General features: G+C 48.2%; 54 protein-coding genes and 1 tRNA gene (1 of these 55 only partly in view). 31 read left to right on the plus strand and 24 right to left on the minus strand.

Annotation, left to right across the window (positions count from 1 at the left end; translation table 11 throughout):
- Positions 1–454: the 5' portion of a peroxiredoxin gene (locus ACOI06_RS06730; RefSeq protein ID WP_420661771.1), read on the minus strand. Its footprint begins 50 nt before the window's first position; the window shows 454 of its 504 coding nt (coding positions 1–454); the start codon lies at positions 452–454; its stop codon lies beyond the left edge, outside the window.
- Positions 455–569: 115 nt separating this feature from the next.
- Here ACOI06_RS06730 and ACOI06_RS06735 point away from each other — a divergent pair, with 115 nt between their 5' ends.
- A complete protein-coding gene (locus ACOI06_RS06735) occupies positions 570–2450 on the plus strand; it encodes a SulP family inorganic anion transporter (RefSeq protein ID WP_420661772.1) in 1881 nt (626 codons plus the stop codon).
- A gap of 120 nt (positions 2451–2570) precedes the next feature.
- On the opposite strand, the gene ACOI06_RS06740 is transcribed toward ACOI06_RS06735, so the two are convergent.
- Both ACOI06_RS06740 and ACOI06_RS06745 read right to left on the minus strand, forming a co-directional pair.
- Positions 2571–3032, minus strand: a complete 462-nt coding sequence (locus tag ACOI06_RS06740) for a universal stress protein (protein ID WP_420661773.1) — start codon at positions 3030–3032, stop codon at positions 2571–2573.
- Positions 3033–3179: 147 nt separating this feature from the next.
- Positions 3180–3524 (minus strand): TIGR01244 family sulfur transferase, encoded by a 345-nt coding sequence (locus ACOI06_RS06745; protein WP_420661774.1) that lies wholly within the window; start codon positions 3522–3524, stop codon positions 3180–3182.
- Positions 3525–3585: 61 nt separating this feature from the next.
- Here ACOI06_RS06745 and ACOI06_RS06750 point away from each other — a divergent pair, with 61 nt between their 5' ends.
- The 5 genes from ACOI06_RS06750 (at position 3586) to ACOI06_RS06770 (ending at position 7450) form a co-directional block, all read left to right on the plus strand.
- Positions 3586–4302, plus strand: a complete 717-nt coding sequence (locus ACOI06_RS06750; protein ID WP_420661775.1) for a 4'-phosphopantetheinyl transferase family protein — start codon at positions 3586–3588, stop codon at positions 4300–4302.
- 100 nt (positions 4303–4402) lie between these two features.
- Positions 4403–5014 carry a glutathione S-transferase family protein gene (locus ACOI06_RS06755; protein ID WP_420661776.1) on the plus strand — a complete coding sequence of 204 codons (612 nt, stop codon included), beginning with the start codon at positions 4403–4405 and terminating at the stop codon, positions 5012–5014.
- An 8-nt stretch (positions 5015–5022) separates the two neighbouring features.
- Complete coding sequence (locus ACOI06_RS06760; RefSeq protein ID WP_420661777.1) at positions 5023–6261, plus strand: MFS transporter; 1239 nt, start codon at positions 5023–5025, stop codon at positions 6259–6261.
- A 110-nt stretch (positions 6262–6371) separates the two neighbouring features.
- Positions 6372–6830 (plus strand): MaoC family dehydratase, encoded by a 459-nt coding sequence (locus ACOI06_RS06765; RefSeq protein ID WP_420661778.1) that lies wholly within the window; start codon positions 6372–6374, stop codon positions 6828–6830.
- A gap of 185 nt (positions 6831–7015) precedes the next feature.
- A complete protein-coding gene (locus ACOI06_RS06770; RefSeq protein WP_420661779.1) occupies positions 7016–7450 on the plus strand; it encodes a DUF4395 family protein in 435 nt (144 codons plus the stop codon).
- A gap of 116 nt (positions 7451–7566) precedes the next feature.
- Here the strand turns inward: ACOI06_RS06770 and ACOI06_RS06775 are convergent, their stop codons facing one another.
- Complete coding sequence (locus ACOI06_RS06775) at positions 7567–8055, minus strand: MaoC family dehydratase (RefSeq protein WP_420661780.1); 489 nt, start codon at positions 8053–8055, stop codon at positions 7567–7569.
- Between the two features lie 158 nt (positions 8056–8213).
- Here ACOI06_RS06775 and ACOI06_RS06780 point away from each other — a divergent pair, with 158 nt between their 5' ends.
- Together ACOI06_RS06780 and ACOI06_RS06785 are read left to right on the plus strand one after the other, a co-directional pair.
- Positions 8214–8726: a flavodoxin family protein gene (locus ACOI06_RS06780; protein ID WP_420661781.1), complete on the plus strand. Its 513-nt coding sequence runs from the start codon at positions 8214–8216 to the stop codon at positions 8724–8726.
- 19 nt (positions 8727–8745) lie between these two features.
- Positions 8746–11022: an FAD-dependent oxidoreductase gene (locus ACOI06_RS06785; protein WP_420661782.1), complete on the plus strand. Its 2277-nt coding sequence runs from the start codon at positions 8746–8748 to the stop codon at positions 11020–11022.
- Positions 11023–11331: 309 nt separating this feature from the next.
- On the opposite strand, the gene ACOI06_RS06790 is transcribed toward ACOI06_RS06785, so the two are convergent.
- The 6 genes from ACOI06_RS06790 to aceE form a co-directional block, all read right to left on the minus strand.
- A complete protein-coding gene (locus tag ACOI06_RS06790; RefSeq protein WP_420661783.1) occupies positions 11332–11643 on the minus strand; it encodes a HigA family addiction module antitoxin in 312 nt (103 codons plus the stop codon).
- A gap of 9 nt (positions 11644–11652) precedes the next feature.
- Positions 11653–11931 (minus strand): type II toxin-antitoxin system RelE/ParE family toxin, encoded by a 279-nt coding sequence (locus ACOI06_RS06795; RefSeq protein ID WP_420661784.1) that lies wholly within the window; start codon positions 11929–11931, stop codon positions 11653–11655.
- A 644-nt stretch (positions 11932–12575) separates the two neighbouring features.
- Positions 12576–12651, minus strand: a tRNA-His gene (locus tag ACOI06_RS06800).
- Positions 12652–12759: 108 nt separating this feature from the next.
- Positions 12760–14544 carry a dihydrolipoyl dehydrogenase gene (gene lpdA, locus ACOI06_RS06805; protein WP_420661785.1) on the minus strand — a complete coding sequence of 595 codons (1785 nt, stop codon included), beginning with the start codon at positions 14542–14544 and terminating at the stop codon, positions 12760–12762.
- A gap of 9 nt (positions 14545–14553) precedes the next feature.
- A complete protein-coding gene (gene aceF / locus ACOI06_RS06810) occupies positions 14554–15900 on the minus strand; it encodes a dihydrolipoyllysine-residue acetyltransferase (RefSeq protein WP_420661786.1) in 1347 nt (448 codons plus the stop codon).
- A gap of 25 nt (positions 15901–15925) precedes the next feature.
- Complete coding sequence (gene aceE / locus ACOI06_RS06815; RefSeq protein WP_420661787.1) at positions 15926–18637, minus strand: pyruvate dehydrogenase (acetyl-transferring), homodimeric type; 2712 nt, start codon at positions 18635–18637, stop codon at positions 15926–15928.
- 322 nt (positions 18638–18959) lie between these two features.
- Here aceE and ACOI06_RS06820 point away from each other — a divergent pair, with 322 nt between their 5' ends.
- From ACOI06_RS06820 to ACOI06_RS06845, 6 genes are all read left to right on the plus strand, one after another.
- Positions 18960–20753: a PAS domain S-box protein gene (locus ACOI06_RS06820; RefSeq protein ID WP_420661788.1), complete on the plus strand. Its 1794-nt coding sequence runs from the start codon at positions 18960–18962 to the stop codon at positions 20751–20753.
- On the plus strand, positions 20750–21376 hold the full coding sequence (locus tag ACOI06_RS06825; protein ID WP_420661789.1) for a response regulator transcription factor: 627 nt from the start codon (positions 20750–20752) through the stop codon (positions 21374–21376). Before ACOI06_RS06820 ends, ACOI06_RS06825 begins: the two co-directional genes overlap by 4 nt.
- Positions 21373–22233, plus strand: coding sequence for a bifunctional methylenetetrahydrofolate dehydrogenase/methenyltetrahydrofolate cyclohydrolase FolD (gene folD, locus ACOI06_RS06830; RefSeq protein ID WP_420661791.1), 861 nt, complete (start codon positions 21373–21375; stop codon positions 22231–22233). Before ACOI06_RS06825 ends, folD begins: the two co-directional genes overlap by 4 nt.
- 109 nt (positions 22234–22342) lie before the next feature.
- A complete protein-coding gene (locus ACOI06_RS06835; protein WP_420661792.1) occupies positions 22343–24442 on the plus strand; it encodes a M3 family metallopeptidase in 2100 nt (699 codons plus the stop codon).
- Between the two features lie 46 nt (positions 24443–24488).
- A complete protein-coding gene (locus ACOI06_RS06840; RefSeq protein ID WP_420661793.1) occupies positions 24489–24809 on the plus strand; it encodes an I78 family peptidase inhibitor in 321 nt (106 codons plus the stop codon).
- A 22-nt stretch (positions 24810–24831) separates the two neighbouring features.
- Complete coding sequence (locus ACOI06_RS06845; protein ID WP_420661794.1) at positions 24832–25128, plus strand: I78 family peptidase inhibitor; 297 nt, start codon at positions 24832–24834, stop codon at positions 25126–25128.
- 4 nt (positions 25129–25132) lie between these two features.
- Here ACOI06_RS06845 and xth read toward each other — a convergent pair whose 3' ends face one another.
- A complete protein-coding gene (gene xth / locus ACOI06_RS06850) occupies positions 25133–25912 on the minus strand; it encodes an exodeoxyribonuclease III (protein WP_420661795.1) in 780 nt (259 codons plus the stop codon).
- 162 nt (positions 25913–26074) lie between these two features.
- Here xth and ACOI06_RS06855 point away from each other — a divergent pair, with 162 nt between their 5' ends.
- On the plus strand, positions 26075–26983 hold the full coding sequence (locus tag ACOI06_RS06855; RefSeq protein WP_420661796.1) for an HpcH/HpaI aldolase/citrate lyase family protein: 909 nt from the start codon (positions 26075–26077) through the stop codon (positions 26981–26983).
- 53 nt (positions 26984–27036) lie between these two features.
- Complete coding sequence (locus ACOI06_RS06860) at positions 27037–28227, plus strand: CaiB/BaiF CoA transferase family protein (protein ID WP_420661797.1); 1191 nt, start codon at positions 27037–27039, stop codon at positions 28225–28227.
- A gap of 61 nt (positions 28228–28288) precedes the next feature.
- On the opposite strand, the gene ACOI06_RS06865 is transcribed toward ACOI06_RS06860, so the two are convergent.
- A complete protein-coding gene (locus ACOI06_RS06865) occupies positions 28289–28897 on the minus strand; it encodes a nitroreductase family protein (RefSeq protein ID WP_420661798.1) in 609 nt (202 codons plus the stop codon).
- Between the two features lie 213 nt (positions 28898–29110).
- Positions 29111–29317 carry a cold-shock protein gene (locus tag ACOI06_RS06870; RefSeq protein ID WP_420661799.1) on the minus strand — a complete coding sequence of 69 codons (207 nt, stop codon included), beginning with the start codon at positions 29315–29317 and terminating at the stop codon, positions 29111–29113.
- Between the two features lie 396 nt (positions 29318–29713).
- Between ACOI06_RS06870 and ACOI06_RS06875 the strand changes: the two genes are divergently transcribed.
- From ACOI06_RS06875 to ACOI06_RS06915, 9 genes are all read left to right on the plus strand, one after another.
- Positions 29714–30274 carry a sugar transferase gene (locus ACOI06_RS06875; protein WP_420661852.1) on the plus strand — a complete coding sequence of 187 codons (561 nt, stop codon included), beginning with the start codon at positions 29714–29716 and terminating at the stop codon, positions 30272–30274.
- 33 nt (positions 30275–30307) lie between these two features.
- Positions 30308–32299, plus strand: coding sequence for a polysaccharide biosynthesis protein (locus ACOI06_RS06880; protein ID WP_420661800.1), 1992 nt, complete (start codon positions 30308–30310; stop codon positions 32297–32299).
- Positions 32300–32446: 147 nt separating this feature from the next.
- Complete coding sequence (locus ACOI06_RS06885) at positions 32447–33463, plus strand: cation diffusion facilitator family transporter (RefSeq protein ID WP_420661801.1); 1017 nt, start codon at positions 32447–32449, stop codon at positions 33461–33463.
- The gene (locus ACOI06_RS06890; RefSeq protein ID WP_420661802.1) at positions 33460–34692 is read left to right on the plus strand and encodes a CaiB/BaiF CoA transferase family protein; all 1233 of its coding nucleotides are present in this window, start codon (positions 33460–33462) and stop codon (positions 34690–34692) included. The genes ACOI06_RS06885 and ACOI06_RS06890 overlap by 4 nt, the downstream gene beginning before the upstream one ends.
- Positions 34693–34736: 44 nt before the next feature.
- A complete protein-coding gene (locus tag ACOI06_RS06895; protein WP_420661803.1) occupies positions 34737–35672 on the plus strand; it encodes a hydroxymethylglutaryl-CoA lyase in 936 nt (311 codons plus the stop codon).
- A gap of 110 nt (positions 35673–35782) precedes the next feature.
- Positions 35783–36202, plus strand: a complete 420-nt coding sequence (locus ACOI06_RS06900; protein ID WP_420661804.1) for a YtcA family lipoprotein — start codon at positions 35783–35785, stop codon at positions 36200–36202.
- A 6-nt stretch (positions 36203–36208) separates the two neighbouring features.
- Positions 36209–37288: a multidrug transporter subunit MdtN gene (mdtN, locus tag ACOI06_RS06905; RefSeq protein ID WP_420661805.1), complete on the plus strand. Its 1080-nt coding sequence runs from the start codon at positions 36209–36211 to the stop codon at positions 37286–37288.
- 52 nt (positions 37289–37340) lie between these two features.
- Positions 37341–39371, plus strand: a complete 2031-nt coding sequence (locus tag ACOI06_RS06910) for an FUSC family protein (protein WP_420661806.1) — start codon at positions 37341–37343, stop codon at positions 39369–39371.
- Positions 39368–40933 carry a TolC family protein gene (locus tag ACOI06_RS06915; RefSeq protein WP_420661807.1) on the plus strand — a complete coding sequence of 522 codons (1566 nt, stop codon included), beginning with the start codon at positions 39368–39370 and terminating at the stop codon, positions 40931–40933. Before ACOI06_RS06910 ends, ACOI06_RS06915 begins: the two co-directional genes overlap by 4 nt.
- 64 nt (positions 40934–40997) lie before the next feature.
- Here ACOI06_RS06915 and ACOI06_RS06920 read toward each other — a convergent pair whose 3' ends face one another.
- Positions 40998–41696, minus strand: a complete 699-nt coding sequence (locus ACOI06_RS06920) for a fumarylacetoacetate hydrolase family protein (protein WP_420661808.1) — start codon at positions 41694–41696, stop codon at positions 40998–41000.
- 318 nt (positions 41697–42014) lie between these two features.
- On the opposite strand from ACOI06_RS06920, the gene ppa reads away from it, so the two are divergent.
- Positions 42015–42545, plus strand: coding sequence for an inorganic diphosphatase (gene ppa / locus ACOI06_RS06925; protein ID WP_420661809.1), 531 nt, complete (start codon positions 42015–42017; stop codon positions 42543–42545).
- Positions 42546–42610: 65 nt separating this feature from the next.
- Entirely contained in the window at positions 42611–43048 is a 438-nt protein-coding gene (locus ACOI06_RS06930; protein WP_420661810.1) for a methyltransferase family protein, read from the plus strand.
- Between the two features lie 78 nt (positions 43049–43126).
- On the opposite strand, the gene ACOI06_RS06935 is transcribed toward ACOI06_RS06930, so the two are convergent.
- From ACOI06_RS06935 to recA, 9 genes are all read right to left on the minus strand, one after another.
- Positions 43127–44701 (minus strand): heme biosynthesis HemY N-terminal domain-containing protein, encoded by a 1575-nt coding sequence (locus ACOI06_RS06935; RefSeq protein WP_420661811.1) that lies wholly within the window; start codon positions 44699–44701, stop codon positions 43127–43129.
- Entirely contained in the window at positions 44701–46059 is a 1359-nt protein-coding gene (locus ACOI06_RS06940) for a uroporphyrinogen-III C-methyltransferase (RefSeq protein ID WP_420661812.1), read from the minus strand. The genes ACOI06_RS06935 and ACOI06_RS06940 overlap by 1 nt, the downstream gene beginning before the upstream one ends.
- A 253-nt stretch (positions 46060–46312) precedes the next feature.
- Entirely contained in the window at positions 46313–47140 is an 828-nt protein-coding gene (locus tag ACOI06_RS06945) for a uroporphyrinogen-III synthase (RefSeq protein WP_420661813.1), read from the minus strand.
- A 98-nt stretch (positions 47141–47238) separates the two neighbouring features.
- A complete protein-coding gene (hemC, locus tag ACOI06_RS06950) occupies positions 47239–48201 on the minus strand; it encodes a hydroxymethylbilane synthase (RefSeq protein WP_420661814.1) in 963 nt (320 codons plus the stop codon).
- Between the two features lie 236 nt (positions 48202–48437).
- A complete protein-coding gene (sucD, locus tag ACOI06_RS06955) occupies positions 48438–49319 on the minus strand; it encodes a succinate--CoA ligase subunit alpha (protein ID WP_420661815.1) in 882 nt (293 codons plus the stop codon).
- A gap of 18 nt (positions 49320–49337) precedes the next feature.
- Entirely contained in the window at positions 49338–50498 is a 1161-nt protein-coding gene (gene sucC / locus ACOI06_RS06960) for an ADP-forming succinate--CoA ligase subunit beta (RefSeq protein ID WP_420661817.1), read from the minus strand.
- Positions 50499–50642: 144 nt separating this feature from the next.
- On the minus strand, positions 50643–51233 hold the full coding sequence (locus ACOI06_RS06965; protein WP_420661818.1) for a DUF2889 domain-containing protein: 591 nt from the start codon (positions 51231–51233) through the stop codon (positions 50643–50645).
- 77 nt (positions 51234–51310) lie between these two features.
- Positions 51311–51808, minus strand: coding sequence for a recombination regulator RecX (recX, locus tag ACOI06_RS06970; RefSeq protein WP_420661819.1), 498 nt, complete (start codon positions 51806–51808; stop codon positions 51311–51313).
- Positions 51805–52875, minus strand: a complete 1071-nt coding sequence (recA, locus tag ACOI06_RS06975; protein ID WP_420661820.1) for a recombinase RecA — start codon at positions 52873–52875, stop codon at positions 51805–51807. Before recA ends, recX begins: the two co-directional genes overlap by 4 nt.
- A 377-nt stretch (positions 52876–53252) precedes the next feature.
- Between recA and ACOI06_RS06980 the strand changes: the two genes are divergently transcribed.
- From ACOI06_RS06980 to ACOI06_RS06990, 3 genes are all read left to right on the plus strand, one after another.
- The gene (locus tag ACOI06_RS06980) at positions 53253–53975 is read left to right on the plus strand and encodes a response regulator transcription factor (RefSeq protein WP_420661821.1); all 723 of its coding nucleotides are present in this window, start codon (positions 53253–53255) and stop codon (positions 53973–53975) included.
- Positions 53976–54544: 569 nt separating this feature from the next.
- Complete coding sequence (locus tag ACOI06_RS06985; RefSeq protein WP_420661822.1) at positions 54545–55447, plus strand: recombination-associated protein RdgC; 903 nt, start codon at positions 54545–54547, stop codon at positions 55445–55447.
- Positions 55448–55565: 118 nt separating this feature from the next.
- Positions 55566–55910, plus strand: a complete 345-nt coding sequence (locus ACOI06_RS06990; protein WP_420661823.1) for a hypothetical protein — start codon at positions 55566–55568, stop codon at positions 55908–55910.
- On the opposite strand, the gene ACOI06_RS06995 is transcribed toward ACOI06_RS06990, so the two are convergent.
- Entirely contained in the window at positions 55888–57036 is a 1149-nt protein-coding gene (locus ACOI06_RS06995; RefSeq protein ID WP_420661824.1) for an AI-2E family transporter, read from the minus strand. The genes ACOI06_RS06990 and ACOI06_RS06995 overlap by 23 nt on opposite strands.
- Before the next feature lie 163 nt (positions 57037–57199).
- Between ACOI06_RS06995 and trxC the strand changes: the two genes are divergently transcribed.
- A complete protein-coding gene (gene trxC, locus ACOI06_RS07000) occupies positions 57200–57640 on the plus strand; it encodes a thioredoxin TrxC (protein ID WP_420661825.1) in 441 nt (146 codons plus the stop codon).
- The last annotated feature ends 31 nt before the right edge of the window (positions 57641–57671 follow it).

Raw genomic sequence — 57671 nt, forward strand, 5'->3', positions numbered from 1 at the left:
GTGCCTCGATGGCCAAATGTGTCACCACGCCATCATCTGCAATCAAGGCATAACGCTGTGAACGCACACCCATGCCACGCTGCGTCAAATCCAACGACAAGCCTAAATCTTGAGTCCAGAGTGCAGAACCATCGGCCATCATACGAACCTCTTCACCAACCTTTTGATCACGCCCCCAAGCCGACATCACAAAAGCGTCATTGACTGAAACGCACCAGATTTCGTCAACGCCTTTGGCTTTAATCTGTTCAGCCAACTCGACAAATCCAGGCAAATGTTTTTCTGAGCATGTGGGCGTAAAAGCACCTGGCACAGCAAAAACCACAATCTTTTTGCCTTTAGAAATCTCTTCAACCTCAAACGCATTGGGTCCGATTGCGCAGCTATCACTCTCAACCTCTACGTATTGCGTCAAAGTCCCTTTCGGTAAGCGATCACCAGTCTTAATGGTCATAATTTTTCCTCAAATATCGTTTCAAACAGATGAATAGGCGTGCAAGTCACTAACTCGTTGCACTATGATAGGTAAGACACGTTGTCAACGAAGATTCAAACGCCCCTGACTGTTCATGATAAAGCAAAGACTCACGCACGGCCTCATTACGATTTTTGGAGAATGGGTAGTTGACGTCAACACCAGAACATTGCGTTCTGATGCCACGGCAGGTTTGCTTGGGGCAGTACTGGTTCTACCTCAAGCCATTGCGTTTGCCATGTTGGCGGGCTTACCACCACAATACGGGCTTTACACCGCCATCATTCCCTGCATTATTGCTGCACTTTTTGGGTCGAGCCGGCATGTCATGTCCGGCCCTACGAATGCCAACTCACTGGCACTCTTTGCGATGCTCACGCCAATCGCTATCGCAGGTTCTCCACACTACATTCAACTTGCGCTCATCGTCACAATTCTGGTCGGTTTAATTCAAGCTGGCATCAGTATTTTAAAAATGGGCACCCTGGCGAACTTTATTTCGCCTGCGGTTCTCAAAGGATTTACCAGTGGCGCGGCTATTTTGATTGCATTGCATGCAATTGGCGGGAGCACTGGACTCACCGATACTTCTGTGCACGGCGCAATCGCCACCTTTACACATTACATTGGCCACTGGGATCAGATTCAGTTCGGAACGCTCACTGTCGCTCTGTGCACAGGCATTGCAGCTTTACTTGTCAAACAACGACTCAGTCGACGCTGGCCTTTTATGTTGATTGGCTTAGCAGCTGGTGCAATCCTTGGGGCACTTTTGAATCTTTTGCCTGAAGGTTCATTATTCACAGGCATTCAACAAGTCGGTCGAATCCCATCACCTTGGCCTTCTTTTGAAATTCCCTCATTAGATTGGGGACAACTACCCGACTTAATCAGTATCGCCATCGCACTCAGTATTGTGTCATTGGGACAATCAATTTCGATCGCAAAGTCATTGGGCGTACGGTCAGGTCAATTAATCGATCCGAACCGTGAGTTTTTAGGGCAAGGGCTCTCCAATATTGTGGGTGGATTCTTTTCGAGCTACGTGTCTTGTGGTTCCTTTAACCGATCTTTACCCAATCTCGAAGCGGGGGCAAAAACCCCACTGTCCAGCGTTTTTTCAGCCTTATTGCTGATTGTCCTCATCCTACTCTTTCATCGTTTACTGGCTTATCTGCCTGTTGCTGGTATTTCTGCTCTACTCGTCTTGGTCGCTTGGTCTTTAATTGAATTTCCACAATGGCGACTCCTATGGCAGCAACAGCGTTCAGAATTTCTCATTGCAGCCGCTACCGCCAGCGCAACAGTGCTGTTGCGGATGGAAATGGCCATTTTCATGGGCGCGTTGTTATCCTTGATGCTCTATCTGAACCGCACTTCCAAGCCTGCTGTGCGCTTGATGGGCTTTTTAGATAAATCACCCAACCGCCATATGGAAGACATCACCAGTCTTAAACCTGCCGATCAGGCAATGATGACATGTCCTCAACTCGATATGATCCGCATGGAAGGCGATGTGTATTTTGGTGCGACGGCCCATGTGTTTAGCAAACTGAGCGAACTGCGACAAAGCCCTCATGCCCCCAAAAACCTCTTGGTGATGTCGCGTAGTATGAACTTCGTCGATTTATCAGGCGCACGTATGTGGGAACAAGAGCGTCAGGCTCGTAAGAAAATGGGCGGCGATCTTTACTTTCATCGCCCAAGAAATGATGTGCTGAAAATGTGGCAAAGAACTAAGTTCATTCGCCACCTCGGTGATCAACATATTTTCATCACCAAAGAAGCGGCCATTTCACATATCTTCAAGCAACTCGATCGCGAAATCTGCCTGACTTGCAAATCCAGAATCTTTAGAGAATGCGCTCAAATTCCGGGTCCTTTTGAGCCTGGCGAGGTTCCAGAAAACATTCACAAAGCCGGTGCATTACTGACGCCGGGTGCGGTTAAAAAAGTTATTCAAAAACCGGATTGATATCAAATAGAAACCGAACACATAAGCAAAAACCCGTGAACTCGAAAGATCACGGGTTTTTGAAAAAAATCAGCTCAACTCATCATATCCAGAATCACAAGGTTTTCTGGATATAACTGTTTAACTATCTTCTTTAACGCGATACACCAACACAGGTCCTGGGGACAGTGACAACACTTTCGCAGTCACACTTCCGAGCAACAAACGGGACAGACCGCTACGACCATGGCTACCGATAAAGATCAGATCGCAACCATGCTCTTTGTAAGCATCAATAATGCCATCGGCCACGTTAAAGTTGGTCAACGCTTCGCTTGTGGCTTTCACACCCGCTGTTTCTGCACGGTCCAACACGGATTGCAGATACTGGCGCGCCTGATCGGCAGTCGCTTTCTCATAATCCTCATCACTGATCGCATAAGCGGCAGCCATGCCATCAAAGCCGACGGTTGCGGCAAACGGTTGACCCACGAACAACGCGACAACTTCGGCGCCGAGGGATTTTGCAAAAATGACACCCGCATTAGCGGCTTGGACGGACAGTTTCGAACCATCCGTTGGAATCAAAATCTTCTTAAACATAAGTCTACTCCTTTCGTAGTATTGTGATTGTTCGCTTTCGATCCATCTCGCTGCGCGACTTAACTAACATCTAACATGCTAGCCGAACTCAGCTATCAGAGTCACCCTTTTAATCGCCAGAGATCAAATCTAAACTTGTAAAAATTATTAAACCTGACCTGTCGCTGCGCGAAACAAGACCGTGCAACGCGTACCCGAGCGACAAAACGCCAGAATGGGTGTTGGTAATGTTTCTAACAGCTCACCAAAGCGCTGCACATCAGCTGCAGTCAAGGAGCCGCTAACAACGGGCTGATAAACAATTTCTAAGCCAGCTTCTTGTGCGGCTTGCATCAAGTCGGCCGAAGTGGGCTGATGAGGCCCTTCTTCAAAATCTGGTCGATTGATAATAACGCTTTTATAACCTGCAGCGGCAACAGCAGCCATATGCTCAGGCGTCAGTTGCGGCGCAACTGAAAGATTTTCGTGCAAACGCTGGACAGGCAATGCCATTCAGACCCTCCGAACCTTAAAACTTTGTATATTAGCTAATTATTATAAATGTCTGAGCGCCGTGATTGTTATAGGGTATACGCGTCCTTCCGAAGTTAATCAACAGAATCCACATGAACACGACCGTTTACTTCGCTATCTGGATCGTGAAGAACGTGTGCGCTGGGAAAGTTTATCGAATGAACTGCTGCGTCATCGGTATTTAATCAGCCATTCGTTGATACGAACGACACTCACGCATTACGCGCAACAACACCTAAATTTAGTGATTGACCCGCAATCGATCCAACTAGCCAAACAACCCAAAGGCAAGCCCATCATTGCCGCCCCAGCGGCTCTCCAATCTGTCTCATTCAGTTTGACTCATACCCATGATCTAGCTGCCGTCGCGGTTAGCGCATCAGGTCCTGTAGGACTGGATGCAGAATGGCTACACCGTCAAGGACCTTCGATCGCAGTCGCCAAACGATTCTTTACGCTTCAGGAATATGAAGATATTCGTTCAGCACCCCAAGCGCAACAACATCAGCGATTATTAACCTACTGGACGCTTAAAGAAGCCTATGTCAAAGCCGTGGGCACTGGTATCAGTTCCAGTTTCAAGAAATTCCGTTTAATCCTGAATGGATCTGAAGCACCAAGGCTTGAATATACTGAAAACACACTGTCTAGTGACGAGAGCTGGCATTTCCACAGTTTCACCCTTGCCAATGAGTATTTGGTTGCACTCGCTTGCCACACCTGTGAAGTCCCTCACATCATCAACCTGCGTCCCTGAACTACGATTCTAAGAGGAGAAAAAGATTCATCGTGATCTCTTGACCCATAAGGTTCTCCATGTTCTGATGCACCACTACTTAATTGATTTCGAGGTTTCTATGATTCTCATCGGCCGTTACCTGTCACCATTTGTTCGCCGTGTTGGCACAAGTTTGCGTTGGGTCGAACTGAATTACGAGCATCGCTCTTTATCACCCTCCCGTGATACAAGCGCAATCCTCAAAATCAATCCGATGGGCAAAGTCCCCATTCTTATTCTGGATGATGGTGAGCAACTGATTGAAAGCAGTGCGATTCTCGATACCGTCCTTGCAACCGTTCCCGGTCAGACTCTATTGCCTGGCACAGGCGCTGCACGCAAACGAATTCTGCAACACACCAGCATCGTGACCAGTGCCTTAGATAAAGCCATCATCGGCATGTATGAAAAAACACGCCGCCCTGAAGAGATGATTTATCAGCCTTATCTTGACGAAGTACTCGGACAGGCTTGCGCAGGCTTTGACCAGATCAACAACTTAATTGCTGACTCTAAGCTTGGTGGCATCACAAGTCCCACACTCGCAGATTTAACCGCAAGCGTTGGCTACACATTCATGCACTTGGTGTTACCTGACTTGGTCAACACAGAAACACACCCAGCTTTAGCGGCTTTGGCGGCTGAGTTTGAAAAAACTCAGGCATTTCTTGATTGCCCGATTAAAGGTTAAAGATTTCCATGGAGAAGGCACCGGTCTTTTACGGATGGCGCATCGTTCAGGCCAGTGTCGTCATTGCATTTGTTTCTTGGTCATTTGCACTCTATGGGCCTAGTGTCTATCTCAACGCATTGAGCCAAACCCATGGCTGGAGCATGGGTGAAATCTCCTTAGCACTCACTATGTCCTTTCTGGCGAATGCTTTTTCCATTGGCTTTGTGGGCTCAATGGTGGGTCGGTATGGATCGCGCATCTTGATGGCGGTCGGCGCAGTGCTGATGGCAACAGGTTTAATCCTAATCGGTCAGATCACCGCTGTCTGGCAAGCTTTTATCGTTTTTCCAATCATGGGCATCGGTTGGTCCTGTTTGTCCACGATCGCCATCACATCCACAATTGCACCTTGGTTTGAACGACATCAAGGCAAAGCCTTGTCAACCGCTCTACTTGGCGCAAGTTTAGGCGGTATGTTCGGGGTGCCGATATCGTTATTTTTTGTGACAAATCTCGGCCTTGCTTGGGCGATGCTTGTGATTGGATCACTTGTCCTCTTAATCATCGTGCCACTGTCCTTGCTGGTTCTCAGAAGGCGGCCTCAAGACATCGGCCTACTGCCCGATGGGCTTGCCCCAGTCACAAGTACGAGCAGCACACCTATCAAAACCAAAACCTGGGGACGCAAAGAAGCCTTAAAAACCTATGCCCTCCGTTCTGTCATCATCGCCTTCGGTTTGGGACTGATGGTTCAAGTGGGTTTCCTAAGCCAGCAAGTCAAACTTCTACAAAACTACACCAGTGCCACTGGTATCTCACTGACCGTTCTGGCTTCTGGAACACTCGCTTTTTTGGGTCGTATCATCCTGGCACGTCATGCTGACCGTATCAACATTCGTCATGCAGCAGGTCTAGTTCTAGGCTCTTCTGCCTTCGGCATGCTTGTCATGGCTTTTTCCAATTCAGGTGCGACTGTCATTCTTGGTTTATTGATTTTTGGATTTAACGTCGGCAATCTGACCACCTTACCTGCACTGATTGTCAGACGTGAATTTGGCGCAGCTTCATTTGGGCGAGTTTTTGGTTTTAGTGGCTCATTGATGCAATTTGTCACCGCACTTGGACCCGCTTTTTTTGGAATTTTGCGAGATATCGCGGGTAACTATACGCTTTCATTACTGATTGCGGCAAGCTTGCTCTTAACCAGTACTTTATTTGTCATGCATGGACAATGGCGTGCACCTTTCAGGCTTGAACGAGATTAAAACAAAGACTGTTCTTACAATTTCTAAAGACACACTAAATCATGTGATTTTTTAAGTATGCTTGATACAAAGCTTATTCATAAATCACTCAACTTATAGAGGGTAAACAGATGCGTGAAGTTAATTTTCATGATTTGAAATCTTTAGTCGGTACAAAAATTGGCACCAGCGATTGGTGGGATATTGATCAGGCTCGTATTGATAAATTCGCCGAAGCAACTGGTGATTTTCAGTGGATTCACGTCGACCCAGAACGTGCAAAAGAATCAAAATTTGGCAATACCATTGCCCATGGCTATCTGACCCTGTCAATGCTGGCTGGCATGCGCTTTAAGACATTTGAAGTCACCGGCACCAGCATGGGTGTTAACTACGGAATGAATAAAGTTCGTTTCCTGACACCCGTTCCCAGCGGCAGCCGCACACGCGCAACCTATGAACTGACAAACGTCAATGAGCGTGCGGACGGTGGACTGGAGTGCACCTTTACAGCAACAGTTGAGCTCGAAGGCGCCAGCCGCCCTGCATGTATTGCAGAAACCATGTCAATTTTCTACCCTGCTGCCTAAACGTTCATCGATTGATCTAAGCAAACAGGCGCCAGAGCACTCACGCTTTGGCGCCTGTTTGATCGAACCCCCCATCCCCTGTTCGTGAATGTGCCATCAAAACCACATTTGTAAGCATTCATTTGCAATTACGTTATGTTTTATAATATAATGTATAAATACTAAATCAATTTGGGGTTTCTATCATGCTTCGATTCGACGTTCCACCCGTGAATTCCAACACAATTCGCTTTGACGCATTTATTACATTTGTCGTCTGTTTGCTGGCTCTGTACGCAGGTCTACCCTGGTTGATGGTGATATTGGCTGTGATGGGATTTGTTCGCGGATTTTTAGGACATTACAAATGTCCGTCACACCGCGTGTTTGCAAAAACCATGGAAAAAATGAATATCGCAGGCCGTAAAGAAAACGCCGGCGCCAAAATGTTTGCCAACAAATTGTTGTTTATTGCCGCAACAGTGGCTAGTGTGCTTTATTTCACAGGCAACGAATTCTGGCGTGTCCCCGCCATGGTATTGGTCGTGTTTTCTGCTTTGGAATGGGCTTTCTCATTTTGTGCAGCATGCTGGGTTTATGGTGCATGGTACAAAGTCTTCCCACCCAAAATGTCTAGCTAAGTTAAATCAAATCGAGCGGGTGCGAACTATGCCGACCTGATGCTTTGCTTGAACACAAAAACATGAAGCCCGAGATCCTCATGGGATTTCGGGCTTCATATTTTGATTAAAAGCTCTTAGTCTGTCACACGTTTTACAAAGCGCATCGGTGTGTAAGTCATCACCACCGTACCATCTTCAGTTACGACTTGATTCAATGTTCGTACCAACCCGCGATCAGGTCGACTACGACTGGGGCGGGCTTCGATGACCTCACTGATCACTTCAATCGTATTACCCACAAAAGTCGGTCCAAGCACTTTCATTTCCATGTCCAAAAATGCGTAGCCCGTATGCTGCATAGCCGCCTGCATCAACAGACCCTCAGCCATTGAGAAAACCAACGCGCCTGGCACCAGACGACCTTTAATGTCTGAGTCCTCACGCAAAAATTCCGTATTCGTAAAGAGCACTTCCGTAAAGCCTGTCGCATTCACAAAGGAGACCAGATCGGCTTCTGTGATAGTGCGCCCCACAGTTCGAATCTTTCGGCCAAGCGGCATTTCATCGAAATGTAATCCTAGACCAATAATTTCTATGCCATCTTTTGTTTTTTTCAGTGCCATTTTGAAATCCCCTTCTCTTTATTCTTGAATCCATATCAAAAGTGTCGATGAACGGTCGCAGAAGTTGAGGCCACCATGACGCCGTCATCAATATCCAATACTTTCTTATAGAGCTTTGTTACTCTTATAGCTGATACGACAACCTGACATCACAAATCATGCCTGAAAACTCTACCTATGCACGAAAGCTGTTGGTGGTTTATCACAGCCAAACGAACGGAACTCGACAAATGGTCGATGCACTCGAAAAAGGCGTGCTCGCATCCGATGATATCAAAATTCTGATTCGACATGCATCACAAACCGTCACGCAAGATTTACTAGATGCAGATGGTTATGTGTTTGCCACCCCAGAAAATCTGGCATCGATGAGCGGCATGTTAAAAGACTTTTTTGATCGTACTTACTATGGCGCTTTGGATCGCATCCAAGGTCGACCATACGGCATCCTAATTTGTGCGGGTAGCGATGGAGAAAACGCTGCTCGACAGATTGAACGAATTGCCACTGGGTGGCGACTCAAACTGATTCAACCTGCTCTAATTGTCAATACGCAGGCACAAACACCTGAGGCAATCTTGGCCCAAAAAACATTGACTGACGAACAACTAGAACCGTGCGAAACCCTAGGATCTTTATTTGCCGCTGGGTTATCCATGTCTATTTTCTGATACAGAACCTATTAAAACCATGAAAGATACTCATTCCTTACCGCATTCGGATTTTGTGATCGTTGGTGCTGGTACAGCCGGTGCAACCGCAGCACAAACTTTACGTCAACTCAATCCCAAAGCCACGATCATGCTCATCGGTCAAGAAAGTCATTATCCGTATCATCGACCTGCGTTATCTAAACTCGGGATGGGTCTTGCTATGACCGCCCCACGCTCACCCGTCATGCCAAGTACGGAGTACGAAACATTAAACATCGAGCTTTTACGCGGCACACAAGTGACGGCATTGGATCGCGCGAAGAAAACGATCAGCCTCAAACAAAAAAACAAGGTCACACAACTACATTACGATCGGCTCCTGATTGCAACGGGTTCTAGAGCAATGCGGGCTGATGTTCCAGGCGCAAACCTCGCGGGTGTCCACACATTGCGAACTTTTGATGATGCCATCAAAATTGTGGACCATTGCAAGTCAGATCGTCATGCGGTGGTCATTGGTGCTGGCTTTATCGGCATGGAAATTGCGGGCACCTTAAAACAAATGGGGCTTAGCGTGACCCTCATTGAGCGCAACGACCTCCTTTGCAAACTAAACCATCCAGCCATTTCCAGACATTTTGAAGCCATTCTACGGTCACAAAAAATCGACTTGCGTTTGGATGTACGTCCAGTCCGATTGGAAGGCGAAAAGAAAGTCACCACAGTCGTCACCGATACTGGCGAAAAGATTCAATGCGATCTTGTCGTGATGGGAACCGGGGTTACACCGGCAATTGATTGGCTGCAATCCTCAGGCATCACACTTGAGAATGGTGTGTTGGTCGATAAATTCTTGCAAACTAACGATCCTGATATCTTTGCAGCAGGTGATGTCGCCAACGCTTGGCATCCAGTTTTTCAGCAATATATTCGAACGGAACACTGGGACAATGCAATTAATCAAGCCCAATGTGCAGCGCGGAATATGAGTAGGATCAATGATCCTTACTCACACATTAGCTACTTTTATAGCCATGTCTTTGATCAAAGCTTTAACGTGCTGGGTCTGACGCAAGCCGATGCCAAGACCATTGATCGTGAAAACCGAAAAAACAACCAGTTTGAAACGCTGTATCTTAAAGACGATATCTGTCAGGGATTCTTTGCGCTCGGACGTGCCGGTGAAAACGCACGGGCAGCCAGCATGTTGATTCGCGATCGAGTCCCTCTAGCCAAACATCTCACAAGCTTACGAAAAGCCAGTTTCAAACTCAGTGAAATCCCCGGTCAGGTGGCCTTTATTTTGCAGGGTGGTGGCGCCTACGGTGCATTTGAATGTGGCGCGGTTCGGGCACTTCAAGAACACGGCATCATTCCGGACTTGGTGGCTGGCGTTTCTATTGGTGCATTTAATGCCGCCATCATTGCCAGCGCCAAAGAGCATGCCGCAGAAGCACTAGACAGTTTCTGGCACGACATTTCTGCAGTAGCTGTCGAAAGCCCTGATGAGTCCAGCCGTCGTCTGATGGCCACCAACCAGATCGCCATGTTTGGTGTACCTGGATTTTTTACACCTCGCTGGATGCTAGCCATGCTTTTAAGAGCTGGCCCACCCGACACTTGGACGGGTTTATATGATTTTTCAGATGCGAAAGAGCTTCTGGAGAAATATGTCGACTTTCCAGCTTTACGCAATGGTCCAATTCGTTTACTGGTCACCGCCATTGATGTTCAGACCAGTGAAATCGTTTTGTTTGACAGTTATACAGAGAACTTAACCGCTGATCATATTTTAGCGAGTGGCAGTTTGCCACCTGCTTTCCCATGGACCACAATTGATGACAGGCATTACTGGGATGCAGGGATCATCAGTAACTCGCCCTTAGATATCGTGCTCGAACGTGTGGGTTCAACCGGCAAACAGATCTATTTGGTTGATCTATTCACAGGTCATCGTGAACATCTTCCTAAAAACATGACAGATGTGTTTTCGCGGCGCGATGAAATCTTGTTTTCTGAAAGGTTGCGTAGTAACCATCGCCAACAAGACTTGATTCAGGATCATCAACGTTTAATCAAACAGCTACTCGAAGCAATGCCGCAAGAGCAAGCCAATTTATTCCGTAGTGAACCTCTATATCAACAACTGATGGGTCGTGCAGCGCGCACAACATTTACACGTATCATGCGTGAGACGACACCTGAGAATCCGCCTTCACTTGCGTACGACTTCTCTCGTGCAACTATTCGTCAGCTTATCGAAGACGGCTATCAAACAGCCAACTATGTGCTCGACACAGATGAATCATCTTGATGACGTCTTTATCCATCCAGTCATCACCCAAATACTGACTGTAAGCATTAGACGGGTCTTACGGTCAGTTTGGATTTAGATACACGGGCAAACCAACAGCCTCTACAAAACATTATTTCTCGCTGTCAAACAAATCTACCAATTACTCCGTGTTTACGCCAATCTTGAAATTAGTCATCGTTTCGTTTTCCTAGGACTTTTGTGTGCAAACATCCGCCTAAGCGAGCGAGGCAATGGCTGCCTCATCTTCGCTGGAATTACAGCAGTTTAGGGGCTTTATCACCGCGCTTTCTGATCCTCGTTTACACACTAGGTCACAGTCGTATGTACGGACTCAACGTGCAATTCATGTCCAGAATGCTCAGCTTGCCATAAATCATAGTCTGCCTGACCACGCAGCCAACTCTGAGCACTGGGACCGCGACCATTTGGCTTACGAAGCCATGCTTCCAAACGTCTGGCCAAATCAACAGAAATAGCGGCACGGCCATGTAATACACGTGACAAAGCAACACGGCTCACTCCTAACTGCCGCGCAGCCTCGGATACCGACACACCAAGGGCTGGAAGAACATCCTCTCGCAATGTCTCGCCAGGATGAGGTGGGTTATACATACGCATAACAATCTCCTAATGATAATCCTGGTAATCCACCAAGATGGCATTTTGACCTTCAAACATGAATGTCAAACGCCAATTTCCATTGACCCAAACCGACCACTGATCTTGATCTGTTCCACGCAATGGGTGCAAACGCCATCCCGGTATATCCATATCTTCAGGACTAGCTGCACTATCAAGTCGTTGTAACTGGCGCGCTAATTTTGCAGCATGAGATGGTTTGATTCCTGCCTTGCTACCTGTTTCAAAAAATCGCTGCAAGCCGCGATGCCGGAAGGTTTTAATCATTTGTTATTGTATCGCTTGACGATACAATACGCAATTGAATAAAATTCATTTTTTGTTATGTGTCTTTATAGTTTCAGCGACAAATAATAAGCTTGTTTGTGAACAGCATGCCATCTTTCCATGGACTTTTTCGTGTCACCGTAGAAACACCACCCAACATCAATATATGCAACAAACTTTGGCCAAAACTACTCATCAATACCGAATTATGATGCATCAACGGACACCTTGAATTGCCTATATAAATTGATGTCAATGGTCATTAACAATTGATTAATTCAGACTGTTGTTTGGCATTGAAACATTAAAAAGCAAAGGTTTCACGATCAGTTAAAAGTACAGATCTGACGATAAATGATGGTGACAATGTGAAGTGAACTCGTAAACACGGCCGTCGAACATTTCAGCATGCGTTTGAAACCACTTAGGAAAATGAATCCAAATGGGTACGATCTCCGACATATATGGATATCGTGGCACGTGCAGGCTGGCATATCTTTACTTGTGATTAATGAATTAGGCGGTTTGGTACCGTCTCAGCTTGCCACACACGCAAACTCTGTCAAATTCCTGTCAAAGTCGTTTGACCAATAAAAAACGCCGTCAACGAGGACGGCGTTTTTTATTGATACTGCAGTGTTTTTTGGGGTGGCTGACGGGGCTCGAACCCGCGACAACCGGAATCACAATCCGGGACTCTACCAACTGAGCTACAGCCACCTCCGATAGAAGAAGCATTCTAACACAGTTTTAAAAAATCAGGGTGAGTCGTTGTTTCTGACCCACCCTGCTCGTTCAAACATTCATAGACGGTTAAACGCGTCCCTTTTAACGTTTACGAACCGGCGGTAAATCTGTGCAAACGCCTAATGCAGCTTCAGCCGCCATGCCTACAGATTCTCCCAGTGTTGGATGCGGATGAATGGTCTGACCAATATCGACAGCGTCAGCCCCCATCTCAATGGCCAACACCACTTCACTAATCAGATCCCCTGCACCTGTTCCGACAATGCCACCGCCAACAATACGACCCGTCTGCTCATCAAACAGGAGCTTGGTGAACCCTTCATCACGATCATTGGCAATCGCACGGCCTGAGGCCATCCAGGGGAACAGCCCTTTTTTAACCTTGAGACCATCTCGTTTGGCTTGTTCTTCAGTCACGCCAACCCAAGCAACTTCAGGATCTGTATAGGCGACGGACGGAATGACTCGTGCATCGAAGAAACTCTTCTCACCTGCGATCACTTCTGCAGCGACATGCCCTTCATGGACTGCTTTATGGGCAAGCATAGGTTGCCCCACGATGTCACCGATAGCGTAGATGTGAGGCACGTTGGTTTGCATCTGCTGATCAACTTCAATAAAACCACGCTCATTGACATTCACACCAGCCTGATCTGCCCCAATCGAAGCACCGTTTGGACGACGACCCACGGCTTGCAACACCAAGTCATACACCTGGGGGTCTGTGGGTGCATTCTCACCTTCAAAGGTGACGTGAATTCCATCAGGCTTGGCTTCAGCGCTGACAGTCCGAGTGTTCAGCATCATGTGATCAAAACGATGATCGTTTTTCTTATGCCAGACTTTGACCAGATCTTTATCCGTTCCAGGCATCAAACCATCTTGCATTTCAACCACGTCTAAACGTGCACCGAGTGCGCTATAGACTGTACCCATTTCAAGCCCAATAATGCCGCCACCGATAATCAGCATGCGCTTTGGAATCGCTGGCAGTGACAATGCGCCGGTTGAGTCCACGATGCGTGGATCTTGAGGCAGCATTGGCAACTTCACGGATTCACTACCTGCAGCAATGATTGCATGTGAAAACTGGACTTTTTCTGATCCATTATCAGACTGAACTTCAATCTCATTGGGCCCAGTAAAGCGACCAACGCCCTGCTTGACCGTCACCTTACGGGCTTTTGCCATGCCGGCCAAACCGGTCGTGAGCTTAGAGATCACACCCGATTTAAAGTCACGCAGTTTATCGAGATCAATAGACGGCTTCTCAAAAGAAATTCCGTGGGCTGACAAACCTTGTGCGGCTTCCAGAACCGAGGCGCTATGTAGAAGCGCTTTGGAGGGAATACATCCCACGTTCAGACACACACCACCCAATGTGGGATAGCGCTCAATCAAAATAACTTCCAGTCCCAGATCGGCTGCACGGAATGCTGCGGAGTAACCACCTGGGCCACTACCCAACACAACCACTGGACCACTGGCAGGTGCCGCTGCCGGCGCCTGACTGGTTGAAGCCGATGCTGTCGGAGTCGCGGCAGCTGCAGCAGGTGGTGGAGTTGCCGGTGCTAAAGCTGAAGCAGCGGGCGCAGGTTTTTCTGCAGGCTTCTCACTAGCCTGCGCTGCTGCTGCTTCCAGCATCAGCATGACATCACCTTGATTCAGTTTGTCACCCAGCTTAATGCGCAGTTCTTTAATCACCCCAGCATCAGAGCACGGGATTTCCATCGATGCTTTATCTGATTCAACGGTAATTAAACTTTGATCAACCTCAACCGTCTCACCTACTGCAACCAGAATCTCAATGACTTCAACATCTTTGAAGTCACCAATATCGGGCACCTTGATTTCCTGAAGACTCATGACGCCCCCTTAAAGTACGATTCGACGGAAGTCCGCCAACAAACTACCTAGATATGCATTAAAGCGAGCAGCCGCTGCACCATCAATCACACGATGATCAAAGGACAATGAAAGTGGCAGAATCAACCGTGGCTTAAATGCCTGACCATCCCAGACGGGCATCATTTTGGAGCGAGAAACACCAAGAATGGCGAGTTCAGGCGCATTGATAATTGGCGTAAAGTCAGTTCCACCAATGCCACCCAGTGAAGAGATCGTAAAGCAACCACCTTGCATCTGTGATGGTGACAATTTGCCATCTCTAGCTTTCGCAGCCAATTCACTCGTTTCCTGCGCAATTTCAATGATTCCTTTCTGATCCACATCACGAATCACCGGCACCACCAAGCCATTCGGCGTATCGGCTGCAAAACCAATGTGGTAGTACTGCTTCATGATCAACTGATCGCCATCCAGCGACGCGTTGAACTCTGGAAACTTCTTCAAAGCAGCCACTGCTGCTTTCATCAAGAACGCCAGCATCGTTACACGGACTTCCTGGCGTTTGTACTCTTGATTCAGGCTCTGACGCAGCGCTTCAAGATCCGTAATATCCGCTTCATCATTATTTGTGACATGCGGAATCATGACCCAGTTGCGATGTAAGTTGGCACCAGAAATCTTTTTAATCCGTGACAACGGTTTGGCTTCAACTTCACCAAACTGGGAGAAATCCACTTTAGGCCAAGGCAGCAGACCCAATGCGGCACCCGAATCTCCCGACGCACTTGCAGCGGCGCTCACGCCCTGAGACAGTGCTTGCTTCACAAAACCTTGCACATCTTCACGAGTAATCCGGCCTTTGTCAGCACTGCCCTGCACCAGGGCCAAATCCACACCAAGTTCACGTGCAAATTTACGTACAGAAGGTGATGCATGAGGCAAATTCGTCACACTTGTGGGTAAAGCGTATGCACGTGTAGGTGACGGCAATGAACCCGCAGGTGCGGTTTGAATCACGCCAAGATCCGCAGGGGGCGTCACAACCTCAGGGGCTGCAGACGCTACAGCTGGTGCAGCTGCTGCAGGTGCGGGTTCAGGTTTAGCTTCTTCAGGCTGCGCAGCTGGTGCTTGTGCACCCGCTTCAATCTGCAGCATGACTGAACCTTCATTGAGGCGATCTCCAAGCTTAATGCTCAGTGATTTCACGACGCCAGCTGCTGACGACGGAATTTCCATCGAAGCCTTATCTGATTCAACGGTAATCAGACTTTGCTCGACTTCAATCGTATCCCCCACATTGACCAGAATTTCAATCACCTCGACATCTTTAAAATCTCCGATATCGGGAACCTTAATATCAATCAGTTCGCTCATTCAGTTCTCTCCTGGTAAACCACAATCATGCGTGGGCTGGATTGGGTTTATTGGGGTTAATCTTGTATTTAGCAATGGCTTGTGCAGGTGCTTCTGCAGGGACTTTGCCTTCTTGAGCGAGTGCTGTCAATGTGGCCAAAACCACGAAATGGCGATCCACCTCAAAGAACTCACGCAACTTATAGCGGAAATCCGAGCGTCCAAACCCATCCGTACCCAATACTTTATACGTTCTACCCGCTGGCATGAACGCACGGATCTGATCTGCAAAAATCTTCATGTAGTCGGTTGACGCAATAATAGGGCCTTGGGTTCCTTCTAGCGTCCGTGTCACGTAGGGAATCTGGGCTGGTTCCCCTGGATGCAACATATTGTGGCGTTCGCAATCCATCCCATCACGGCGCAATTCAGTCAAGCTCGTTGCGCTCCAAACATCCGCCATCACACCCCAGTCTTCACACAACAACTTAGCCGCAGCCAGCACCTCACGCAAAATCGTGCCTGAACCCATCAACTGGGCGCGCGGTGCATCTTTCTGATCACTTTCAGGCGCAGGCTCGAGCAGATACAAGCCTTTCAGGATGCCCTCTTCATCGCCACTCTTTAATCCAGGTTGTGAGTAGTTCTCATTCATCAAGGTGATGTAGTAGTACACGTCTTCCTGATCCTGAACCATACGACGTAGACCATCCTGAATAATGACCGCGACTTCGTGTGCGAAAGTTGGGTCGTAGCTCACGCAGTTTGGAATGACAGAGGCTTGAATATGGCTATGGCCGTCTTCGTGCTGCAAACCTTCTCCGTTAAGCGTTGTGCGACCTGCTGTACCGCCCAGCAAAAAGCCACGTGCCTGCATATCACCCGCCGCCCATGCCAGATCTCCAAAACGCTGGAAACCAAACATTGAGTAGTAGATGAAAAACGGAATCATGATGCGGTTGTTCGAAGAGTACGACGTTGCTGCCGCCAACCACGAACTAAATGCACCCGCTTCGTTAATCCCCTCTTGCAAAAGCTGTCCGTCAGCCGACTCTTTGTAGTACATCACCTGATCTTTATCGACAGGGGTATATTTCTGGCCTTCTGGCGCATAAATACCGATTTGACGGAACAACCCTTCCATCCCAAACGTACGAGATTCATCGGCAAGAATCGGCACAACACGAGGTCCAATCTCTTTGTCACGTAGAATCTGATTCAATGCACGCACAAACGCTTGTGTGGTTGAAATCTCACGACCTTCAGGCGTGGGATCCAAAATGGGTCGAAAAACTTCAAGCGCAGGCACTTTTAACTTCTCATCTGCACGTGGACGACGTTTGGGGAGGTAACCGCCCAACGCTTTACGTCGTTCATGCAGATACACCATTTCTGGTGAATCTTCAGCAGGCTTGTAATAAGGAATATCTTCAAGCTGATCATCAGGGATCGGAATATTAAAGCGATCACGGAACTCACGGATAGAATCCAATTCAAGTTGCTTTTGTTGGTGAGCTGGGTTCTTACCCTGAACCACATGCCCCAGACCATAACCCTTAATCGTTTTTGCCAGAATCACTGTAGGCTGACCTGTGTGATTCGCAGCCGCATGGAATGCAGAATAGACCTTATGCGGATCGTGACCACCTCGATTCAAGCGCCAGATATCCTCATCGGTCATGCGTGAAACCATCTCCAGAAGCGCTGGGTGTTTGCCAAAGAAATGATCACGCACAAACTTACCGTCATTGGCTTTATAAGCCTGGTATTCACCGTCGACTGATTCTTCCATAACGCGACGCAAGATACCTTCTTTGTCAGAAGCCAACAGAGGATCCCAGTAGCCACCCCAGATCAACTTAATCACATTCCAGCCGCTACCACGGAACTCACCTTCCAATTCTTGGATGATTTTTGAGTTACCACGCACTGGACCATCCAGACGCTGCAAGTTGCAGTTCACCACAAAAATCAGGTTATCCAGGTTTTCACGGGAAGCCAGGCTGATTGCGCCCAAGGATTCTGGTTCGTCCATCTCACCGTCACCGCAGAAAACCCAGACCTTACGCTTGCTGGTATCGGCAATGCCTCGTGCGTGCAAATATTTTAAAAACCGTGCCTGATAAATCGCCATCAAGGGTCCCAAACCCATCGAAACCGTTGGGAACTGCCAGAATTCAGGCATTAACTTTGGATGGGGGTAAGAAGACAGCCCTTTACCATCCACCTCTTGACGGAAATGATCCAGTTGATCTTCGGTCAGACGTCCTTCCAAATAAGCGCGGCCATAGACCCCAGGTGACGAGTGTCCCTGAAAATAAATCAAGTCACCACCGTGGTCTTCAGTCTCTGCATGCCAGAAATGGTTTTGTCCGGCAGCGATCATGGTCGCAAGCGATGCAAAGGAAGCAATATGACCACCCAAATCTCCACCATCAGGTGGGTTGTGACGGTTCGCTTTCACCACCATAGCCATCGCATTCCAGCGAATATAACTACGAATTCTGGCTTCCAGCGCCTGGTCGGCAGGACTTTTTTCGCCCAAACTTGCGGGGATGGTATTGAGATAGGCCGTATTGGGCGAATAAGGAATATACGCACCAGAACGGCGCGCCATGTCGATTAGCTTTTCCAACAACTCATGGGCACGTTCAGGCCCCTCACGATCCAAGACAGCAGCTAATGCTTCAAGCCACTCCTGCGCTTCCGGGTCATCTTTTGCAAGCGCGGTCTCGTACTTCAAATCAGGGCTACCCATCGTGCATCTCCTTGTAGCAACATCTGAAAGGCAACCATCACTCAACATGTCTCTACATGAGTCTGTCTGTTTTGGCAGCCTTTCTTATTGTTCGGTTTCAAGCTGCTAATTTAAAAAACGGCAACTTGAATATGTACTTCCTGATTCTATTGTCTTGTGTCGAAAGCGGCAAGCAAGATTTCATATATTGAATGGTTATTTCATATTACGAAACAAACTGACTGTTTTGGGTGATTAAAGTCTTTGGAAACACTAAAAACACATGACCTCAAAATTAGATATCGCCACAGGCAGTTACAATAGACTTAGATAAGGATTAGGCATGCGGAATCAGACCAACGCAAAAACAACTACATCAAAAAAGTCTTCACACAAAACAGGCATTGTGACTCCATTCCAGAACCACGCACATCTCAAGCGTCGTCGCTGGTATTGGGTCGTGCCTTTTCTTGTGCTCGTCCTGTATGCCTTGGTCATGGGGACATTTTTTTGGCTGCAACGTATTCGTGACGGCAGCGTCATGTTTGTGTCTATCGATCAAGAATTACGCCAACAGCGTTTAATGTGGATCGTCATTGCGCTATCAGTCGTCATTGTCATTGCGCTATTGGCACTCTGGCGTTACACCCGTCATCGCACACAGACTGAAGCTGCGCTTATGGCGGAAACAGCATTTCGGCGTGCCATGGAAAACTCTATGTCCACTGGTATGCGTGTCATTGACATGGAAGGACGTATCGCCTACGTGAACCCCGCGTTTTGCCGGATGATCGGATGGAATGAAGCCGATCTCATCGGTCGCATGCCACCCTACCCTTACTGGGTCCCAGGTCGATACGACGTTCACCAAAACATGTTAGACAGTGTGCTAACAGGACAGACACCGGCCAGTGGCATTGAACTCGAAGCACAACGACGCGATGGTTCTCGTTTTGTGTCCCGAATTTATGTTTCAGCCTTACTTGATCCCAGTGGAAACCAGATCGGATGGATGACATCCATGACGGATATTACGGAACCAAGACGTATTCGAGAGGCACTCACCGCGGCTCACGAACGGTTTATGACGGTTTTGGAGGGACTCGATGATGCCATTTCCGTGACCGCCGATACCGCCGACGGCATGGATCTGTTGTTTGCCAATCGCACCTACCGAACTTTATTTGGTGCACAAACCCAAGGTCATGCCGAGCTATTGGCCGGCCGACGCGGTCGCTACACCGAACAACCTATAGAGCTTTTTTCACCCAGCGTGCAACGCTGGTTTGAGGTGCAACATCGTATGCTGGCTTGGACAGATGGTCGCCGCGTCCGTCTTCAGGTTGCCCGTGACATCACAGAGCGGCGTACACACGAAGAAGAATCTCGTGTGCAGCAAGAAAAAATCCAAATTACCAGTCGCCTAACGACCATGGGTGAAATGGCCTCTTCACTCGCACATGAGCTTAACCAGCCACTGACAGCCATCTCAAACTACAGCATGGGTGCAGTGGCCATGCTCAAATCCGGTCAGGCCGACTCTGAACGTTTACTCGAAGCGCTGGAAAAAGCGGCTCAACAAGCACAGCGCGCTGGAAAGATCATTAGTCGTATCCGTGAGTTCGTTAAGCGCAATGAACCACGTCGTCAGCGTGTCGATCTTCATGAAATCATCGATAATGCGATTGGCTTAGCGGACATTGATGCGCGCAAGCGCAGCATTCAGGTTGAATTGATCGTGCCTGAACAATTGCCGCCTGTTCTTGCGGATCCTATTCTCATTGAGCAGGTTTTACTGAATCTGGTCAAAAATGGTCTGGAAGCCATGGAGGCATCTCAAGGTCAAGAGCTTAAAGTCATTGTTAGCCATCAATCGAATCTGGTTGAAATTGCCGTCATTGACCAAGGTCACGGCGTCGAGGATCCAGATCGACTTTTTGAGCCGTTTTTCAGTACCAAATCCGAAGGCTTAGGAATGGGATTAAATATCTGTCGAACCATCATAGAGTCACATCACGGACAGTTATGGGCCGCTAAGAATCCAGAAGGCGGTACTATATTTCGGTTTACGTTGCCTTGTGCTCCGACTGAATCCATACCAGCGAGCACACAACCCAAGGAGGAAACTCACGCATGAATTCGCCACAATCTGTCAGCACTGTTTTTATCGTAGATGACGATGAGGCCGTGCGCGACTCACTGCGTTGGCTACTCGAAGCCAATGCCTATCGTGTGCGGACCTACGCCAGTGCAGAAGCTTTTTTAGCAGACTATCAGGACGATCAGTTCGGTGTGTTAATTGTGGATGTGCGCATGCCTGGCATGAGTGGTCTACAACTTCAGGAAGAGCTGATCATTCGCCAAAGCCCAATGCCCATCGTATTCATTACTGGCCACGGTGATGTTCCAATGGCCGTGACCACCATGAAAAAAGGGGCGATCGACTTCTTAGAAAAACCCTTTAACGAAGTGGATCTACGTGAAACGGTTACACGTATGTTTGAAATTGCCACACAAAACTTCAACCGCGCCCAAGCTCAGCGTGAACATGAGTCCATGATTTCACGTTTGACAGCCCGCGAGCAGCAGGTCTTGGAACGTATTGTGGCGGGTCGTCTGAACAAACAAATCGCCGATGATTTGGGTATCAGCATCAAAACGGTCGAAGCCCATCGCGCCAATATCATGGAAAAGCTTCAGGTCACCACCGTGGCCGATCTCATGAAGGTCGCCCTTATGAACACCGAGGTATCCCAGTGAGCGCACAAATCATTTCTGGCACCCAACTGGCGGCCGAATTGCGTGAGGAAGTTGCACAGCGCACTCAAGCCCTGATTGCGCAAGGCATCACGCCTGGGCTCGCTGTTATTTTGATTGGGGACGATCCCGCCTCATCTGTGTATGTTCGTAACAAAGTTGCCGCATGTGAAAAAGCCGGCCTGCACTCAGTGCATGAAACTTTGCCTAGCGAAACAACGCAAGAAGCGCTGCTGGCAAGAATTCAAGCGCTCAACGAAGATCCGTCAATACACGGGATTCTGGTGCAACTGCCTTTGCCCGATCACATCGACACGCACAAAGTCATCGAAGCCATCAGTCCAGAAAAAGACGTGGATGGTTTCCATGTCATTAATGCGGGCATGTTGATGACAGGCACCCCGCTCTTTAAACCTTGCACCCCTTACGGCGTCATGAAAATGCTCGAAGCACACCATGTCGAGCGCCGAGGAGCAGTCGCCTGCATTGTGGGTGCCAGCAATATTGTCGGCAAACCCATGGCCATGCTTTTATTGGCTGACGGGGCAACTGTCACCATTTGCAATAGCAAAACACGTGATCTGGCTGCCCATACTCGTGCAGCTGACATTCTGGTCGTGGCGGTTGGGCGACCCAACATGATCACCGGCGACATGATCAAACCAGGTGCTGTAGTCATTGATGTCGGAATCAATCGCTTACCTAATGGCAAGCTGTGCGGCGATGTCGACTTCGAATCAGCCAGCCAAGTGGCTGGTGCCATTACGCCGGTTCCAGGCGGTGTCGGTCCCATGACGATCGCCATGTTACTGGTCAATACGCTTGAAGCCGCTGAACGATCAGCACAAAACAAGGTCTAACTAAAACAATTTTGTCGACAGGGGCGGAACCATTCAAGACACCACCCCCCAGTCGCGTACTTGAATACATACAGAAAACAACGTTCTGACTTAGAGGTAAACGAACAGCATGACGATTGACACGAGCAACCCACTTCTCGCACCCATGGATCAGTTGATGGACTATCAGTCGATCCGTCCAGAACAGATTGAACCGGCCATTACCCATCTGCTCGAAAAAGCTCGCAAAGCTGTGCAATCAGCTGCAGATCCTGCTTTACCGGCCACCTGGGAGGCCGTGATCACTCCGCTTGATGACATCATGCAGCCACTGTGGCGCGCTTGGACAATCGTTGGGCATCTAAAGTCAGTCGTGAGCGATGCACCATTGCGCGAGGCGTTTAATCAAATCCTAGGACCAGTGACAGAGTTTGGTGCTTGGGTGGGTTTACACGAAGGACTCTACCAACAATATCTACGTTTAAAAAACAACCCGGATTTTGTGAATTGGTCGCCTGCCCGTCAACGTGTCATCGAACTCTCTATCCGTGACTTTCTCTTAAGTGGTGTCGCCCTTCAAGGTGAGAAAAGAGAGCGATTCGCACAAATTGCCCAAGCGTCTTCTGAGGTTGCCCAAAAATTCTCAGAAAACATCCTCGATGCCAATGATGCTTGGTCTCTGACGCTCGATGATGAAAGCCGTTTACAAGGTTTGCCTGACGACGTCATTGCTCGGTTCCGTCAGCAAGCCCAGACCGACAAAGACACGGCCAACGGAGATACAGCCGACGAAGTGAACGCCTGGAAAATCACACTCAAAATGCCGGATTACTTGCCCGTCATGCAATATGCGAAAGATCGAGAGCTGCGCCAAACACTCTATCGCGCCTATGCCACGCTGGCCTCAGATCAGGGTGATACACAATATGACAACACCGAACAAATTGAGCGTTCATTAGCTTTAAGAGCAGAAAAATCTGCATTACTAGACTTTGAGCACTTTGCAGCCATGCAGCTTGAGACCCGCATGGCCGATGATGCCCCACAAGTATTAAATTTTTTACGTGATCTTGCACAACGCGCTCTGCCCTTTGCACGTCGCGATCTCAAAGATTTACAGGCATTTGCACAATCCGAACTGGGCCTAGACACCTTAGAGCCTTGGGACGTTGGCTACGCCAGTGAGCAACTACGTCGAGCGCGATACGACTACTCTGAAGAAGAAATCAAACCCTATCTGCCGCAACCCCGCGTCATTGACGGGTTGTTCAAAATGCTCAAACAGTTGTTTGATCTGACTTTTGAGCCAACTTCAATGAAACTCTGGCACAACGATGCTCAAGCCTTTAAGGTCTTTGCGGGTAATCAAGAGTCACTCGGCTACCTGATCATGGATTTAACGGCACGTGAAGGCAAGCAAGCCGGTGCCTGGGTGAATCAAGAGCGTGATCGACGTCGCGTTTCAGATCATTTACAAACACCGATTGTGTATCTGACTTGCAATTTCGCACCGGCAGCACCTGGCGAGCCCGCACGCCTAACGCACGATGATCTCATCACGCTGTTTCATGAAATGGGGCATGCCCTACACGCTCTACTGGGTCAAGTCGATGAGCCCGGCGCGAGCGCGTTTTCCGCAGTGGAATGGGATGCCATTGAATTGCCATCGCAGTTTATGGAGAACTTTTGCTGGGAGTATCCGGTCCTCGAAACCCTGACTGGTCATGTCGAAACGGGTGCACCTTTACCTAAGCCTTTGTTTGACAAATTGCTCGCTGCACGTAACTTCCAAAGTGGCATGCAAACGGTGCGTCAAATCGAATTTGCGATGTTTGACATGTTGCTTCATAACCAACCAAAAGGTCTTGAGATCGGCGACGTCATGCAAACACTACAGAGCGTTCGTGACGAAGTGGCTGTCATTCATCCACCCGCATGGCATCGCTTCCCGCATGCGTTCTCGCATTTATTTGCAGGCGGTTATGCCGCAGGCTACTACAGTTACAAATGGGCAGAAGTGCTTTCTGCGGATGCCTATGCCGCGTTTGAAGAAACAGGCAATGTACTTGACACGGCAATGGGCGAGCGCTACCGACAGGAAATTCTGGCTGTGGGTGGACTACGACCTGCCGCCGAATCATTTCGGGCTTTCAGAGGTCGTGATGCGCAACTCGATGCATTGTTGCGACATGGTGGTATGACAGCATTGACTGATCAAGCACACGCTTAAACTAAGTGACTTACTGAGTTCAATTTACAAAAAGGACGGATTGATCATGCTTTTGTCTGGAAAACTTCAATGGAGCCTAGCCTTAATTGCATTGGCAGGCTTGGGACTGTCAGGGTGTCAAAGTACAGGCGGTCAATCCGCACAAAATATTCCTGTTCCACCCTCTGTCTCTGAAAAAGACACTTGTAACGTGGAACAAAACCTGACACTAATTGGCACCGATGCCAAAAAAGTCAATCTATCAAAATTCCCCAAAGGCACACGGTTGTTACATCCAAATTCGCCTGTCACAATGGATTTTCGACCAGATCGCTTAAATATTTATGCCGATGACAAAGGCAAAATTGTTCGCCTCGACTGCAATTAAACCAGAACAATAGGAGCAACCTATGAAAACAAAACTTCATCGTCCATTTGGTTGGCTGATTCTGGCCGCAATCGGCATTGGCCTAGCGGGCTGTGGATCGAGTAAACCTAAGGAGCCCAAAATGACCGAAGATCCTTGCAATGCCAAACCCTACACACACTTGATAGGCACCAATGCCAAAGAGTTGGATATGACGCAGTTTCCAAAGGGTACGCGACTGCTCTACCCCACCACTCCAACCACAAGGGATTACCGCATCGATCGTTTAAACATCCATGCGGATAAAGATGGCAAGATCCTGCGTCTTGATTGCAACTAATGGTTTAAAACACCACCTCAGCAATCACCGGCGCGTGATCTGAAGGCTGTGTATTCCCACGCGGTCCTGTGTCAATCACGCAGGACCGGCAAGCCCTCGCCATAGGCCCAGACAATAAAACGTGATCAATACGTAATCCTGCATTACGAGCAAACGCTCTGAGCCGATAGTCCCACCAGCTAAATGAGTCAGGTTCTTGTTCAAACAGCCTGAATGAGTCTTCCAGGCCTAAATCAAACAAGGCTTGCAGTGCCTGGCGCTCTGGATCGGATACCAGCACTTTACCTGCCCAGCGTTTTGGGTTGTGGACATCTTCGTCAGCCGGCGCAATGTTGTAATCACCAAGCACAGCTAAATTCGGATAGGTTAGAATCTCCTGCGCAAGCCACGCATGAAATGCCTTATACCAAGCAAGTTTATAGACATATTTGTCTGATTCCACTGACTCGCCATTGGGGCAATACGCATCCACGACTCGAACCGTCTGGCCATTGACCTCATAGGTCGCTGCAATCACGCGCTGCTGCTCATCCTCAAAGCCTGGGATATTACGTTGTACCGATTGGGCTTCATGTAATGAAAGAATGGCCACACCGTTATAGGTTTTTTGGCCTGCCCAAACGGCTTGATAACCAGCCTCTTCAATGGCTTCAATTGGAAACTTATCCTGATCAAGCTTCAGTTCTTGCAAGCATAAAAAATCAACCGGATTTTCTTTTAACCAATCTAGCACTTGCGGCAAACGTACTCGCAAAGAATTGACATTCCAAGTGGCCAGTTTCATCTTCACTCCAAAACACAACAACAATAGACGTTCTATGGTAGCAGCATCCTCGTAACACAACGCTCTGAAGAAGCCTAAGTATCGGGATGATTGCACCATCGACCGTGCCCACAGTGTATAAAAGCAGCATGTAATTGACGACTTTATGGGAAGACATTCATCATGCGTTCACTCCTTTTTGTGCCAGCCGATAGCGACAGAAAACTCAACAAATCTCTGGATACAGGTTCCGACGTTCTCATCTTTGACCTCGAAGACGCGGTCTCGCCCGCACGCAAAGAAGCTGGACGACAAGAGCTCGTTCAATTTCTCAACTCGGAAACCGTGCTTACGCGCCGTGCTCAACCTGGGCAACCTCAACTGTATGTGCGTGTCAACGCACTGGACACCGGGATGACCTTACAAGATCTCGTCGCAGTCATGCCTTGCCGTCCTGACGGCATTGTTTTACCGAAGTGCGCAAACGCACAAGATCACAACATCCTCTCGCATTACTTGGATGCTTTTGAAGCACAATTCCCCGATGCGTCTCGTCAAGCCGCACAGATCATTGCCATTGTCACTGAAACAGCACAGTCGCTAGCCGGACTCGATACATATGCTCAAGCCAGCGCACGGCTCAAAGGTCTGATGTGGGGTGCTGAGGATTTGGCTGGAGACATTGGCGCACTCACTAACAAAGAAGACGACCAACGCACATGGACATCACTTTTTGAGTTTGTTAGAACTCGCTGTCTATTTGCAGCAGCAGCAGCAGGCGTTATAGCAATCGACAGCGTTCCTACCGACATACACAATCTGGAAGCATTAGAAGCTGAAACACGCCAAGCTTATCGTGATGGGTTTAGTGCCAAAGCGGCAATTCACCCAGGCCAAGTTGCCACCATTAATCAGGCCATGACACCCGATGAAAAAACTCGCCACTGGGCTACACAAGTCGTTGCAGCCTTTGAAGAAAGTGACACAGTGGGCGTGGCTACACTGGATGGCAAAATGCTCGACACCCCTCACTTGCGACTGGCACGTAAAGTTCTGGCAGCCAGCGCACTGGCTGATCGGACGGCATCTTAATGAAAAAACGCATCAACTACAGCTCATCTTAATTTCTTATGACGGAGTGCCCTATGACAGCACAACCTTCAACCTCTGCTCAAACTGGCCCTTTGACTGGCGTTCGAGTCATCGATATGACAGCCGTAGGCATGGGCCCTTACTGCACGCAAACGCTCGGTGACTATGGCGCTGATGTCATCAAGATTGAAGCACCCGATGGTGATGTCTTTAGGCATGCCACCCCAAAAGCCCGTGAAGCCATGGCTGCACCATACCTGCAGCTCAATCGCAACAAGCGCAGTCTGGTTCTCAATCTTCGGCAAACCGATGATTTAGACTTATTGCGAGACTTAATTCGTCAAGCGGATGTGCTGGTTTACAACATCCGTCCACAAGCGATGCGCAAACTCGGTTTGGATTATGAAACTTTGGCGGCAGACAACCCAAAACTGATTCATTGTGGTGTCTATGGGTTTTCTGAAAACGGCCCATATGCCGGAAAACCTGCTTTTGATGACATTATTCAAGCAAGCAGTGGTTTAGCTGATTTGCAAGGTCGGGGTCGAGACGGTACACCTGCTTATGTGTCATCCATTATCGCGGACAAAGTCACTGGATTAATGGGTGTCAATGCCATTTTGGCGGCATTATACGAACGCACTGTGTCAGGGCAAGGCCAAGCTGTTGAAGTACCCATGTTTGAAACCATGGTGAGCTTTAACCTGATTGAGCATATGGGGGGCGCAACATTTGATGGCACGCCCACAGAGATGGGTTATGAACGGGCACTTTCTCCTTACCGCAAACCATACCGCACACAAGATGGTTTCATTGGATTGTTGCCCTACACATCTGAACAGTGGAAACGATTTTTTGAAGTGGCAGGCCGTCCAGAAATTATGGACGATCCCAAATACCGTGAACCAGGTGTGCGCGCACAGAATATTGGCGAACTTTACGCCATTCTTGAAACACTCACACCCCAAAAAACATCCGATGACTGGATTGCTCTACTGACCGCAGCCGATGTGCCGGTGACCCGAGTCAATACGCTCGAACATCTTTTGGAAGACCCACATCTAAAAGCGATCGATTTAATTCAGACCTTGCCACATCCAACAGAAGGCACCGTGACTATTGCACGCTCCCCAGTCAACTTCTCCAGAACGCCGACCAGCATTCGACGGGTACCACCCACGCTTGGTCAGCATTCGAACGAGATTCGTGCAAGTCGAAAATTTGAAACTAAAGAAACTGAATAAAATCTGACCAACTCACATAGGACAAATCGGAACCGAATAATCCCCAGTTCCGATTCTGGCCTCAGATCTCACCAGGAGCGCACCATCGACCGATGACGCTCACATCCACAGGTTTACGTACCGCTGGCTCATTTCTAGGCGTACCGACCGCCAGAAAGCCCACAAACTGATAATCGAGCGGATCAAACCCCAGCTCGGTCGGAATTTCTTCAGTGAATGTCCCTAATCCAGTACTCCAGAAAGACGCAAACCCCATGGCATGCATGGCATTTTGGAAATTCATCACCGCAGCCCCCATTGAAAGCGCCTGTTCCACATCAGGGACTTTGGGATTGTCGTGATGCATTTGATAGGCCATGGCGACCAGCAGTGGGACTTCTTTGAGCCAGTCACGGGTGCGGCGTGCTTTCTCTTCAGACAAAGGGCGACCGAGTGTTTCAAGTACATGAATGGCTCGCTCACCCAAGGACACAATCTCAGGTTGCTCAATGAACCCAAAACGCCAGACTCTTAGCGCACCATGGTCAGGGGCTGTTGTCGCACATTGCAAAGCCAGCGCCACTTGTTCCTTCGAAGGACCGGGTGACACCACATTTTTGACAGAACGACGATTGAGTATTGTCTGCAACACGTCAGACGAGTTGGATGAATTCTGAACAGTCTGATTCATTCAAATTTCCTTTTGTTAATGAGAATAAATCCTAACACCGATTGACCCAAAAAATACTAGAACACTCGATAACCTAACGCTTACCCATTGGATTCATTCAAAAAAACCTGCATTTACATCTACAACAGGCGTAAAAAAAGCCTGCACATTCGCACAGGCTCCATCGACTCGTATCGATAGAAACGATGATTTACATCGTCACATTCAATTTGATCAGTCGATCAATTGGATGTTTGTCGCGCTCGGGCCTTTGGCGCCTTGACCGACTTCGAAACTGACTTTCTGGTTTTCTTGCAGTGTTTTGTAACCGTCAGCACGAATTTCTGAGTAGTGTGCAAACAAATCTTTGCCACCGTCATCGGGCATGATGAAACCAAAACCTTTCTCGGCATTGAACCACTTAACGACACCTGTTGCCATGCTTAGTACTTCCTTGAATAATAATAAATACAGAAAAAATAATGCTAGACGATCAACGAAGGATAAGGACTACAGGTAGCGCACTTGGCGACACGCAAACAACTATCACAATCACGTCGCTTGAAAATCTTGCCCTCGCAGTGTAGGCGCGTCCTAGGTCCACGTCAAACATATTTTTGATTTTGTTGCAAAAAAATGAATTTAAAGGCTTTTTTCAGCACAGCAAAAAACGCTGCGCCGCAACAAAATTACACCTACAGTTCGAATCAACACATCGATTCGTACACATCCTCCTCCAGTACAGTTGCGTTGCGCGGTAACATGCTGGTGATTGTCATTTTTCAGGGGTCATTCTTGAACGCATCGGCACATCCATTTAGTCTCGGTTCTCGATTTATAAAACGCGTGATGGATATCTTTCTAAGCCTTATTTTAGGGGGCTTACTATTGATTCCCATGCTAATCATTACTGTCGCTATCCGACTTTCATCACCAGGACCCGCACTCTACTGGAGTGATCGAGTGGGTGCCATGAATCACCTATTCAGAATGCCTAAATTTCGCAGTATGCGAACGGACACACCCGAAGTCGCCACACATTTATTACAACAAGCGGACAGTTACATCACACCGGTTGGGGCTTTTTTGCGCCGCACAAGTTTGGATGAACTGCCACAACTGTGGTCGATACTGATTGGTGACATGAGTTTTGTGGGACCGCGCCCTGCTTTGTTTAATCAAGATGATTTAATCGAACAGCGCACAGCACTCGGTGTGCATCAATTAAAACCGGGGCTGACTGGTCTCGCACAAATCAGTGGTCGTGATGACCTTGAAATCCCAATCAAGGTTTCGTTTGATGCGCGTTACCTTAAAGAGCAAAGTCTATTTTTTGATCTTTACATTATGTGGCAAACTTTCTTACAAGCAATCAAACGTGAAGGAGTTCACCATTGAGCCACCTCATTGATCTGATCGCAATCTTTTAAAATGAAACCTAAAAGTTCACTCAGTACACAAGCACAAGCCTGGATCGATCCGATTCTCAGATTACCCAGAGTCGTCAAGCGCCTCATTGCATTGTCTGTCGACGTCTTTTTGTGTGTCCTCACAGTCTGGTTTGCGTTTTATATACGCCTCGACTTTTGGGTTCCGCTCACAGGTGATCCATTCTGGCGCGCAGACATCGCGACCTTAATTGCCATCGCAATATCGATACCGATTTTTATCACCCACGGTTTTTATCGAGTCATTTTTAGATACTCTGGTTTTGCGGCTGCCCGTAGCGTCATTCAGGCCATGGCAATTTATGGCATCCTGTATTTTTCACTGATCACACTCTTAGGCTTTAACGGCATCCCAAGAACCATTGGCATCCTGCAACCTATTCTTTTATTTTTAGCTGTTAGCGGTTCACGTGCTCTCGCGAGCTTCTGGTTAGGCGGTGCTTATCGCACACTTATTCAAAAATCCAGCCGCCCTAAAGCGTTCATCTATGGGGCGGGCACCACCGGTCGACAACTTGCGGCTGCCATTCAGCATCACCCCGATTTACAAGTCTGTGGTTTTCTGGATGACGATACTCGTCTGCAACGACAAGTTCTTAATGGCCTAAAAATCTATAGCCCTAAGCGCTTGCCTGAACTCGTAAAATCGCAAAAAATTGAAAGTGTGTTGCTCGCTTTACCGTCGATTTCACGTCAACGTCGCAACGAAATCCTCGCACAAATCCGATCATCCAAAGTATCCGTGCGCACAATCCCAAGTGTCAGTGACATTGCTCAAGGTAAAACCACTCTAACCGACGTGCATGAACTTGATATTGACGACCTGCTGGGTCGAGAAAGCGTCGAACCTGATGCGAAACTCTTAGCTCAAAACGTCACCGGGAAAACCATTCTTGTCAGCGGCGCAGGCGGCTCCATCGGCAGCGAAATCTGCCGCCAGATTGTCACGCTAGCGCCCAAACGCTTGTTATTATTGGATTCCAGTGAGTTTGCGCTCTACACCATCCACACAGAACTCGAAGCCAAACGTACCCAGCTCAAATTATCCTGTGAGCTAACCCCTTTATTGGGTTCTGTTCAGGATGAAAAACGAGTTCGTGAAATTTTTAACACTTGGTCACCTGAGACGATTTATCACGCAGCTGCTTTTAAGCATGTGCCCCTAGTCGAACACAACCCAGTTGAGGGTTTAAAAAACAACGTACTCGGCACACGCCTCATGGCACGTTTGGCACTAGAGCATCGCGTGAGTGACTTTGTGTTGATCAGCACAGACAAGGCTGTACGTCCCACCAATGTCATGGGTGCGAGCAAACGTTTGGCTGAGATGGTTTTACAAGCGATTGCAGCACGCTGGAATGATCCTGAAAGCACCCGTTTTTCAATGGTGCGATTTGGCAATGTGCTGGGCTCCTCTGGTTCGGTTGTACCCAAGTTTCGCCAACAGATTCAGTCTGGTGGCCCTGTCACGATCACACATCCAGAAATCACTCGCTATTTCATGACCATTCCCGAAGCGGCACAGCTCGTCATCCAAGCGGGTGCCATGGCTGAAGGTGGAGACGTCTTTGTCTTGGATATGGGTGAACCTGTTCGAATTCTGGATCTCGCACACCGCATGATTGAGCTATCGGGTTTTGGGGTGCGTGATGAAGACAATCCCAACGCGGAGATTGAAATCGTCACGACAGGCCTCAGACCTGGTGAAAAACTTTATGAAGAGTTGTTGATTGGCGACAACCCCCTACCCACCTCACACAGCCGAATCATGCGTGCTCAAGAGGATTTTTTACCCTGGGAAGTTTTAGCGGAAAAACTGACCACGCTGGAGCTGGCCATGTCTGAGCATGAGAGTCCTGCAATTCGAACAATCCTAGGGCAACTTGTTTCAGGTTACACACCAAACGCTGAAATCGTCGACTGGATCCATCTGGAACAACATAACGATTCAGAGAATTTTCAAACCAACACCTAGAACACTTAGAGTCCACATTCAATCAATTTAACCACCTGAAACATAGACATTTTCAGTGGACATACCATGTCTCTGCGTATGGTCAAGCTATGATATGTAAATATTTTTAGCCTCAGTACTTTCTGTACCTTCACCTTTTTTGGACCTATGCACAACCCGAGACGCCTCCCTCACCATCAACACACACACGGTCACACACACCATCGGGCTGTTTCCCATCATGACGAAACACCCGATCATGATGTTTCTATACCTACAGACGACAGTCTAGAGGTTTCTCATGCAGAACGCGCCCGGGTCGCCAAACGCACAACCATGGTCAGCGTCTGGGTCAACTTAGTCATTTCAACGACACAGATTGTCGTTGGAATTTTTGCGCGCTCTCAAGCATTAATCGCCGATGGTATCCACTCCTTTTCTGATTTAGTAGCTGACTTTGTGGTACTTGCTGCCAATCGCGAAAGCCAAAAAGCGCCTGACACCGATCACCCGTATGGTCATCATCGTTTTGAGACAGCCGGCTCATTGTTTCTCGGGCTTATCTTGGCTGTTGTGGGGGCACTCATGATCTGGGCTGCGGGCACGCGCATGATTGATCACTCCTCAATCCCCAAGGTTTCTGGTTGGGCATTTGCTGTGGCCATCCTCACCCTTTTCTGTAAGGAAGGTCTGTTTCGATTCATGCTCAAAGCAGGTAAACGCGTCAAGTCAAGCATGATGATTGCGAACGCTTGGCATGCGCGTTCAGATGCCGCTTCCTCATTGGTGGTGGCATTTGGTATTTTGGGCAATATGATGGGATACCCAGTTTTTGACCCAATTGCCGCATTGCTCGTCGGCTTAATGATTCTTCGGATGGGTTGGAAATTTGGTTCTGAAGCATTTCATGACCTCATGGACCGAGCAATCGATGATGAGGAGCTTGCAGCCATTATCAAGACACTGGAGGCTACACCAGGCGTGCTAGGTATTCATGATATCAAAACCCGTAAAATGGGTGACATGATCTTGGTCGATGCGCATATTGAAGTGAATCGTCATCTCACTGTTGAGCAAGGCCATGACATCGGCGTGCGTGCCCGACAAGCCGTGATGGCACGTCACCGTGTTCTCAATCTAATGACTCATATTGATCCTGTAGATCCCAAAAACAACAACTCATGACCCAAAACAACGTAAATACAACCTCATCCGCACCCGGCATGGACATCCGTCCTATGCAAGGTCTCAAAGTCCTCGAGCTCGGCCAACTGATTGCAGGTCCGTTTGCCTCAAAAATACTGGCTGAATTCGGCGCCGACGTGATTAAGGTCGAGCCTCCCGGCGGTGATCCGCTACGAAAATGGCGTTATGTGCACGATGGCACATCTGTTTGGTGGGCTGCACATGCACGCAACAAACGCTCAATCACACTCGATTTGCGCCAACCAGAGGGTCAAGAGATCGTACGCCAGATGGTGCGTGAAGCCGATATTTTGATTGAAAACTTTCGACCTGGGCAAATGGAAAAATGGGGGCTGGGTTACCCCGAACTCAGTCAAATCAACCCAGGCCTCATCATGTTACGCGTTTCAGGTTACGGACAAACTGGACCTTATCGCGATCGACCTGGTTTTGGTGTCATCGGTGAAGCCATGGGAGGTTTGCGTTACCTTAGTGGTGAACCTGGACGCCCACCTGTGCGTGTTGGTGTATCGATTGGAGATACATTATCAGGATTGCACGGTGTGATTGGTATTCTGATGGCCTTACGTCATCGCGAGCAACAGGGTGGACTCGGACAAGAAATCGATGTCGCATTGTATGAGTCCGTCTTCAATATGATGGAAAGTTTGATTCCCGAATACTCTAAATTCGGTGCCGTTCGCGAGCCCTCTGGCGCGAGCATGCCAGGTATTGCACCCACTAATGCGTATCTGTGCAGTGATGGAAAATACGCACTAATCGCCGGCAACGGAGACAGTATTTTCAAACGCCTTATGAAACTCATCAATCGGCCAGATCTAGCTGAGGATCCCGATCTGGCAGATAACCAAGGACGTTCAGCTCGTATGCAAGAACTTGATGAGGCCATTTCAGCCTGGACAATCCAATACGATCGAGACACTGTTTTAGATGCAGTGAATGCAGCGGGTGTGCCTTGCGGAAAAAGCTACGATGCAGCCGACATCGCCAATGATCCGCATTACCGTGCCCGCGACATGATCCTCACCACCACACTGCCTGACGGTTCAGATATCGAAGTGCCCGGCATTGTGCCCAAACTGTCTCGTACACCCGGTGCCGTTGATCGACTTGCACCCACTTTGGGCGAACATACCGACGAGATTCTCACTGAACTCGGTTTTGATGAACAAAAACGCGCTGATCTTAAATCACGCGGCATCGTCTGAGCTAGCCAACCATTCGATCACTAATGACAACATTAAAGACAAATATGAACAAACCTAGAATTTATTTACACGATGTTGCCCCACGCGATGGGTTTCAAAACGAGCCCATTTTTATTGAAACCGATGACAAAATCGCCATTATTGATGCCTTAAGCGACTGTGGTTTTGCAAAAATTGAAGCGACATCTTTTACGTCACCTAAAGCCATTCCGGCTTTACGAGATGCTGAAGAAGTCATGCACCGCATTAAACGTGTGCCAGGTGTTGAGTACACCGTCCTCATCCCTAACGTGCGTGGCGCCGAAAGAGCCTTAAGCTGTGGCATCGATGAAGCCAATCTGGTGATGTCAGCCAGTGAAACCCACAATCGGGCCAATCTGCGCATGACACGCGACAAATCATTGTTGCAACTTGGACAAATCGTTCAGGCTTTAAACGACTCTCCCGTCAAAATCAACGTATCACTCTCCACCGTCTTCGGTTGTCCAATGGAGGGCGATGTCACACAGAGTGAGGTCATGCGTCTGATGGGCTTATTTGCAGACATGGGGGTCAATCGCATGACTTTATGTGACACGACAGGTATGGCCTACCCCAGTCAGGTTCGAGAAATTTGTCAGACAGCCAAGTCCGAATTCCCCGACATGACGCTGACACTGCATTTCCACAATACCCGCGGTCTGGCTCAGGCCAACGTCCTCGCTGCCATTGACGCTGGCATTGATCGCTTTGATGCGTCACTGGGCGGTCTAGGCGGCTGTCCATTTGCCCCAGGCGCAAGCGGCAATGCTTGCACCGAAGAAATTGTTCATATGCTTGAACTCGAAGGCTTTGACACAGGCATCGATCTCGATCAATTATTGGCTGTATCAGCCCGATTGCCAGATCTGGTTCAACACGACATCCCCAGTCAGATTCTAAAAGCCGGTCATCGTTTAACCCGCCACCCAGCACCTGATTACGTCAATGACATGATTTAAGACGTACCCGAGGCAGCGAAATCGGTCACACTCGCTGCCTCACCAATTATGCTACGATCTCTTTAGTGTGATTTAGTTATTATTTAAGATCAGTCGCCGACGGGATCTCCATGCATGGACAACAATCGATTCAAAACACACGGCCTGCCCGTCTTAAACGCTTACGCTACTTTAAATCCCTCCGAGTCTCGTCTGATTTGGAACGAGCCGTGATCTGCAAGATTTCGCATCAACCCAAAATCGACCGTCCAAGTGTGTGCCGACGCGGCTGTGGTGCGCTCATGCTGGGCATTTTCAGTTTTCTGCTGAGTGGTTGCTCGTTTGCACAAGCACCCGCCTTCTTTATGTTTGGGTCATATTTCCCAAGTTGGCTTGTGGGTTCAGCCGTCAGTATTTTATTGGTTTTACCGTTACGTTGGATTTTGATCCGAACCGGCATTGACGATGCACTGCCACTCAGGCTTGTGTTTTACGTTTGCTTGGCGCTGATCATGGCAATCGGCTTTTCTTACCTGTTTTCTGCACAATGAGGCTCTATGTCTGAGGAGAATCATACGCCAAACTCAAACGTTTTACCCTCACGAGGTAAGCGGGCAATTGCGATCGTGCTGACACTAATCGTTGTCATCGCTGTCATCATCGCTGTGTGGCTCTATAACCGTCACCTAGACTTGAACATTCAATCCGAAGACGCCGCCTTTGAAGCCGATGTGATTCATGTCGCCGCTTTAGTGCCGGGCAAATTGATCGAACTCCCCATTGAAGATGCGCAAAAAGTCAAAAAAGGTGATTTGCTCATGCGCATTGATCCATCGACCTACGAGCTTCGCGTCCAACAAGCTCAAGCACAACTAGCATTAGCACAAGCCACGCTAAACAATCAAATGCGTTTAATCCGTGCGGAAGCGGCCAACGCTGAGATTGCTGATAAACAAATCCGACGCGCTCGCATCAATCTCGAATTAACCGACAAAACACTGGCCCGTCTGGAAGCTCTATTACCTAAAGGCTATGTCACAGCGCAGGAAGTGGATATCGCACGCACCGCACAACGCGATGCACAAGTTTCTCTGACGCAAGCATTGGCACAACAACGCGCCGCCGAAGCCTTGGTCGGTGAGACCGAAGCCGCTCAGGCAGCTGTTGATATCGCAATAGCAGGTCTGGCCATTGCCAAAAAAGCTTTGTCAGATACCATTATCACGGCACCTTTTGATGGTTTAATCGTCGGTTTGAATGTCTCTGAAGGAGAACTGCTGCTGCCCGAACAATCACTTTTCACCTTGATTGACACTAAAACCTGGTACGCCACGGCCGTTATGCGGGAAACCAATCTACCGCATATTCAGATTGGCAACTGCGTCACTGTCTATGCGCTGGCTGCACCTAAAACCCCTATGAAAGGTGTCGTGCAAAGTATCGGCTGGGGTGTGACAAGCTCAGACATTATTGACTTACCTAGACTCATGCCTGTTGTTCAGAAGTCGCTAAACTGGGTTCGGGTCGCGCAACGATTCCCTGTACGGATTCGCATGATCGATCCAATCGACGATCTGATGCGTATCGGCGCATCAGCTAGCGTCACAATTCGCGACACAACCGATTGCGAACGTTGAGTCTTGGTTTGAATCTTGTGTGTCGCTTTGGATTAATTCGAGGTTTGGAGATATGAACCACACATCCTCATCGGCAACCTCACAAATGACATTACTTTGGCAAAGTGTCTGGCGCGACTTGCTGCCCTTTGAGGGACGGTTCGCAATGACTTGGCGCGTCGCCATCGTGTGTAGCTTGACGGCCATGATGTTTATGACCTATGGCGTGCCACTCGTCTCAATTGGCTGTTATCTCATCATGTATCTGGGCAAACCCACAGCCCAAGAAAACATGCTGACTGCCGTTGCGATCTCAGTCTTGATCTCCTTGCTTGTGCCCGTTTTACTCTGGCTCGCTGCAGCCTCGATTAACGACCCGTTGTGGCGTTTAGTCATCATTGTTCTAGGAACTTATATTTTTGTTCTGATTGGCGCAGCCACGCCTCTGGGTGAACAAGGCAATATTGTCGGTTTAGTCATTGCATTTGCAGTCACGCTCTTACCCATGACGCCTTTAGGCGAGATGGTCACACGTGGGATTCTCTACGCTTGGTTGATGGTTTTAATCCCGATGGGCGTCATGTTTGTATTTCATCTGTTTGCGGGTCGATCTTGCAGAAAACTACTCGATGTGGCGATTGCCGAAAAACTTGAGCTCGTGGCACAAGCACTCTCAGAGCGCCTTGATATTCATCGCCCTAGGCAAAGAACTCTACAAGCAAAAATCAGAAAACAGCTTTTAGAAGGGATCAATGAAGCCAATAATCTCTTAAAACTGACTCAGCTGTTTCACCTGTTACCAAAAGCACAGTCGCAAGCTATGCGTCACGCAATCAACAATCTCGAAGCGATTCTAGTTCTTCTGTATCAATCTTCGGAACAGGAATTAACTCAGGATTCAAAGCCAAGCATTTTAAACATAGACACTCCAAACCCATTTATTTCAAATACATTAGGCCAACTCGAAGCGATCTGCCGAGATCTGGCACAACCTATTGGTCAACATGATCTCGGGCAGACGGTGATGACACATCGTCAACTGTATCTGAACAAAACGGTCCCAGAAGAAGACACCCACCTACCCGACGATCTACGGCAGATTCAACGACGGATCTGGCGTCTCTTTGACGACAACACGGCTCAATCAGTATCCGCACCCGGCCCAAAAACAAAGACTCCGAATCCATTGAAGGGTTTTGTGAAAGAGGATGCTTGGCGAAATCCTGAATATTCACAACAAGCGATCAAAACAACAATTGCGGCCACACTCGCCTACATGATTTACACCGTCATTGATTGGGATGGTATCCATACCGCAATGATTACCTGTTACGTGGTGTCTTTAGGCAGCACGGGTGAGACGGTCCATAAGCTTACTTTACGCATCGTAGGATGTTTAATCGGTGCTGCTCTGGGTATTGCGTCTATCACATGGCTAATGCCTCAAATGACCTCTATCGGCGAACTCATGCTATTGGTCTTTGTCGGTGTTTTGTTTGCCGCTTGGATCTCAAGCGGATCGGAACGAATCTCATATGGTGGCATTCAAATCGGACTGGCCTTTTTAATGACTGTATTACAAGGATTTGGTCCGGCCGTTGATATTTCTGTCGCCACAGACCGAATTTATGGAATTTTATTGGGCAACTTCCTGATGTTTGTGATATTTACACGCATATGGCCAGTGTCTGTCATCACCACCATCTCACGGCAGATGCGTGAAATTATCCGTAAGTTACAAGCATTACAACAAAGCGATCAACCCCTTCACGATCGAGTGCAAGCTAATCAGCGACGTACACAGATCAATGAAATCTTAGTCGCCTTAGATCAAGCACACGACTCCCTTAGCTACAATCATTTCGAGCCCAAGCGATTACAGCTAACCCCCAGCGAATTAGCCCGCTGGCGTCAGACACTAGTTCAGCTAGAATCGTTGATCCTTCAATACGCCCGCAATGAACTCATCATCGTTGAAAACCTTCACGGTGTTCAGATGGAAATGCACCAAGAAATCTCAGTGACTTTGGCACATGCTCAAAATCTACTGAATACGCTCACACAGAACGAATCTACTGGCACATCATTTCAGGAAGCATCATGAGGCGAACCTTACCGATCCGCTCATCGATCCGTTTATTACTGTGCTATCTGTCTTTATCTGCATTGGCAATCTTGATCTCTGGATGCGCTACGCACGCATTAGACCGTGCACCCGCTTCACCGCACGCACCATGGCAGGATCCCAAACTGCCCGACAGTTCATCAACGTCTAAAACATTTAGTATTGCGCCCGTTCCAACCTCTAATGCGCTCAAAGCATCAGCCGTTGAAATCACCAAAAATCACACCCCATATACGCTAACAGCCCTCATTGATCTTGCTCAGCAAAACAACCCGCTGACACGCACGGCCTGGAATCAAGCACGACAAGCAGCCTTAGCCGTCGGGATGGTTGAAGCCACTTTTTTACCTGTGATTTCAGCTTCAGTCATCGGAGGACATCAACGTACATCGGTGGATTCCCCATTATCAATTGGACCGCGGGAATTCACCACGACTATCTCAGGTGTGGTTCCTGCCTTATCGATGGGATGGTTGGTGTTTGACTTTGGGCAGCGTGCTGCCCTTTTAGAGGCTGCTGAACAACTCTCACGCGCATCCAACATCTTATTTAATGCCGCCCATCAAAAAGTGATCTGGGACGTCACAACCAGTTACTACCAATACAACCTGCGACGTGAGCAAAGCAAACTCGCTCAAGATGCTATTAAACAGCGCCAAGCCATTGCACAAGCCGCTCGTGCACGTCACGCCACAGGCCTAGCCACTGTCTTAGACACCACATTTAGTGAGCAGCTGGTCCAACAAGCCAAATTACACCTCGTCAATGCACAAGGTCTGGAACGTAACGCGTACCTCGATTTGCTGGCAAAAGTCGGACTGTCGCCCATGACTGAACTACGTATCGCACCACAAAACTCAAGCCAGACTTCAGCAAATCAGAAAAAGCAAATTGAACTAAGCCAAACTGCGATTGAACAAGCTGTCGCACAACGACCAGACATCGCCGCAAGTTATGCCGCTGTTCAAGCAGCTAAAGCCAATATTCGAGCAGTCGAAGCAGACTTCATGCCCAAAGTGTTTATGGCAGGTATGTTGGCGAGCAATCAAAGCAATTTCCGACTACAAAATCTACCCACCATTCAGCAAACCGGTCATGCCTCCGGGATTCTCATGGGCATTAGTGTGCCTCTCTACGAAGGCGGTATTCGCAACGCACGCCTAGTCGGTGCACAAATCCGCAAAGAACAAGCAGATCAAAATTTCGATGAATTACAGCGTGATGCAGTCCGTGAAATCGTGCTTGCACAAACCATGCTGGAGTCTGCGTTCGAGAGTGAAAAAACCGCTAACCAATTGGTTAAAACAGCTCAAACAGCCTACGGCGCAGCATTTGATTCTTACAAAGAAGGTCTGGCAACCATGACCATGGTGACTGAGACGGCCAATGCCCTACTACACGCTCGTCAGGCCGCTCTTGATGCGCGTACTGCCGTTAGGCTCAGTAGCGCAACCCTCGCTTTTGCATTGGGTCAATTAACCTCTGCGCAGGCTGCAACACAAAACTCGATCACAACGTTCAGTGCACAACATAAAAAGTAATAAGCAAAAATCAGTCTGCGGCCATCACTGCGCAAGCAAACTGATTTCTAAACACACAGTGTGATTAAACGATCTTGACGGACAATTCGCCCAAACCACTAAATCGACCGACCAGATGATCGCCCTTTTGAACTGCAGCCACTCCTTCTGGAGTTCCTGTAAAGATCAGATCACCGGCTTTCAATTCGAAAAGACCAGACAGATAAGCAATACTTTCTGGGATACTCCAGATCAGTTTCTCTAAATCGCTATTCTGGCGCTGTTCACCATTCACATCCAATGAAATGGCACCTTGACTCAGAACACCCGTTTTTGAGACAGGATGAATAGGACCAATCGGACCTGCAAAGTCAAAGGCCTTGCCCACTTCCCACGGACGGCCTAGTTTTTTGGCTTCGCCTTGCAGATCGCGCCGTGTCATATCCAAACCTAACGCATAGCCAAACACGTGCTCATTGGCCTCTTCGACTGAAATATCTCGCCCACCTCGGCCAATGGCCACAACCAGTTCCATTTCATGATGAAGATCCTGAGTTTTAGGCGGATAAGGCATCTCACCGGTTGTCCCATCTTCAATGACCAGCAAGGCATCTGCAGGTTTATTAAAAAAGAATGGATCCTCGCGTCCGGTAAAGCCCATTTCTTTGGCGTGCTCCACGTAATTTCGTCCTACACAGTACACGCGTCGCACTGGAAACTTCTGAACACTACCTACAATCGGTAACGCCACAGTCTCTGTGGGTGCAAATACAAAGTTCGTCATAGATACCCTTCTTTTGAATGTCATTATGGAGCGTCACACGCATAAACAATCTAAATGGCTCTAAGGTGCATCAAAACCATCCAGATCTTGTCATTCTGCGTTCCTGTTTGAATTCTACCGAAGGAACGGACTCTACAAATGAACTCAGTCCCACCTAAACTCACAAAAACTTCAGAATTGAACAGCAAGACACATCACTTATCATCGGAACAGACTGAATAATTTGTTAAAATCAGGAGCTTACGGGGTCATTTATCTGGTTTAACAGAATCAACTCTGCGCAGACCCTTTCTTTCAACCTGAATCAATACAACACACATGTCTTTTAACAAAGTCTCCCCCGGTCAGAATGCACCTGAAACATTCAACGTCGTCATTGAAATTCCTATGAATGCCGATCCAATTAAATATGAGATCGATTCGGCAACCAACGCCATTTTCGTGGATCGTTTCATGAGCACTGCAATGTACTACCCCACGAACTATGGCTATGTTCCACAGACACTTGCAGGTGACGGCGATCCTGTCGATGTACTGGTGGTGACACCCTTTCCTTTGATGCCTGGCGTTGTTGTCCCTTGCCGCGCACTCGGAATTTTGAAGATGCTGGATGAATCAGGTGAAGACGGTAAAGTGCTCGCAGTGCCGACCAAAAAAATTCTGCCTATGTACAGTCATATGGAAAAACCAGAAGACGTTGGTCCTTTACTATTGCAGCAAATCAGCCACTTCTTTGAACACTACAAAGATCTGGAAGCTGGTAAGTGGGTCAAAGTGCAAGGTTGGGAAGGCATTGAAGCTGCTCACAAAGAAATTGTGGATGGCATTGCCAACTTCAACAAAAGCTAAACCGCTAACACCATACAAGTCATCACGAATCAAGGTGGTCACAGAATCAACAGGAGCTTGATCAGATGGGAATCGTTCTCGTTGTTCTGCAAATCACTTTGATTTTTGTCTTGGCTATATTGGCGAGCTTACATAGCTTGTCTCAGACCCCTGGCGTCACAGGGGTTGTTTTACTGATCATTTCTGCCATCATCGGCATCTGGGCTATAACCGCAAACCGTCCTGGAAACTTCAGCGTTCTACCCTTGCCCAAACAACACGCTCAACTCATCACACACGGTCCCTATCGTTGGATCCGTCATCCCATGTACACCAGTGTGCTTTTATTTGGTTTGGCTTGTGCGAGTGTTCTTGGAACACCTTTGGGTGTGTCGCTATGGATTGCATTGGTCATCACGCTCTCACTGAAAGCGCGCCTTGAAGAGCAGTATTTACTGCAATCGTTTGAAGCGTATGGGCAATACATGCAACGTACGGGTCGCTTTCTACCCAAATTAATTTGAAGTGCTGTGCAGTGTCTTAAGACCTGATCCTACATGATCCGCATGAATCTTGACGAAACAAGCGGATCATGTCACTCATTAAGCTTTTTTGGACTCAGTTGATTCCTGTTCTGTCTCAGACGTCGGTGTCTCCAGTGGGACATGCACCACGGGCGCGCCATCTAATGGAATCGGCGCGCTATCAAAAAACTCATAATAGTCTTCATAAGCGGCTGATCGACTGGAAGTAGCTGGCGCTTTCGAGCGTTCTGCAGCTGTCTGTGTAGCCTCATTACTCGATGGTGTATATAGCGGTTGAGCGCTTGCAATCGAATCACCCGTTGCATGATGAGCATACGCCAACAGATCGTCGTCCTCATCTTCGGGCAAATGAACAATGCCCTCCACATGATGGAACTTCGGATCTGCTGCCAAATCAGCTGCAGGCAGATGCACATCTTTAGCCAATACGGGCAATGATGCACTTGCAGCAGTTGCTAAACGCCAGTGCGCGGCTGCCTTTTGTGATTGACCGATGCGATCATACAAGCTACCCAATAAAGCATGAATCCGTGCATCACTACGCTGGCGTGATGCACGTTCTAAATAACGCTGCGCCTGGCCCCACATTTGTCCAGTCAGACAAAGTGCACCCAAGGTCACCAGTAGATCAGCATCATCTGGGCGCTGATTTAACCAAGAGACAGCCTTTTGTAATCGAGCAGAAACCTGCTCCGGCTCTGCGCGACCATACGCCGCCACCAATCTCGGATCAAAACTCTGTTTAATGGCTTGTTCAAGCAGCTTTTGAGCGCCTTTACCGTCATCGTGTTCCAGCAAACCGTCATAACCTGCCAGCGCCACATCGGTGTACAACTGCTCTTGAGAGCGCAAGGATTTCCAGAAATTCATCCAGGCCGTGGCATCACTTAATTGGCGCAACTGAGTGGCTGCACAATACTCAATCACTTCTTGTGCTTGTTGAGCGCTAATCGCGTCTTTACGCGCCAACCAGCGAGCCGTATCAATTGCTTTATCGTATTGTTGCAAATCCTGATAGGCCTGCAAGGATAAACGCATTAAATGCAAATGTTTCTGTGCGCTACCTGGAACCTGATTTAAAGCAGCTAAGGCTCGTTTTGATTGGTTATCTTCAAGCCACAACTCTGCCGAGGTTACCGCCACCGCAGTCTGCATATCTGCATCGCCTTTTAACTGTGATGAGACCTGAGCAGCCTGCTCGAGCAATTCATCACGCTTATCTCGCTGACCGTCCTCATTGGCAGAACGAGCCGCACTGAGCAAAGCCAGTAAACGACGACGTGTATTTTTTGTTTCAGTCGACAAACGGGTCAAGGTCTTTTGTGCTTGAGGGTAACGCCCTTCCAGTAATGCAGCCCAACCTGTTTCGAGCTGAATTTGCTCATGTTCTTGACGTCGGTTTTCACGCCACCCACGGTAGCGGCTTGGCGCATTGGCAAACCAGTTCAAAACTCGCAACAGGAAGTAGAGTCCTCCCAAGCAGGCTAGAAAGATCAGCACACCAAATGCCAGTGATACTTGCACACGCCAATCACCCGCAACCACCACAATATTGCCCGGATACGATTGCAGTACGACGGCCAATAAAACCGCCACAACCACAATCAAAATTGTCCAGAACCATCCTCTCATTACTGTGACTCCCCGGATTCAGTGGTCGTTTTTAAGAGCTGCGAAGCCATTGCCAAAGCACTCAGACTCTCAGAAACTGAGCCTGTCTGTGGCTTCACTGACGATGCTTTGAGCTGTTTGATTTCTTCTAACGCAGCAAGTGTTTCGGGTGCTTTTGTGTCGTAATAATTCGTGACGATGCTTTCCACACTCTCCAGCTGCGACTGCCAAACAGTGTTTTCTTGCGCCAGCATGGCCAGTTGTGCTGTCAGCAACATCGAATGCAGGTTGGTGCGCAACAACATGGCTTGCTGATCGGACAACAACAAGGCAGCTGAATCGCTCGCATGGCGCACTTCAACTAAGTTTGCAAACTCTTTTGACAACACTTGGGTTGCACGTGCACCCAGCGCAAGCGTTTGATCCGCCCAAGATTGCCACCAAGCTTGCTCTTGTGCGCCTTCATTTGATTGAGCCACAGACGACTCTGTGCCTGCATCATCCGAAGCTGGTGACTGCGCCGGCGACTCAGAGCCTACGTATTCAATCACAGAGGGAACCTGCTGATCAGGCATCAATAACGGCGCCGATTCAATCACAGCCGCAACACGCTTCAAACCAGATGACAAAGCGTTGACATTAATCACAGGCAAAACTCTGAGCTCACTCAGATCCCGAGAGATCGCATCATGCAGATCTGCAAATGCGACCGAATCCGGTTGATGTGAAAGAACAGACTGCGCCACCTCAAGAATCGAAATGGCGTTTGGAATATGACCCGTTAATGCCAATTGCTGCTGAGCCATCAAAAGTAGACGTCGCACATCATTAATCACAATGCGATCGTCTAAGCCTCGACTCATCGTCTGCCAAGCCTTATCAAAACCAGCCACTTCGCTACGCAAAGAACGCACATCACGGCGCAATACCTGAACCGTTTCTTCTTGTGAAGTCACGGTGGCTTGTGTGCTCTTCATCATTTGTTGCAACGAAGTCACCTCGGAATCCGATGAGCTCAATCGACTGGCCACCAATCGTGAGACCTCGTCGAGTCTTTGTTCCTGCCACCAGGTCAAACCAGCGACACCGACTAACCCAATCACAACCAAACCTGTAAGCCAGCCTAGTATTCCACCACGAGTTGGTTTTTGTGGGGTGCTAGGTGGCGGCGACACTTTAGGCGGTTCCTGACGCACAGTACTCGCGGGTGCGCTGGGTCTGGATTCGTTTTTCTTAGTCGTTGCTTGACGCGAATTATCTTTCGATTTTTCAGGTGTGCTTGTTACTGATGTCGTAACAGCATCTTTGTTCTGAGATGGTTCGACTTTCGACGCCGACGGATCTGCCTGGCGTGATGTCGTTTGATCACCCTGCTTCATATTCTTTTCGCTTCCTGAAGACGCAGATTGTTTGGTCTGGGAAAGGTCTGACGCGGTTTTGTCAGAATCAAGCGCAGATTGTGCTTGTTTGTCTTTTTTGTCATTCATAGTCATTGTTTAATTGTAAGCCTTTCATCAGGAATTTTGCGCCAGAAAAACCCGAAACTCTGACGAAGCGTTTACAAATCTCTGAGTCTGAGACGCTTAGAGTTTTATACACCAAAACTTTGCCAACACTAGACATCATGTCCGATTATTCACACCTCGGCTCTTTGCCAAACCAGTGATGATCAACACACTGCACAAAACCCGCCTGCAAACTTTGATCATCGGGTGCACACACGTCAATAGGTCTATCCGGCGCACTTTGTGTTCGCGATAAAAACCGTCTGGCCGGCGTAACCAAGCGAGGATGAATCACAATCACAGAGTGGATCATCAGCTTATGCAGCCATCCAGCATCTGACAAACTTTGTTCAAGCGCATCAATACTTTGCTGACTCGTTAAAAGCCACGTTCCTGTGCGCACAAAGCCATCCGTTTCGGTCCACTGTTGCAACACACTCCGTGCTTCGTCCGTCAAACTCAGACGTACTCTTTCATAAACACACAACACCTCAACGTGAACACCTGCATCAGCCAGTGTTTCGCGCAACCAAGTCCTACCATCACGGCCTGCCACAATTAAAACACGGGATTCAGGTGTTAACCGAGGTTGCAGCACACGCCACAACCCTTCAGAGTCAGGATTATCCTGAGGTGTGGGTATCAATATATCTTGAGAATGAGGCAAATCCTGTGTGATTGCCTGCGCAGTGGCCGCACCGACCGCTGCAATCTGGGTTGTAGCTGGCCAAGCTTGTCGATATTGTTGGCGATAAAAAGCCCAGGCTGAGCGGCTGACAAACATCACATAATCAAAATTTTCTGGCGCAAAGCATTGTGATGTTTCAATGATGGGGATGGCTTTGAGTTCAAGCGCTGGCAATTCAAGAACAGACCAACCCTGTTGGCGCAAAAAAGACGCCAAATCACGTTGTCGTGCGTTTGGTCGAGTCAAAACGGCTCGTAAGGGAGTCATCAAGTGTCGTTCATTTGTCACACAACACCTTATCTCTTTGCGCTGACGTGTGATGAATCGCAAAAAAGCAAAGTTTTATGCACACAAGGTCGCTTCAATCAATCTGCTTGTAGTAATTCGGCCAGAATGCGGTCTGCGCCCGCCTTCAGCAACTCCTGAGCTACCTGTTCGCCCAGTGCTTGCGCATTATCAACAGAGCCACGAGCTTGCGCTTCTAGCAACTCCTGTCCGTCTGGACTGGCCACTAAGCCACGCACCCAGATTTCGGTCGGATTGTTTTCGTCAATTTGCGCAAACGCAGCCAAAGGCACGCTGCAAGATCCACCCAAACGACGCGAAACAGCACGCTCAGCCAAAGAACAAGCCGTACTTTGTGAGCATGACAAAGGCATAAGCCATTTCGCCAAATCATCGCGACCTTCACAGATCTCAATCCCTAGCGAGCCTTGTCCAGCGGCAGGTAAAGAAAGCTCAGCGTGCATGACACTGCGAATACGGTCTGATAATTCTAAACGCTCCAACCCAGCAGTTGCCAGCACAATCGCATCAAACTCACCGTCATCCAGCTTACGCAAACGTGTATTCACATTGCCGCGCAGTGGTTTTATGATCAAATCAGGCCGTACCCGCAAAATTTGAGCCTGACGACGCAAACTAGACGTGCCTACCACCGCACCAGCTGGCATGGATTGCAAATCCGCATAGGCCGAACTGACCCAAGCATCAAATGGGACGGAGCGAGGCAAAATCGCACACAAAGAAAATCCGTCTGGCATATCTACCGGCACATCTTTGAGCGAGTGCACAGCCAAATCTGCCCGTCCATCTTCCAGAGCCATTTCCAGCTCCTTGATAAATAGACCTTTTCCGCCCACTTTTTGTAAGCTGCGATCCAAAATCTCATCACCACGTGTACTGAGTTTGAGTAGGGTCACCTCTAACCCTGGATAACAAGCCATCAATAAATCACGAACATGCTCAGCTTGCCAAACTGCTAAACGACTTGCCCGTGTGGCGATCACAAGCGGTTTATCCAAAGGGGGAGAGTCAGGGATAGACATAAATCAGATTTGATACGGTTTCTTAAAACTGAAGAAGTTTAACGCAAGTAATTCAAAGCAATCGTCAGGACGATTCCAATGACAGCGACAACAGACAAGCGTTGCAAAATACTCAAGCTCGCCTTACGTTCCATTTCATGATGATCACTCATTTCAATTCTCCTAAAATGACAGAGCGGGATCAGAACGGGCAATTGAACCGTTCTGATCCCGTAAAAAGTCAGTTTAATTCGGACTTATAAAACAGCCTTAATCAACTTACCCATTTCTGAGGGATTGCGTGTGGTTTTAATACCGCAAGCTTCCATGATTTCCAGCTTGGCATCCGCAGTATCTTCACCACCAGAAATCAATGCGCCGGCGTGACCCATACGCTTACCTGCAGGTGCAGTCACACCCGCAATAAAGCCAACCACTGGTTTAGTCATATTGTCTTTGACCCAGCGAGCAGCGTTCACTTCATCGGGCCCACCAATTTCACCAATCATGATAACGGCTTCTGTTTCTGGATCGTCATTAAACATTTTCATGACATCGATGTGCTTCAGGCCATTGATGGGGTCGCCACCAATACCAACGGCACTCGATTGACCTAGACCCAATTCGGTCACTTGCGCCACCGCTTCATAGGTCAGTGTGCCTGAACGGCTGACAATACCAATTTTGCCACGACGATGAATATGACCGGGCATGATGCCAATTTTGATTTCATCGGGTGTAATCAGACCGGGGCAATTAGGACCCAACAGCAATGTTTTGCTGTTCAGTGCATTCATGCGGCTTTTTACTTCCAGCATATCGCGAACAGGAATACCTTCGGTGATACAAATCACGAGATCCAGTTCAGCTTCAACACCTTCGAGAATCGCCTGCGCAGCACCTGCGGGAGGAACATAAATAACTGAGACAGTTGCACCAGTTTCAGCTTTCGCATCGGCGACTGAACCGAAAATAGGAATTCCCTCAAAATCAGTGCCTGCTTTGGTCGGATGCACACCAGCTACAAATGCTTCGCGACCGTTGGCATATTCGCGACACATGCGAGTATGAAACTGACCGGTTTTACCAGTGATTCCTTGGGTAATAACTTTGGTATCTTTATTAATTAAGATCGACATTTTTTAAATCCCTGACGTTTATTTGGCAGCATCAACAACAGCTTGTGCGGCATCGGCCATGGTGTCAGCACTGATGATTGGCAATCCGGAATCGGCCAGCATCTGCTTACCCAGTTCTTCATTCGTACCTTTCATGCGCACCACCAGCGGCACATTCAGATTGACCGCCTTGCAAGCTGCAATCACGCCTTCTGCAATGACGTCGCAACGCATAATACCTCCGAAAATGTTCACTAGGATTGCGCGTACATCTTCGTTGCTGAGCATGATTTTGAATGCTTCAGTCACTTTTTCTGCTGTCGCACCACCACCGACGTCCAGGAAGTTAGCGGGCTCACCGCCAAACAGTTTGATCGTATCCATTGTGGCCATCGCCAAGCCAGCACCATTGACCAAGCAACCGATGTTGCCATCAAGTTGAATATAAGCAAGATCATGACGGCTGGCTTCAACTTCCAGTGGATCTTCTTCATGCAGGTCGCGATATTCAACAATTTCAGTCTGACGGAACAATGCGTTCGAGTCAAAATTGAACTTGGCATCCAATGCCACAATATCGCCACCGCCGGTCAGGATCAATGGGTTAATTTCTGCCAATGACGCATCTGTTTCGATATACGCCTGATAGAGACGACGGAACTGATCAGCCGCTTTATCAGCACTTGCTTCAGGCACACCAATGCCAATGGCCATCTCACGTGCTTCTTTCTCGCTGAAACCAACGGTTGGATCAACAAAAACCTTGAGAATTTTCTCAGGGGTGCTATTAGCAACCTCTTCGATATCCATACCACCTTCGCTAGATGCCATCACGCAAACACGTTGTGTGCCGCGATCAGTCACAATGCCGAGGTAGTATTCTTTCTTAATGTCTGCGCCTTCTTCGATCAGCAAACGACGCACTTTCTGACCTTCAGGTCCTGTTTGATGCGTCACCAATTGCATGCCGAGGATTTCACCAGCCATTTCACGGACTTCGTCCAAAGAGCGTGCGAGCTTAACGCCACCGCCTTTGCCACGTCCGCCTGCATGAATCTGAGCTTTCACCACCCAGACTGGACCGCCGAGTTTTTCAGCGGCAGAAACCGCTTCCTCAACGTCATAAACCGGAAATCCCTGGGGTACTGTCACGCCATATTTGCGCAGCAGCTCCTTACCTTGATGTTCGTGGATATTCATGTGTACCTTGTTCGGTCGTTAAATTTGAGACAGGGTTAAAAACAGATTTTAAATGTCTGGAGTGATCATGGATATCTTCCTGACTAACCAGCGCTTTGCCGAAATCTGTAACGGCTTTCGCCAGATCACTCCATTGAGAAGTGATCATGAGCAATCCGATTTGGCTGTCAATTTGCTTTCTTCAGTCAGCGGGACATACCAATCCGGGTGAAACTCCCGAACGATCGGACCATGCTGACTCAGCGCATGACAGCCATCAATTTGAAACGGGCGACGCCCAGCCGGTTGCACAGGTTTACGGGCCCGAGAACCCGCCCGACTTTGTATAGCTACGGTCGGTAAAAAACCTGCGAGCTCACTCACGTGCGTACAGCCAGCGACACGGCCAAACCGTTCTTTAACTGCACGTCTGAAACCTTTGACCAGATTCATGCCAACCAAATCACCATAGGCTGCTGCAATGCAGCTGCACTGTTTTCCATAAGGTGCTGCATCGTAGACCACTTGAGCAGCCACGATCTCAAAGGCTTCGTTAAAAGTAATTCGTACATGCATGTGATGCACAGCCCGACCTGCTTCATGCACTTCACCACTGCGCCGTGTGAAATCGTACGCTTTGGTGTCAATCAATTCTGCATCGATGTCCCATAGACCATCTTCGCGCTCAAAAGACTGGGCACGAATGGTTCGGTTATGCAAAGGGGTGCGGGGATAATCAGGGGTTGGTAAAGGCATCTCGCAACAAGCTTGGGTTCAGATATCCGTTCAGTATAGCGCGAACTTCTAATACCACAATGACAGACCTTACAGACTTACAAATTTCCGAAGTCCGCATGAAAGTTTTCAGAGTCATCCCAAGCGTCTGGACGCTGTCCTTCCAAAATCCTAATGACTAGATCGCTCCCAAATCCGCGCGACGCTAAAAATCGCGCCTGACGCGCGTACTCACGAGGCTCTTGTGGCAAGCCTGCTGCACCAAAACGCTTATACCAGACCTGATACGCACGCTCAAACTCTGTGTCTTTCAGGGCTTCTAGGCTTTCTTCAATCAGCGCCTGATCTACCCCGCGCTCACGCAAAGTCATTTCAATTCGACGTATGCCGTGCTTAACCTGATCCCGACGCGTGAGCGCTTGTGCAAAACGCGCATCCGACTGCCAGCCTTGATCCGCCAATTCTTGCAACACACGCTCAAGTTCAGATTCATCTGTAACATGAGATCGTAACTTACGGATTAGTTCTTGGCGGGAATGCTCACGCTGGCTCAACAATCGGACAGCGCGAGCTTTTAATGAAATGCGAGCTTTCATTCATCCTGCTTTGGCTTCTCAGGCTCGGCAACTGGGGGTTCACCTAGAGTCACCACCCCAAAATGCTCACGAACCTTGTTCTCGATCTCATGGGCAAGCAATGGGTTTTCGCGCAAATATTCACGAACATTGTCTTTACCCTGACCAATGCGAGTCCCACTGTAGCTATACCAAGAACCCGCTTTGTCGACAACACCGGCTTGAACACCCAAGTCAATAATTTCACCTTGACGTGAAATACCAGCACCATACATGATGTCAAACTCAGCTTGTTTGAATGGTGGTGCGACTTTATTTTTAACGACTTTGACACGCGTTTCGTTACCGATGATCTCATCGCCCTTTTTAATGGCACCAATGCGTCGGATATCCAAACGAACCGATGAGTAGAACTTCAGCGCATTTCCACCTGTCGTGGTTTCTGGGCTACCAAACATCACACCAATTTTCATACGAATCTGGTTAATAAAGATCACCATGCAATTCGTACGTTTAATGGTAGCAGTCAGCTTACGTAGCGCCTGACTCATTAAGCGCGCTTGAAGACCGGGTAAAGAGTCACCCATTTCACCTTCAATCTCTGCTTTGGGCACCAATGCAGCCACTGAGTCAATCACAATCAAATCCACCGACCCAGAACGTACCAAAGCATCGGTAATTTCTAGAGCCTGCTCACCCGTATCTGGCTGTGAAATCAGCAAATCGGTCAGATTCACACCCAAGCGAGATGCGTACTGCACATCCAAAGCATGCTCAGCATCTACAAACGCGCATACACCGTTGAGCTTTTGCATTTCGGCAATTGCTTGCAAGGCCAACGTTGTTTTCCCAGAAGATTCTGGTCCATAAATTTCAATCACGCGCCCCCGGGGCAGCCCACCGACGCCCAAAGCAATGTCCAGTCCAAGTGAGCCTGTGGAGACCACCTGAATGTCATGCTCCACCTCGTTATCACCGTAACGCATGATGGAACCCTTACCGAACTGCTTTTCAATTTGAGAAAGCGCCGCCGCCAGTGCTTTACTTTTTTCTGAATTCGCAACTGACTTCGTAGACTTATCGCTCATATAAAAATTCCCTTAACTGAACGTGAAACTAGAGAAACAGCAACATCACGCATGAGTCGATTTTTAACGACTGGTCGATTTGCCGCACAAGATATTCATCGTATCGCATGGTGAGTTAAACCTGCGAGATATCGTAATCATCTGCCAGATGATTTGTCATGTTTAATTATGACATCTCATATTACTGTATTTATGAACAGTATAGATAATTTATAACGTAACGCAACGAATAATTTCAGGAAAAACAGATTTGAACAAGAGAAATATGCGTATCAACACATCCTTGATTGTTTCAGTGTGTAGAATGGTGATTATCGCTAAATCCTTAGCAAGTATCGCCTGAATTCTGCGACCACACTGACTATTGGACCTGCATTGTGAGAATTCTGATTGTTGAAGATGACCATGCACTCGCAGATGCCCTAACGCAATCACTGAGACAACTGGGCTATGCAACCGATGCCGTCAATAATGGCATGACTGCGGATACTGTGTTGCGCACGCAACATTTCGATCTCTTAATCTTAGATCTCGGCCTACCAGGTCTTTCTGGCGTTGAAGTTCTGCAAAACTTACGCGCACACAACAACACACTCCCTGTCCTCATCCTAACGGCTTCAGATTCTGTAGAGCAGCGCGTACGCCTACTTGATGCTGGTGCAGATGACTTTATGTCCAAGCCATGCTCATCTCGAGAATTTGAAGCACGGGTTCGCGCCTTAATTCGGCGTACTTCAGGAACTGGAAACCCCTTGTTACGCTACGACACACTGACATTCGATCAAGTCGGGCGTACCGTGACAGTGAACAATCAACCACTACCACTATCAGCCCGTGAAATCAGTCTGCTCGAAATCTTTCTGATGCGCGTTGGACAAATCATCAATAAACATCAAATCGTCGACTTCTTATGCCAATGGGGTGAAGAAGTGACAGTTAATGCAGTTGAGGTTTACGTCTATCGATTACGTAAAAAACTCGAAAGTAGCGGCGTTCATATTGCCACAGTCCGTGGACTTGGCTATTGCTTACAAAAGCCTGACCCCCAAAACCACGCAAGTCCTCAACACGTCCCACCTCCAAACGACATCCATCAATAATTGAAATTCACATCGAAATCGCTTCGAGCAATCATGCTTGTTTTGCGGAGTGAAACACGCAATTACAGATATCTACCTGCTTGTTGTCCCTTATGGCAGACTGTCATGAATCGTTTAGGTAGAGAAACTCACTTAAGTGAGTGATTACTGATCGTCACTTCCATGCAACAGATTATTCAAACCTGTCAGCTTGGTGTCAGGTTAATCGCCTATGATGCCTGCTGATGTGTTTTGAATTTCAAAAGGCTGTCTTCTAAAACACAACACATCACAAATCTGGCACAGTTTCAAAAACAACAATTCAATGTGAGGAAGAGAATTCAAATCAGCGATCGCCCCATTCATGTAGAGTCAAACCAAGTGAGATGACGCTGGTTTATAGTCCCCCGCCGGATGGGACTGCTGCACCCTACCGGCTTTTTAGCCCCTTCATGCAAATGAAGGGGTTTTTTTTACGGAATGGCTAGCTATTTATCTCACGGATAAAAACAACCACTGGGAAGACTTCTGGTTGACACTTCGCCTGCTTGCACTAAACTTGTTCACTTTTTACTGAGCGAGTCAAACATATGTGGTTCAAAAATCTCAAAGTCTTCAGACTGGCCAATCACTGGACTAAACACTGGAGTGAGATCGACCAAGCGCTGGCCAGTCATCGCTTCACCCCTTCAGATTCTTTAAGTGCGGTTTCTCAAGGTTGGGTGCCTCCTCGAGAAGATGATGATCGCCTAGCGGTCAATATCAATGGCCAAATTCTGATGGCATTGCGGATTGAAAAAAAACTACTACCCGCAACCGTTGTCAATCAGGAGGTCAAAGAGCGCGCTCAAGTCCTAGAAGCAGAGCAAGGCTATCGCCCTGGTCGCAAGCAGTTGCGTGATCTCAAAGAAATGGTCATCGAGTCACTCATGCCGCGCGCCTTCAGTATTGCCCGTGATGTACGTGTCTGGATTGATCCGGTCAACCAATGGCTCGTCATTGATGCTGCCGCTAATGCACAGACCGAAGACGTTCTTTCAGCGTTAGGTAAGAGCCTACACCCCTACCCAGCTGAACCTTTACGTTTGGAGAAATCTAGTGCCCAGCTTATGACCGACTGGTCTATCAAGGCACAAGCTGACGAAGGCTTTACGATTGATGCAGATAGTCAGTGGCAATCTTCTGGCGATATTACAGGCGTTATTCGTTACGCCAAACATCATGTCGATTTACCGACCATCACGCAGCATGTTGAAAATGGCTATCAATGCACACGTTTGGCACTCACTTGGGAAGATCGGATCAGTTTTGTGTTGACCGAAGAATCGGACCTACGACGCATACAACCGCTCGATATTCTGGAAGAGCGTGCGCAAGCCGATGCCACACTCAATGAATCCGAACGTTTAGATGCAGACTTCACACTCATGACGCACGAATTACAAAACATGCTCAATGCTGTGATGCGTGCTCTCCAAGAGCAACGCGATTAAGTAGATCAACCCTAACCATTGAAGCAATTGGGCGACCTTGCAGTCGTCCAATGCTTTTAGGTAAAACAATTCTGAATCACAACCTACGTTTCTATCAACACTGAATAGGCTGCATCTGATGCTAGAAGATTTTGATATTTTCCCTCTAGAGTCCTTGGGTGCACAACTGACTCAAATTCGTCTTACCGCTAAGCCCAGTGTGTATGACGCACTCGGCGAGTTTTCAGTCACCATCATTCTAGTAGTGGGCCCGCCTGATCCTGGTCTCTTACCTGAGCTGATTCCTGAAGAAATCTTTGAGCGTGGCCACCCTATCCACGTCGGCGCATTAAGCTCTGACGATCCCACCCCATTGCACACGATGTTCGACCTAATCGAACTCATGAATGACGAAGAAATCGTAGTTTTCTTATGTGAAGATCAAAACACGTGGTTTCGCGCTACGAATCTGCTTGATCGCTAGATCTTGGGTCTGATGCTGTCGACGACTGATCCACTTGAGGCGGTACGTCTGATTCATCAATGTCAATGAGTGAAGGCTGATTGTCATTCATGACTCGAAACAGATCCCAGGCCACCAAAAACAACACGGCAATCAAAGGTCCTGCCACAAACCCACTTAAACCAAACAGGCTTAAACCACCTAAAGTCGACAACAGAACCAGATAGTCGGGCAAACGTGTATCTTTGCCAACCAAAATGGGTCTTAAAACATTGTCGACTAGGCTGATCACCAACAAGCCGTACAGTCCAAGAACGACACCCTTGTAAATATCACCCGTTGCCAAACAGTAAACTGCAACTGGGCCCCAGACCAAACCAGCCCCTACCGCAGGCAATAACGATAAGACCGCCATCACGGCACCCCACAACGTCGGTTGTGGAATGTTCAGCACCCAAAAAATCAGCCCACCCAAAATACCCTGGCAAACAGCCACAGCAACGTTGCCCTTAATGGTGGCACGTACAACCGTCGCCACCCGACTCATAAACCTTGTTTTATGTGTGCTACTCAAAGGAATCGCATCAGTAATCAGATTTGAGAGCTTCTCACCATCCCGCAGCAAAAAGAACATCAGATACAACATAATGCCCAGTTCAATGACGAACATAAATGTGTTTTGTCCAAGATTAAAAGCTTGATTACCGATAAGCTGCACAGCCTGCTTGGCAAATTGCGAAATATTGTCTTTCATTGCCTCTAGATTCGAAAACCCCATGTGGTCAAGCCAGCGATGCACTGTCGGTGGCACCCCATTGAGAATTTTTTCATATAGATGTCCAGCATCAAACGACCCACTTTGAATGCTTTGATAAAGAACATAAAGCTCGGAAACCACTGACTGCGTAATGAATGTAATCGGCAACAAAACGACCAGTATCGCAAGCAATAGCGTCAGCAAGGCGTTGACAGTGGGATAACGTGGCAGACGTTTTGTGAGACGCTTTTGAATCGGAAAAAACAAAATGGCCAAGACAACGGCCCAGAAAATACCCGTTGCAAAAGGCATCACCATCCACACAAACACTAGTGAGATAATGACCAAAAGAATCAAAAAGAAACGAACTTGCAAGATTTCAGACTTCACTGAGCCCACCCAGATTCAAAGAGATGCGATGTCTTCGCGCACTGTTGTGACTATACACAAGCTAGAAGCTGATTGTGCCGACAAATTGTTTCATCAGTTGTATTTGAGAACTATTTGTTATATAATTTTATATATTAAGAAAATACTAATCAGGAGCTTCCGTATGCAAATCAGATGCCCGCACTGTCAAAAAACAAATCGAGCACCAACCAACCGTCTGCATGAAAACCCACAATGCGGAGCTTGTCAGCAACCCATACTGGGTCAGGTAATTGAACTCAATGGCGCATCATTGCAAGAAGTTGTCACAACAAACGCTCTGCCCATGATTGTTGATTTCTGGGCACCTTGGTGTGGTCCGTGTCGGATGTTTGCACCGACCTTTGAAGCAGCCGCAAAAGAATATGGTGGGCAGCTCTTGTTTACCAAAGTGAATACGCAAGAAGAACAAGAAGCGGCAGCAACTTATCAGATTCGCTCTATCCCGACACTTGCGGTTTTTCACGGTGGTCAAGAAATTGGACGCGTCTCGGGCGCGCTCCCAGCAACACAATTAAACCAACTCATTGATGAAATCATCAGCAAAACAACCACTTCAGCCTAAGTGAAGTGGCCTCAGACATAAGGTGCAAAAC

The sequence above is a fragment of the Orrella sp. 11846 genome (genome assembly GCF_048820935.1).
GTDB lineage: Bacteria > Pseudomonadota > Gammaproteobacteria > Burkholderiales > Burkholderiaceae_B > Algicoccus.

Excerpts from the sequence above, each read along its gene's own strand:
- ACOI06_RS06770 (WP_420661779.1), top strand. The coding sequence starts at position 7,016 with ATGCTTCGATTCGACGTTCCACCCGTGAATTCCAACACAATTCGCTTT.
- ACOI06_RS06785 (WP_420661782.1), top strand. The coding sequence starts at position 8,746 with ATGAAAGATACTCATTCCTTACCGCATTCGGATTTTGTGATCGTTGGT.
- recX (WP_420661819.1), bottom strand. The coding sequence starts at position 51,808 with ATGAAAGCTCGCATTTCATTAAAAGCTCGCGCTGTCCGATTGTTGAGC.
- ACOI06_RS06765 (WP_420661778.1), top strand. The coding sequence starts at position 6,372 with ATGCGTGAAGTTAATTTTCATGATTTGAAATCTTTAGTCGGTACAAAA.
- recA (WP_420661820.1), bottom strand. The coding sequence starts at position 52,875 with ATGAGCGATAAGTCTACGAAGTCAGTTGCGAATTCAGAAAAAAGTAAA.
- ACOI06_RS06945 (WP_420661813.1), bottom strand. The coding sequence starts at position 47,140 with ATGACTCCCTTACGAGCCGTTTTGACTCGACCAAACGCACGACAACGT.
- ACOI06_RS06860 (WP_420661797.1), top strand. The coding sequence starts at position 27,037 with ATGACAGCACAACCTTCAACCTCTGCTCAAACTGGCCCTTTGACTGGC.
- ACOI06_RS06985 (WP_420661822.1), top strand. The coding sequence starts at position 54,545 with ATGTGGTTCAAAAATCTCAAAGTCTTCAGACTGGCCAATCACTGGACT.
- ACOI06_RS06965 (WP_420661818.1), bottom strand. The coding sequence starts at position 51,233 with ATGCCTTTACCAACCCCTGATTATCCCCGCACCCCTTTGCATAACCGA.
- sucD (WP_420661815.1), bottom strand. The coding sequence starts at position 49,319 with ATGTCGATCTTAATTAATAAAGATACCAAAGTTATTACCCAAGGAATC.
- ACOI06_RS06780 (WP_420661781.1), top strand. The coding sequence starts at position 8,214 with ATGCCTGAAAACTCTACCTATGCACGAAAGCTGTTGGTGGTTTATCAC.
- ACOI06_RS06990 (WP_420661823.1), top strand. The coding sequence starts at position 55,566 with ATGCTAGAAGATTTTGATATTTTCCCTCTAGAGTCCTTGGGTGCACAA.
- ACOI06_RS06755 (WP_420661776.1), top strand. The coding sequence starts at position 4,403 with ATGATTCTCATCGGCCGTTACCTGTCACCATTTGTTCGCCGTGTTGGC.
- mdtN (WP_420661805.1), top strand. The coding sequence starts at position 36,209 with ATGTCTGAGGAGAATCATACGCCAAACTCAAACGTTTTACCCTCACGA.
- ACOI06_RS06915 (WP_420661807.1), top strand. The coding sequence starts at position 39,368 with ATGAGGCGAACCTTACCGATCCGCTCATCGATCCGTTTATTACTGTGC.
- ACOI06_RS06920 (WP_420661808.1), bottom strand. The coding sequence starts at position 41,696 with ATGACGAACTTTGTATTTGCACCCACAGAGACTGTGGCGTTACCGATT.
- ACOI06_RS06935 (WP_420661811.1), bottom strand. The coding sequence starts at position 44,701 with ATGAGAGGATGGTTCTGGACAATTTTGATTGTGGTTGTGGCGGTTTTA.
- sucC (WP_420661817.1), bottom strand. The coding sequence starts at position 50,498 with ATGAATATCCACGAACATCAAGGTAAGGAGCTGCTGCGCAAATATGGC.
- xth (WP_420661795.1), bottom strand. The coding sequence starts at position 25,912 with ATGAAACTGGCCACTTGGAATGTCAATTCTTTGCGAGTACGTTTGCCG.
- ACOI06_RS06865 (WP_420661798.1), bottom strand. The coding sequence starts at position 28,897 with ATGAATCAGACTGTTCAGAATTCATCCAACTCGTCTGACGTGTTGCAG.
- ACOI06_RS06760 (WP_420661777.1), top strand. The coding sequence starts at position 5,023 with ATGGAGAAGGCACCGGTCTTTTACGGATGGCGCATCGTTCAGGCCAGT.
- ACOI06_RS06900 (WP_420661804.1), top strand. The coding sequence starts at position 35,783 with ATGCATGGACAACAATCGATTCAAAACACACGGCCTGCCCGTCTTAAA.
- ACOI06_RS06890 (WP_420661802.1), top strand. The coding sequence starts at position 33,460 with ATGACCCAAAACAACGTAAATACAACCTCATCCGCACCCGGCATGGAC.
- ACOI06_RS06845 (WP_420661794.1), top strand. The coding sequence starts at position 24,832 with ATGAAAACAAAACTTCATCGTCCATTTGGTTGGCTGATTCTGGCCGCA.
- ACOI06_RS06790 (WP_420661783.1), bottom strand. The coding sequence starts at position 11,643 with ATGCGTATGTATAACCCACCTCATCCTGGCGAGACATTGCGAGAGGAT.
- aceE (WP_420661787.1), bottom strand. The coding sequence starts at position 18,637 with ATGGGTAGCCCTGATTTGAAGTACGAGACCGCGCTTGCAAAAGATGAC.
- lpdA (WP_420661785.1), bottom strand. The coding sequence starts at position 14,544 with ATGAGTCTTCAGGAAATCAAGGTGCCCGATATTGGTGACTTCAAAGAT.
- hemC (WP_420661814.1), bottom strand. The coding sequence starts at position 48,201 with ATGTCTATCCCTGACTCTCCCCCTTTGGATAAACCGCTTGTGATCGCC.
- ACOI06_RS06885 (WP_420661801.1), top strand. The coding sequence starts at position 32,447 with ATGCACAACCCGAGACGCCTCCCTCACCATCAACACACACACGGTCAC.
- ACOI06_RS06735 (WP_420661772.1), top strand. The coding sequence starts at position 570 with ATGATAAAGCAAAGACTCACGCACGGCCTCATTACGATTTTTGGAGAA.
- ACOI06_RS06930 (WP_420661810.1), top strand. The coding sequence starts at position 42,611 with ATGGGAATCGTTCTCGTTGTTCTGCAAATCACTTTGATTTTTGTCTTG.
- aceF (WP_420661786.1), bottom strand. The coding sequence starts at position 15,900 with ATGAGCGAACTGATTGATATTAAGGTTCCCGATATCGGAGATTTTAAA.
- ACOI06_RS06820 (WP_420661788.1), top strand. The coding sequence starts at position 18,960 with ATGCGGAATCAGACCAACGCAAAAACAACTACATCAAAAAAGTCTTCA.
- ACOI06_RS06870 (WP_420661799.1), bottom strand. The coding sequence starts at position 29,317 with ATGGCAACAGGTGTCGTTAAGTGGTTCAATGCCGAGAAAGGTTTTGGT.
- ACOI06_RS06840 (WP_420661793.1), top strand. The coding sequence starts at position 24,489 with ATGCTTTTGTCTGGAAAACTTCAATGGAGCCTAGCCTTAATTGCATTG.
- ACOI06_RS06910 (WP_420661806.1), top strand. The coding sequence starts at position 37,341 with ATGAACCACACATCCTCATCGGCAACCTCACAAATGACATTACTTTGG.
- ACOI06_RS06895 (WP_420661803.1), top strand. The coding sequence starts at position 34,737 with ATGAACAAACCTAGAATTTATTTACACGATGTTGCCCCACGCGATGGG.
- ACOI06_RS06855 (WP_420661796.1), top strand. The coding sequence starts at position 26,075 with ATGCGTTCACTCCTTTTTGTGCCAGCCGATAGCGACAGAAAACTCAAC.
- ACOI06_RS06745 (WP_420661774.1), bottom strand. The coding sequence starts at position 3,524 with ATGGCATTGCCTGTCCAGCGTTTGCACGAAAATCTTTCAGTTGCGCCG.
- ACOI06_RS06775 (WP_420661780.1), bottom strand. The coding sequence starts at position 8,055 with ATGGCACTGAAAAAAACAAAAGATGGCATAGAAATTATTGGTCTAGGA.
- ppa (WP_420661809.1), top strand. The coding sequence starts at position 42,015 with ATGTCTTTTAACAAAGTCTCCCCCGGTCAGAATGCACCTGAAACATTC.
- ACOI06_RS06825 (WP_420661789.1), top strand. The coding sequence starts at position 20,750 with ATGAATTCGCCACAATCTGTCAGCACTGTTTTTATCGTAGATGACGAT.
- ACOI06_RS06740 (WP_420661773.1), bottom strand. The coding sequence starts at position 3,032 with ATGTTTAAGAAGATTTTGATTCCAACGGATGGTTCGAAACTGTCCGTC.
- ACOI06_RS06835 (WP_420661792.1), top strand. The coding sequence starts at position 22,343 with ATGACGATTGACACGAGCAACCCACTTCTCGCACCCATGGATCAGTTG.
- ACOI06_RS06795 (WP_420661784.1), bottom strand. The coding sequence starts at position 11,931 with ATGATTAAAACCTTCCGGCATCGCGGCTTGCAGCGATTTTTTGAAACA.
- ACOI06_RS06940 (WP_420661812.1), bottom strand. The coding sequence starts at position 46,059 with ATGAAGCAGGGTGATCAAACGACATCACGCCAGGCAGATCCGTCGGCG.
- trxC (WP_420661825.1), top strand. The coding sequence starts at position 57,200 with ATGCAAATCAGATGCCCGCACTGTCAAAAAACAAATCGAGCACCAACC.
- ACOI06_RS06880 (WP_420661800.1), top strand. The coding sequence starts at position 30,308 with ATGAAACCTAAAAGTTCACTCAGTACACAAGCACAAGCCTGGATCGAT.